Here is a 57,671-nt window from a genome sequence, read left to right as displayed (position 1 = left end):
ATTTTCGATATCGCTTATAACAATTTGTTTATAGCTAATACCACGAGATCGCAGCCTTCGGCAGCTCCTACAGGGGCGAATTCACGGACGCGTCCCCCTGTAGGAGCTGCCGAAGGCTGCGATCTTTTGATCTTGCTCCCGATCCAACCCGACAACGGAGGTCACCCATGGCCCGTGATTCCCTGCTCAGCCTGCCGCTTCCCGCGCCACCTCTGAAAAGTCGACGGGTGTGGCCAAGTCTCAACCAACGCCTTTTGCCATGGTTGCTGCCGATCAGCCTGTTCGCTCTGTGGTGGCTAGCCGCGCGCAATCAATGGATGAGCGAGCAGATCTTGCCGGCGCCATCGCTGGTGTGGAACAGCGCCGTCGAGCTGTCCCAGGGCGAGCTGTGGAGTCATTTGTGGATCAGCCTGCAACGCCTGCTCTGGGGCTTGCTGGCCGGTATCTGTGCGGGTGCGTTGCTGGGTGCCGCACTGGGTTTCAGCCGGCGTCTCGAACGGTTGGTGTTTCCGACCTTCGCCGGTCTGGCACAGGTGCCGACGCTGGCATGGATTCCGTTGTTCATGGTGTTTTTCGGCATCGGCGAAGTGTTGAAACTGGTGGTGCTGATCAAGGCCATCGTGGTGCCGGTGACCCTGCACACCTTGGTCGGCGTTCGTGATGCACAACCGAAACTGCGCGAAGCCGCCGCCGTGTTGCGCCTGCCGTCGTACTTGCTGATCCGGCGTCTGGTGCTGCCCGCCGCACTGCCAGCGTTCATGGCCGGCGTACGCCTGGCCCTGGCCGCTGGCTGGACGTCCTTGCTGGCGGTGGAGCTGTTGGCGTCCAGCGAAGGCATCGGATACCTGATGGTCTGGGCACGGCAACTGTTCATGCTCGACATCGTGTTCGTGTGCATCGTCGTCATCGGTGTGCTCGGCGTGGCGATGGATCGCGGCATCGGCTTTCTCGACCGCAAACTGGTGCACTGGCCGCACCCGGCGACCGCAGAAATCCGCAGTGGCCCGCGCTATGAAGGCTGGCAGCGGCTGCAACCGTGGCTGTTGCCGCTGAGCCTGATCGGTTTGTGGCAAGTGGCGAGCGATCAGCAGTGGGTCGATGCGAACATTCTGGTCAGCCCGTTCGCGGTGCTGGAAACAACAAAAAACGGCTTGCTCGACGGCACGCTGATCAGCGGCATGGCGTTGAGTCTCGGTCGTACCCTTGGCGGCTTGCTACTGGGCGGCGGACTCGGTTTCGCCCTCGGCTTGCTGCTGGGGCTTTCACGCACCAGCGAACGGCTGCTCGGCCCGACTCTCGCCGCCATTCGCCAGATCGCGATTTTTGCCTGGGTGCCGCTGCTTACCGCGTGGTTCGGATTGGGTGAGTTGGCGAAGTGGGTGTTCGTCGCCCTCGCCGCGTTTTTCCCGCTGTTCATCGCCACCCAACGCAGCGTCGCCAACCTCTCGCCACAACTCAACGAAGCCGCGCAGGTGCTGCGCCTGAGCCTCGGTCAGCGCCTGCGCCGTCTAGTGCTGCCGGGGGCGGCGCCAGGGATTTTCGCCGGGCTGCGCCTGAGCCTGATCTACGCCTGGCTCGGCACCATCGGCGCCGAATACTTCATGCCGTCCAACGGCGGCATCGGCAGCCAGATGATCGGCGCCCAACAACTGCTGCGCATGGACCTGATCATGGCCGGAATGCTGCTGGTCGGCCTCACCGGCGCCCTGCTCAACCTCATCGGCCAACGCCTGGAAATTCGCGCCACTCGCTGGAGACACGCATGAACGCACCGATTGTCAGCTTCACCCACGTAGGCAAATCCTTTGACGTCGACGGTTTCGAACTGGAGGCGATTCGCGAATTCAACCTCGACATCGCCGAGGGCGAATTCGTCGCCATCGTCGGGTCCAGCGGTTGCGGCAAATCCACCTTGCTGCGTTTGCTGGTGGGTCTGGATACGCAGTTTCGCGGGCAGATCAGCGTCGATGGCAAAGCCGTCAGCGGCATTGGTGGCGAGCGCGGCATCGTGTTTCAGGAGCACCGTTTGTTCCCGTGGCTGACGGTGGCCGACAACATCGGTCTCGGTCTGGTCAACGAACCATTGAGCGCCGCCGAAAAGCAGCAGCGCATCAACGATTTCATCGAGCTGGTCGGCCTGCGCGATTTCACCCGGGCCTATCCGCACCAGCTCTCCGGCGGCATGGCCCAGCGCGTGGCGATTGCTCGCGGACTGGTCGCCAGCCCACGGATTCTGCTGCTCGACGAACCGTTCGGTGCCCTTGATGCGTTGACCCGTCAGCAGATGCAGGACGAACTGCTGGCGATCCGCGACCGGGCGAAAATCACCACGATTCTGGTCACCCACGACGTCGAGGAAGCGATCTTCCTCGCCGACCGCGTGGTGGTGATGGAGCCGCGTCCGGGACGGATCAAGCAGGTGGTCGACATCGCCTTGCCGCATCCACGTCAGCGCAGCAGTTTCGACTTCCATCAGTTGCGTGAAGAGCTGCTGCACGAACTGACCAGTGACGACCATTACCAACCGAGCCTGCCGGTGCAGATCCGCGATCTGCCGCTGTCGTTCATTGCCTATTGAGAGGAGCTGTATCGATGCCGCAACGCCCCAACTTTCTGGTGATTCTGGCCGACGATCTCGGCTTTTCCGACATCGGCGCCTTCGGTGGCGAAATCGCCACGCCGAACCTCGACGCGCTGGCCAACAATGGCCTGCGCCTGACCGATTTCCACACCGCGCCAACCTGCTCGCCAACCCGTTCGATGCTGCTGACCGGCACCGACCACCACATCGCTGGCATCGGCACCATGGCCGAAGCGCTGACCCCGGAGTTGATCGGCAAACCGGGTTATGAGGGCTATCTCAACGACCGCGTTGTGGCCCTGCCCGAGCTGCTGCGCGAGGCCGGCTATCAAACCCTGATGAGCGGCAAATGGCACCTCGGCCTGACGGCTGAGCTGGCGCCGCAGGCGCGCGGGTTCGAGCGTTCCTTTTCGCTGCTGCCGGGGGCGGCCAACCATTACGGCTTTGAACCGACCTACGACGAACACACCCCTGGCCTGCTGAAATCGACGCCAGCGCTGTACATCGAAGACGACACCTTTATCGATGAGCTGCCCAAGGATTTCTACTCGTCGGACGCCTTTGGCGACAAGCTGCTGCAGTACCTCAAGGAGCGCGATCAGAGCCGGCCATTCTTCGCTTATCTGCCATTCTCCGCACCACACTGGCCGTTGCAGGCACCGGCTGACATTGTCGAAAAATACCGTGGTCGCTACGACGCCGGTCCCGAAGTCCTGCGTCTGGAACGCCTGGAAAAACTCAAGGCGCTGGGCCTGATCGAGCCGGATGTCGAGCCGCATCCGCTGATTCAATTGAATGCGCAATGGGCTGCGCTGAGCGCTGAGCAACGACAGATTTCCGCGCGGGCCATGGAGGTTTACGCGGCGATGGTCGAGCGCATGGACTGGAACATTGGCCGGGTGGTCGATTACCTGCGCCAGCAGGGCCAACTCGATAACACCTTCATCCTGTTCATGTCCGACAACGGCGCCGAGGGTGCGCTGCTGGAAGCGTTCCCCAAGTTCGGCCCGGAACTGCTGACCTACCTCAACCAGCATTACGACAACAGCCTCGACAACATCGGTCGTGCCAATTCCTACGTCTGGTACGGGCCGAGCTGGGCGCAAGTGGCGACCGCGCCATCGCGGCTGTTCAAGGCGTTCACCACCGAAGGCGGGATTCGCGTACCGGCGCTGTTGCACTATCCGCAATTGCCAATCAAAGGGCAGATCAGCCACGGTTTCGGCACGGTGATGGACATCACCCCGACGATTCTCGATCTGGCCGGCGTGCGCCATCCGGGCAAGCAATGGCACGGCAAACCGGTGGCGCCGCTGCGCGGCAAATCATGGCTGGGCTTTTTGTCCGGCGAGACGGCGCAGGTGCATGACGAGCACACCGTCACCGGCTGGGAATTGTTTGGCCGCCGGGCGATTCGCCAAGGGTCGTGGAAGGCGGTGTGGATCCCCGGGCCGGTGGGGCCGGCGACCTGGCAGCTGTATGACTTGAGCAGCGATCCGGGGGAGATTCATGATCTGGCGTCGAGTCAGCCGGACAAGCTCAACACCTTGATCGGGCATTGGCAGAAATATGTGGAGGAGACTGGGGTGATTTTGAGTGCTTCGCCGTTTCAGCCGGATTGAGGTTGCCTGATCCGGCGCCTTCGCGAGCAAGCTCGCTCCCACAATGGAAATGTGTTCCCCAGTGGGAGCGGGCTTGCCCGCGAAGAGGCCCGCAAACTCTCCTATCAAGCCTGAGCCGTACGCGCCTCCCCCGCTACCACTTCATCCTTGCGAACAAACCGGTTAGCCCGCCCAAACGTGCCGAAATCATTGAACCGCACGCCCATCTCACGCATCACCTTGTGCGCCACCGGCACGGTCAGCTGCCGGATGTAAAACGGTTCCTTCACCACGAAATGATGAATCCCGTGGCTGCTGCCGAAGTTGAAGCAGAACGCCTGCAGTGGCCACAACCACCACGGGTTCAACACCTGGCATTGCTGCAGCACGTTGCCCGCCTCGATGTCGCCGTAGTAATGCATGTTCGAGCTGATGAAATGCAGGCAAAAGGTGCGCAGCACGTTCGGGCCGATGATCACCACTGCCGCGATGTCGATCACCTGCATCACTGACAACGTGGTTGCCGACCATTCAATCGGCGAACCCATGAGGTAAGCCACGCCATTTGCCGCGTGGAAGCCGAGAAACACGTACCACGCGCCCCAATGCACCAGCGCCAGCGGCGCGTAAACCTTCAATGTACGTTTGATGATGTTGATTTTGTGTGCCCAAGTCCTGGCCCGCAGCATGCGGATGAACGCCGACATAACGTTGTCGCCGACCATCAGCAGCCGCGCAAAACCCCATGGTTCGCCGTTGGTGATTGCACGCTCTTCCATATCGGTTTCGGTACCGGAAACCTTGTGGTGATTGAGGTGCAGATGGCGGCGGATCCACGGATTGATCGTGCTCGGCCGCGCCAGCCACACCAGGCCCATCATCAGGTTGTGCGGCACGCGTTGTTTGCGGAAATACATGCTGTGGATCAGGTCGTGTTCCAGTTCATGGGTCAAGGACGCGAAAAACGCGTTCAGCAGCAGGCACACCCACCACGCCATGTGGCCAGTGATGTACAGCGCCGCCGAACCGACCATCCCGGCCAGAGCGAAGGCCAGAATCCCCGCACCGAGAGCGTCCTGATGCTGCAGGATCGGGTAGCGCTCACGCAGTTCGACGCCTTTGGCCAGCACCACTTCGCGAATATGCGCTGATCGCTGGGCAGCATTGTGTCGCTGGGGACTTGCAGAAGTACGGTCCATGCTTCCATCCTCTGTTTATTGATGTTTGCATCCTGCCTTGCGAACGCTTTATTGATGGTAGCCGTGAACGCCAACCTGTTGACCGGAAGCGCCAATCAGCATGAAGGAACCGACCTCGCTCGCCAGCTGGACCCGTGCCTTGCGCAAGCAACTCGATGCGCTGGGGCTGGACAGTCTTGGCCTGTGCCAACAGGCCGGGCTCGATCCGCAGTTGATGGATGACCCGAACGCGCGTTATCCGTTGTCCGGCACCACGCGCCTGTGGCAACTGGCAGTGCAGTTCAGCGGGGATCCGGCGATCGGCCTGCGAGTGTCGCGGTTCGTCAGCCCGACCACGTTCCATGCGCTCGGTTACGCGCTGGTGGCCAGCGGCAGCCTGCGGGAAGTGTTCGAGCGCATCGTGCGTTATCACCCGGTGGTCAGCGATGCGCTGGAACTGGAACTGAGCCGCAGCGATGACCGCTATCTGTTTCGTCTGAAGATTCCGTCAGGCAATCCGGCGCCGGCTTTCGAAGCCATCGACGCGTTTGCCGCGATCTACGTGCGCACCTGCCGCAATCGCCTCGGTCGCGATTACGCGCCGCTGGCGGTCTACCTGCGCCGCCCGGAACCGTCCGATGCACATCAGTGGCACAAAGTGTTCCGCGCCCCGGTGCATTTCTCCTGCGCCGAGGATCGCCTGGAGTTCTCCCTTACCGACTTCGACAGCCACCTCGATGACGCCAACCCGGAACTGGCCGAACACAACGAGGCGGTGCTCAAGCGCACCCTGGCCCAGCTCCAACCGCTGACCTGGGAGCGCAAGGTGCGCGACGCCATCGAAGAGCAACTGCCCGAAGGCGAACCCAGCGCCGAACGCATCGCCCAGGCCTTGCACCTGAGCCTGCGCAGCCTGCAACGGCATCTGGCGGACGAGGGCTGTCGCTTCGACACGCTGCTCAACGAAAGCCGCGAAAACCTCGCGCTGCTGCATCTGCGCGATCCGCAGTGTTCGTTGAGTGAGGTCAGTTACCTGCTGGGATTTGCCGACACCAGCAGCTTCAGCCGCGCGTTCAAGCGCTGGACGGGAATGACGCCGGGGCAGTTTCGCGATCAGTTGCGCTGATTGATCCGGAATGTGTGCTGAACCTACTGGCCTCTTCACGGGCAAGCCCGCTCCCACAGTGTCCGTGTCGTACTCAAAGCTCATGTACGCCCGATAACCTGTGGGAGCGGGCTTGCCCGCGAAGGCGCCCGTCAGACAACCTCAAAACCCAGCTCGAACACCGTACCTGCAGCATCACTGCTCACCCGCACCCGCCCGCCATGCAACTGCATGATCGACTGCACAATCGCCAGCCCCAACCCACCCGAATCTCCAGGCTGCGCCCGAGAAGGATCGACGCGATAGAAGCGGTCGAACAGTTTGCCCAGATGTTCTGGCGCAATCACCGGGCCGTGGTTGTGTACCTGCAACCAACACACACCCGCCTCATCACGGCGGCGCAGGCTGATCAGCGTGCCTTCATCGGCGTGGCGCACCGCGTTGGCCAGCAAATTACCCAGGGCGCGTTGCAGCAGTTGCTGGTCGGCCAACAGTTCGCCGTGCAGCCGGTTTTCCAGGCGCAACTGGCGATCATCGGCCAGGGCTTCGAAGTATTCGCACAGCTCGCTGCCGACGCCGTGCAGATCCAGTGTTTGCAAGTCGAGCGCGCGCTCCGCCTGCTCGGCGCGGGCGAGGAACATCAGGTTCTCGGCCATGCGTTTGAGGCGTTCGAATTCTTCCATGTTCGACGCCAGCAACTCCTGATACTCCGCCGTGCTGCGCGGGTGATTCAGCGCCTGGCCGTTGCTGGCGAGCAAGGTGTGCAACGGCGTGCGGATCTCGTGAGCCAGATCGGCCGAAAACTGAGACAGCCGCTGCACGCTGTCGTCCAGCCGCGCGAGCATGCCGTTGAGCGCCTGTACCGGTTCGAGCAGTTCGGCGGGGGTGCCGCTGGCGGGCAGACGTTGATCGAGGCTGCGCAGATCAATGCCGCGCACCGCCGCGCTTAGCTGGCGCAACGGTTGCAGACCACGGCGCAGCAGCACCAGCCCCAGCGCGAACGCCAGCAACGCACCGAGCCCGACGGCCAGGTACAGGCGCAAGCGATAACTGGCGAGCATCTGTTCCCGTTCAGTGAGCACCTTGCCGGCGATCACCGTCAGTGGCTCGCCGTTCGGGCCTTGGGCTTCACCGGACAACAGCGCCAGCTCGGCGCCGTCCGGCGCCTGCCAGGTCAGCACATCGCGACGCTGCGGTGTTTGCTCGCGCGCGATTGCGTTCAATGGCGGCAACTCACGCTGGCGCGGATTGATCGCGATCACGTTCGAGCCATCGGCACGCCGCACCAGCAACAGGCTGTCGAGGTTACCGAGCATGTTCTGATAGAGACGTGGCCGCGCCTGCAAGGCGCCGAGGCTGTCACTGTCGGCGAGCAAGGCGCGCACCTGCTCCAGACGGCCGAGCAACGCCAAGTCATCCCGATAGGCGATCTCCGAGTCGAGCGAGCGGTAGAGAAACACACCGATCGCACTCAACACCAACGCGCAAACCACGGCGAACGCCAGCGCCAGTCGCCAGGCGATCGACCTAGACCGCATCGTCGGGCACCTCCAGCTGATAGCCGACGCCGCGCACGGTGTGGATCAGTTTCGGCATGAACGGGTCATCGACCTTGGCCCGCAGGCGGCGCACCGCGACTTCGACCATGTTGGTGTCGCTGTCGAAATTGAGGTTCCACACCTGCGAGGCGATCAACGTGCGTGACAACACTTCGCCCTGACGGCTGGCGAGCAGTTGCAGCAGGGCGAATTCCTTGTTGGTCAGGGCAATGCGCTGGCCGCCGCGACTGACTCGACGCCGCAGCACGTCGATTTCCAGATCGGCGATGCTATAGGACTCGGCCTCGCGCAGTGGCCCGCGCCGCAGCAGCGTGCGCACCCGCGCGAGCAATTCGGCGAAGGCGAAAGGCTTGAGCAGATAGTCGTCGGCGCCGAGTTCGAGGCCGCGTACGCGGTCTTCGATGGCATCCTTGGCGGTCAGGAACAGCACCGGGGTGGCGCCGCGCTGGCGGATCAGTTGCAGCAGTTGCCAGCCATTGAGGCCCGGCAGCATCACGTCGAGGATGATCAGGTCGTAGGCCTGCTGCTCGATGAAATAGCGCCCATCGAGGCCATTGAGCGCCACGTCCACGGCAAAACCCGACTCGCCCAGGCCCTTGGCCAGGAAATTCGCGGTTTTGGCTTCATCTTCTACAACCAGCAAACGCATGGCACACCTCGATTGATCAGGCACACAGGCTAGGCGCCTTCGGCCCGATTGCCCATTACAAACTTGTAATCCGACTGACGGGGTTCTGACGAAGAGCGGCGGCTAAGGTGATGTCCTTCGCTTTCGGAGCCTGTTCATGACCGTCAAATACCTTGCAGCCAGCCTCGCCCTCGGCCTCAGCGCCAGCGCTTTCGCCCCCCTGAACTGCCGCGTCACGCTGACCTCGACCTGAAAACCGCACGCCTGCTGGCCGACACCGCGCTGAGTCATTGCACCGCGACGGTATCGGTGCTCGACCGTGGCGGCAACGTGCTGGTGACTCTGCGCGGCGACGGCATCGGCCCGCACAACACCGCGGCCAGCCAGCGCAAGGCTTATACCGCGCTGTCGACGAAAACCCCGACCCGGCTGTTCGCCGAGCGCGCCCGCAGCAACCCGGAAACCGCCAATCTCAACACCCTCGACGAGCTGTTATTGCTCGGCGGCGGGATTCCGTTGTTCGCCGGCAATGAGTTGGTCGGCGCCATGGGCGTGGCCGGTTCCGGCGGCGGCGAGCAGGACGAAAGCTGTGCCATCAAGGCCGCCGAAAAGGCCGGCCTGACCCTTACCCGTTCCCAATAAGGAGACTGACCATGACCACCCTGCGCATGACCTTCGCCGCACTCGGCCTGAGCGCGCTATCCAGCCTTGCGTTGGCCGCCGGCAATCCACTGAGCGTGCACGTGCTCAACCTGGAAAACGGCCTGCCCTCGCCGGGCGTCAATGTGACGCTGGAAAAACACGTCGACGAAAACTGGCAGCCACTGGCTCAGGGCACCACCAACGAACAGGGGCGCATCGCCGAACTGTTCCCGGCCAAACAGCCTTTCGAGGCGGGCGAATACCGAGTGGTATTCAAGACCGGCGAGTATTTCGAGAAGAACAAGCGCGAGACGTTTTTCCCGGAGATCCCGGTGATTTTCCAGGTGAAGCAGACTGACCAGCACTACCACATCCCGCTGCTGCTCAGCCCGTATGGTTTCTCGACCTATCGCGGCTCCTGAATCAACACAGATCAAAAATGTGGGAGCGAGCCTGCTCGCGAAGGCGTCGGTTCAGTCGACATCACCGTTGAATGGCCCACCGCTTTCGCGAGCAAGCTCGCTCCCACAGGGGATCTCAGGTGCCCGTCAAATGGTGGACAGCGCGCGCAATCGCTCGGCATCGAGAATCTCGATCTCGCCATACCCCAACCCGATAATCCCCTGCCCCTGTAAGTCTTTGAGGATCTGGTTGGTGGTCTGCCGTGACAGCGACAGCATCGACGCCAGTTGTTCCTGAGGCAATTGCAGGACCCGGCGTGGCGCATCGATTTCGCCGTAGCCCTCGGCGATCATCAGCAAGCGATGGGCCAGGCGAGCCGGGGCCGGCAGCAGGCTCAACTGTTCGAGATTGATGAAGGTCAGGCGCAGTTTGTGGCTCATCAGCAATGCCAGATGGCGCCAGTACACCGGCTGTTCGTCGAGGATTTTCAGCAGCGTGGCCTGCGGGATATTCAACAGTGTGCACGGCCCGACGGCGTAGGCATCGTGAGTGCGCGGCTGGCCGTCGAACAGGCAGATTTCGCCGAACCAGTGCGGCGCCTCCACCAGGCTCAGCAACGCCTCCTTGCCCTGCTCGCTCACCGCGCCGATGCGGATCGCGCCGTCGAGCACCGCGTACAAGCCGCAGGGCGGATCACCGCGCTGGAACAGGCGCTGCCCCGCCGTCAGCCGCCGCACCCGGCCCGCCGCCAGCAGACTATCCTGAAAGGATGCCGGCAGATGACTGAACCATTGCCCGGTCAGCAGCCGTGAACGCTTATCCATCATGATCACTCCCAACTGTCGCCTGCCTGACAGAGCGAACGCCGAACCCGAGGCATGCTGCACGCACCCTACAGGAGGAACAACAATGAAAAGCCTCGTCGACCATCTCAGTCAATACGCCGCCTACCACCGCGACCCGCGCAACATCGCCAGCCACTTTATCGGCATTCCGCTGATCGTGGTGGCGGTGGCGGTGTTGTTGTCGCGACCAGAATGGTCACTGGGCGGCTTGTGGATCTCTCCGGCGGTCCTGCTGGCGCTGGCGTCGGCGTGGTTCTACCTGCGCCTGGAACTGAAGCTGGGCGTGCTGATGACGGTGCTGATGGGCCTGTCGGTCTGGGCCGGGCATGCGCTGGCGCAGCAGAGCACCATGGTCTGGCTCAGCAGCGGCCTGGCGATGTTTGTGATTGGCTGGGTGATCCAGTTTGTCGGGCACCATTACGAGGGGCGCAAACCGGCGTTTGTCGATGATGTCAGCGGGTTGATTGTCGGGCCGCTGTTTGTCGTGGCCGAAGTGGCGTTCCTGCTCGGCATGCGCCATGAGTTGAAAGCGCAGATCGAGGCGCGGGTGGGGGTGGTGCGGGTCAATCCGAATCGCAAAGCGGCGGCTTAGGCCGCTTGAAAGATTGCAGCCTGCGGCAGCTCCTACATTGGAATGCATGTCCCTGTAGGAGCTGCCGAAGGCTGCGATCTTTTGACTTTAGAGGCTGGCGACTTTCTGCCAGACCTTCGGCTTGAAGAACAGGGTTTCACCCTTGGCCAGACCGATCAGGCTGTCGTGATCCTTCACCACTTCAGCCTCGATCAGATCCGTCTGCCCTTCTACCTTCAACGTCACCCGCGTGGTCGCGCCCAATGGGCGAATATCACGCACTTCAGCGGCGTGATGATCTTCCAGCTCATGCCTGGACAACGACACTTCGTGTGGACGGAACAGCACGTGGTTGTCGTCGCTGAGCAACAAGCGGTTGGAGTCGCCGAGGAAGTGATAAACGAAGTCGCTGGCCGGGTTTTCGTAGACGTCACCCGGTGAGCCGATCTGTTCGATCACGCCTTTGTTCATCACCACGATGCGATCGGCGACTTCCATCGCTTCTTCCTGGTCGTGGGTCACGAATACCGAAGTCAGGTTGATGTCTTCGTGCAGGCGCGCCAGCCAGCGACGCAGCTCTTTGCGCACCTTGGCGTCGAGGGCGCCGAACGGTTCGTCGAGCAGCAGCACTTTCGGCTCCACCGCCAGAGCACGAGCCAGGGCGATACGCTGACGCTGGCCGCCGGAGAGTTGCTCCGGGTAGCGATCCGACAACCAGTCCAGCTGCACCATGTTCAGCAGTTCGTGGACCTTGGTCGCGATCTGGCTTTCACTCGGGCGCTGGTTTTTCGGTTTCATGCGCAGGCCGAACGCGACGTTGTCGAACACCGTCATGTGGCGGAACAAGGCGTAGTGCTGAAACACGAAACCGACGTTGCGATCACGCACGTCGTGGCCGGAGACGTCTTCGCCGTGAAAGACGATGTTGCCCTGATCCGGGGTTTCCAGGCCGGCGATGATCCGCAGCAGCGTGGTCTTGCCGCAGCCGGACGGGCCGAGCAGCGCCACCAGTTCACCGCTCTGAATGTCCAGGCTGATGTTGTCCAGCGCCTTGAACGCATTGAAATTCTTGCTGACGTTACGCACTTCGATCGACATGAATTATTCCTCCGCGGCGCTGGCGCGCAGGCGGTTGATACGGTTTTCGCTCCACTGCTTGAGCAGCAGGATGAAGAGCGCCAGGATCAGCAACAGGCTCGCCACGGCGAACGCGGCTACGTGGTTGTATTCGTTGTAGAGGATCTCGACGTGCAGCGGCAAGGTGTTGGTCACCCCGCGAATGTGCCCGGAAACCACCGACACCGCACCGAACTCACCCATGGCGCGCGCAGTACACAGCACCACGCCATAGATCAGGCCCCATTTGATGTTGGGGACGGTGACGTGCCAGAACATTTGCCAACCATTGGCGCCAAGCAGCCGCGCGGCCTCCTCTTCCTGCGTGCCCTGCTCCTGCATCAGCGGAATCAGCTCACGGGCCACAAACGGCACGGTGACGAAGATCGTCGCCAGCACGATGCCCGGCAGGGCGAAGACGATCTGGATGTCGTGATCCTGCAGCCACGGCCCGAACAGGCCCTGCGCACCGAACATCAGCACGTAGACCAGACCTGCGATCACCGGCGACACCGAGAACGGCAGGTCGATCAGCGTCACCAGCATGCTCTTTCCGCGGAACGAATATTTGCTCACACACCATGCGGCGCTGACGCCGAACACCAGGTTCAGCGGCACCGAAATCAGCACCGCGATCACCGTGAGTTTCAGCGCCGACAAGGCGTCCGGTTCAAAGATCGCGGTGAAGAATGCGCCGAGGCCGTTCTTCAAACCCTGCGACACCACGATGAACAGTGGCAGTACCAGAAACAGGAAAAAGATCAGCCAGCCAAGGCCGATCAGGATTCTGCGCGAAGTGGCACTGCCACGCCGCGCAGCGTTGGCCGAGGACGCGGCCGCAATAGACGATTGGGACATGGTTCGCGCCTCCTTATGGGGTTTCGATGCGCCGCTGCAGCAAGTTGATCAGCAGCAACAGGACGAAGGAAACCACCAGCATCAGCACACCGATGGACGTGGCGCCGGTGTAATCGTACTGGTCAAGTTTGACCATGATCAGCAGCGGCAGGATTTCGGTTTTCATCGGCATGTTGCCGGCGATGAAAATCACCGAACCGTACTCGCCGACACCCCGGGCAAAGGCCAGGGCAAATCCGGTCAGCCACGCTGGCAACAGCGCTGGCAGGAGGATATGGCGGAACACCTGCAACGGTTTCGCACCGAGGCAAGCAGCAGCTTCTTCGACTTCACGCGGGATGTCAGCCAGTACCGGCTGCACCGTGCGCACCACGAACGGCAGCGTCACGAAAGTCAGCGCCAGGGTGATGCCCAACGGAGTGTAAGCGATCTTGAAACCGAGGTCGGCGGCGAACTGGCCGACCAATCCGGTCGGGGTGTACAGCGCGGTCAGGGCGATACCGGCCACCGCCGTCGGCAGGGCGAACGGCAGGTCGATCATCGCGTCGATGACCTTGCGCCCCGGGAAGGTGTAACGCACCAGCACCCAGGCCAGCAGCGTGCCGATGATGCCGTTGATGATCGCGGCACACAGCGCGGTGCCGAAGCTCAGCTTCAAGGCTGCCAGCACGCGTGGCGCGGTGATGATCGTCCAGAACTGATCCCAGGTGAGTTGGGCGGCGTGGACGAACATCGCCGCCAGCGGGATAAGCACAATCAGGCTGAGGTACACCAAGGTGTAGCCCAGCGTCAGCCCGAAGCCGGGTATGACGGGGGAGATACGACGCGACATAAAAGTCCTTGGTTAAAAAGCATTCCGCTGAACGCACCAATGTGGGAGCGAGCTTGCTCGCGAAGAGGGAGTATCAGCCAACTCTACGTCGTCTGACACTCCGCTTTCGCGAGCAAGCTCGCTCCCACATTTTCCGCGCCTGGCTTCAGGCTTGATGTGTGGCTGAAGTCAGATTACTGCGCCTGATAGATCTGGTCGAACACGCCACCGTCGTTGAAGAACTTCGGTTGTGCGGATTTCCAGCCGCCGAAGTCCTTGTCGATGGTCACCAGTTCCAGTTTCGGGAACTGCTGGGCGTACTTCGCCGCCACGTCCTTGTCGCGTGGACGGTAGAAGTTCTTCGCGGCGATCTCCTGACCGGCCGGGCTGTACAGGTGCTTCAAGTAAGCTTCGGCAATCTGTTCGTTGCCCTTTTTCTCGGCGTTCTTGTCGACCACCGCCACCGGTGGCTCGGCCAGAATCGACAGCGACGGCACAACGATGTCGAACTTGTCAGCGCCGCCGTCTTCTTTCAACGCCAGGAACGCTTCGTTTTCCCAGGCCAGCAACACGTCACCCTGACCGTTGTTGACGAAGGTGATGGTCGAGCCACGAGCGCCGGTGTCCAGTACCGGAACGTGCTTGAACAGGGTCTGCACGTACTCTTTGGCTTTTTCTTCGCTGCCGCCGTTGGCTTTCAGGCCATAGGCCCACGCGGCGAGGAAGTTCCAGCGCGCACCGCCGGAGGTTTTCGGGTTCGGGGTGATCACCGAAACGTCGTTCTTGATCAGGTCGCCCCAGTCCTTGATGCCTTTCGGGTTGCCCTTGCGCACCAGGAACACGATGGTCGAGGTATACGGAGTGCTCGCCTCGGGCAGGCGCTTCTGCCAGTCGGCCGGCAGGGTCTTGCCGAGCTTGGCGATTTCGTCGATGTCGCCGGCCAGCGCCAGGGTCACCACGTCGGCGCGCAAACCGTCGATCACCGCACGGCCCTGCTTGCCAGATCCGCCATGAGATTGCTGGATTTTCACGGTGTCGCCGGCGTGATCTTTCTGCCAGAACTTGATGAATTCGGCGTTGTAGTCCTGGTACAGCTCGCGCGTCGGGTCGTACGACACATTGAGCAATTCGTAATCCTTGGCAACTGCAGAACCGGCAAACACGGCGCTGGCCAGGGCGGCCAAAGCGTAACGGCGAATCGACGACATGGTGAAAGCTCCTGGAATTCTTGGTGGTGGCTTTTTCTTATGAGTTGCGAAATCGGGTTGCCGGTAAAGATCACCGCCTGCGGCCACTCCTTTATTGATCCCCGACAAGGAGCGGGCGCAGGCGGTGAACTTCTGTCAGCTCGGTTTGTTACCCGGCTGCTGCAGACGGAATTTCTCTTTGCGCTCGATCTGCACGACCTGGGCGTTGTGCACAGTGATCTCCACCGCGCCGAAACGCAGATCGCGCAGGGCGCTCTGGATTTCCCGCAAGATGGTGCTTTCGTCCTGACCGTCAACGCTGCGAAGGGATGCGCTCATGGTGCTGCTCCTTTGAATGGGATATGCCTGGCAGTGGGCGGCACTGCGTTCGGCGTGGGAGCAATATAAGAGAGGCGCAGATATTCTTAAAAAGACTATTTAAGAATGTTTATATAACTAGAAAACATTATCTGACAGGCCAAGGGTTTGCGCGGTGTTCCCGCAGCGAAAGAACATCGCAACCCCTGTGGCGAGGGAGCTTGCTCCCGCTCGAGTGCCAAGCACTCGCCGTTATTTTGGGCCTGCTATGCAGTCCAGCGGGAGCAAGCTCCCTCGCCACAGGGTCGGTTTCAACCGATAAACGGTGCCAGCTCCCAATCAATCTCCCCCGCCGGCACTGGCCGCCCAAACCAGTAGCCCTGTCCCAAGTCACAGGCCTGCTCCAGCAGAAACGCCGCCTGCTCGGCCTGCTCGATCCCCTCGGCGTGCACCTGCATGCCCATGCTCCGGGCCAGCGCGATGATCACCCGGACGATCGCGGCGTCGTCCTCGTCCCAGGGCAACCCGGCGACAAAACCCTGATCGATCTTGAGCTTCTGCACCGGCAGGCGCTTGAGCCGCAACAGTGATGAGTAGCCGGTACCGAAATCGTCAATGGCCAGGCGAATCCCCAGTTCACGCAGATGATGCATCTGCTCCAGCGCCACTTCCGGATCATCCATCACCGCGCTCTCGGTGACTTCCAGTTCCAGAAAGGCCGGATCCAGACCGGTCTCGTGCAGCACCTGCGCCACCTGCTGGTACAACTCACGCCGGGCGAACAACCGCGACGACACGTTCACCGCGACGAACGACAGCACGACCCCCGCCTGCTGCCATTGGCACATCTGCGAACACGCCTGGCGCATCACCCAGGCGTCGATTTCAGCAATCATCCCGGTGCGCTCGGCAATCGGAATGAATTCCGCCGGCGACACCAGCCCGCGCTGCGGATGCTGCCAGCGCACCAGCGCTTCGACGCCAATCAGGCGACTGCTGCGCAAATCGTGAACCGGCTGGTAGTAGACCCGCAGTTCCTGTTGCTCCAGCGCACGGCGCAGCTCGAAAGCGATCTCGACCCGTTGCTGCGCGTGCGCGGTCAGCTCTTCGGTGTACAACGCGTAACCGTTGCGCCCGCTGCTCTTGGCCTTGAACAGTGCGGCGTCGGCATTGCGCAACAACTGATCGGCACTCAACGCGTCGCTGGGGAACAGGCTGATGCCGATGCTGGCGTTGATGAACAGCTCATGCCGGTCGATGCCGAAAGGCTCCTTGAGCGCATCGAGAATGCGCTGGGCCAGCGCCGCGGCTTGAACCAGTTGCGGACAACTCTCCGCCAGTACCGCGAATTCGTCACCACCTAGCCGCGCCAGCGTAATCCCGGGGCCGAACAGTTCCTGCAGGCGTGCCGCCACGGCTTTGAGCAGGCGATCACCGACGTTATGGCCGAGGCTGTCGTTGATCATCTTGAAGTGGTCCAGATCGATCATCAGCAAGGCGCAGCCGCGCTTGTGGATCTGCGCCGACGCCAGCGCCTGCTCGGCGCGGTCGCTGAACAACAGGCGATTGGGCAGGTCGGTCAGCGGGTCGTGGTGGGCGAGGTGCTTGAGTTCGTGCTCAGAGTCCTTGATCGCACTGATGTCGGAAAACACCGCCACGTAGTGGTTGAGGTGGCCCTGATCATCGTGAATCACGCGAATGGTCTGCCACTGCGGGTAAATCTCGCCGCTCTTGCGCCGGTTCCAGATCTCCCCGCTCCATTCGCCCTCGCTCTCCAGCGTGGCGAACATCGCCTGATAGAAGCCCGGCGGATGGTGACCGGACTTGAACAGGCTCGGCTGATGGCCGAGAACTTCCTCGTACTGATAGCCAGTGATTTCCATGAACGCACGGTTGACGTGCACGATCAGGCCCTCGCGGTTGGTCACCAGCACGCCCTCGCGGGTGCAGTCGAATACCGCAGCGGCCTGGCGCAGTCGTTCACGGTCGGCCTGCCGCTCGCGTAACCGCGCACCGATACCGAGAAATTCGCACAATCTGGCCCGCGCGAGGAAGATCAGGCCAGCGCTGACGGCAGCCCAGACGTAACCGTTGATCAGTTGCCATCGCTGCAGATCGACAGACTCATCAAAGAAACTGTTCAATAAGTAACCAGTGCCCTGCAGCCAGACAACAGCAAACAACAGGTAAAGCAGCGCTGCACGCAGGGCATCGCGGTAAGTGGCAGGCATTCGGCTGTCCATGTCCCTACAAAAAAGGTTGGAATTATAGGTCAAGAAACATCCAGCGACTCTTATCTGAAAGGGCGACTGGTTTTATCTGTGTGCTTGGTGATAATGCAACGGCTGTTTTTATCTTTATCGAGGGCCCTATAGCCTATGTGGTACGAAGGTTTTCTTGGCTTGTCGGCCTGGTCACTGGTCGCGGTCACCCTGCTGATGACCCACGTGACAATTGTCGCCGTCACGGTCTATCTGCACCGTTACTCGGCCCATCGCTCGCTTGAGCTGAATGCCGGCCTGAAACACTTTTTCCGCTTCTGGCTGTGGCTGACCACGGCGCAGAACACCCGCGAGTGGACTGCCATCCACCGCAAACACCACGCCAAGTGCGAAACCGAAGATGACCCGCACAGCCCGGTGATCAAGGGTCTGTCCACCGTGCTGCGCAAAGGCGCCGAGCTGTATCGCGCCGAAGCCGAGAATCCGGAGACCCTGCGCATCTACGGCAAGAACTGCCCGGAAGACTGGATCGAGCGCAATCTCTACAGCCGCTATCCGCTGCTGGGTGTGGCGATCATGGGCGTCCTCGATCTGCTCCTGTTCGGCACCATCGGCATCACCATCTGGGCGATCCAGATGATGTGGATCCCGGTCTGGGCCGCCGGCGTGGTCAACGGCCTGGGCCATGCCATCGGCTACCGCAACTTCGAATGCCGCGACGCGGCGACCAATCTGGTGCCATGGGGCATCCTGATCGGTGGTGAAGAACTGCACAACAACCATCACACCTACCCCAACTCGGCCAAACTGTCGGTGAAGAAGTGGGAATTCGACCTCGGCTGGGCGTGGATCAAAGTCTTCAGCTTCTTCAGACTGGCCAAGGTCCAGCGTGTGGCGCCGATTGCCCACCGCGTCGAAGGCAAGGGCCATCTGGACATGGACACCGCCATGGCGATCCTCAACAACCGCTTCCAGATCATGGCCCAATACCGCAAATTGGTGATCGGCCCACTGGTCAAGCAGGAACTGGACAAGGTCGATCATTCGGTACGCCATCAATTCCATCGGGCCAAACGCCTGCTGTCGCGGGAAACCAGCCTGCTGGAAGACCGTCATCACTTGCGCATCCAGAACATGCTCGAGCACAGCCAGGCGCTGAAGGTCATTTACGAAAAACGCCTGGCCCTGCAGCAGATCTGGGTCAAGACCAGCGCCAATGGCCACGACATGCTCGCCGCCATCAAGGAATGGGTGCACGAGGCCGAAGCCAGCGGTATTCAGTCGCTGCGTGAATTCGCCGACCAGCTGAAAACCTACTCGCTGCGCCCCGCCGCAGCCTGACCGCCCTGAACGAATCCCCTGTGGCGAGGGGATTCATCCCCGATCGGTAGCGCAGCTACCGCAAATATGTCGACGCGTTCTCATTGCTGAAACGCGTCATCTCTACCGCCCGGCGGGAGCAGGCTCCCTCTCTACAAAAGCGCGGAACTTAGCACCGAAAGCCCTATCTCAAAGACACTTCGCCACCCCGGCGGGCTGTACTGTGGCCGTTGTCGAAATTGCGGCACACCTTTTGAGAAATGTGCCGATGGTCAACAACAATCAAAAAGACTCATCCCTTGCGCAGTGGCCCGAGGCCGCGCAAACCCTGATGGCGCTGATGCACGCCCAAGGCGAAGTCGCCCGGCTGAGCGAGCGCGAACAACTGTTCAGTTCATTGCTGGTGAGCGTCAACGCGGTGCTCTGGGCGTTCAATTGGGAAACCCGTCAGGTGCTGTATGTCAGCCCTGCCTACGAGCGGATTTTCGGTCGCTCCGCAGGCCTGTTGCTGGCCGACTACAACCAGTGGCGCGACAGCATCTACCCCGACGACTTGGATTACGCCGAACGCAGTCTTGCCGAAGTGCTGCACAAAGGCGCGGTGGAAGACCGCGAATACCGGATAATCGCCGCCGACGGCCAGGTTCGCTGGCTCAGCGACAAGTGCTTCATCAACCGTCAGGACGAGCCTGGGCAACCGGTGATCATCGTCGGCATCGCCGAAGACATCACCGACAAAAAACGCATGGAAACCGAACTGCACCGGCTGGCCACCACCGACGTACTGACCCAAAGCAGCAACCGTCGCCACTTCTTCGAATGCGCCAACCGCGAGTTCGACGACGCGCGCCTGCACGGTTCGCCACTGGCCTTCCTGCTGCTGGACATTGATGACTTCAAGCAGATCAACGACAGCTACGGCCACCCGGAAGGCGACAACGTGCTGCAACGCATCGCCGAATGCGGGCGCACCTCGTTACGTCGGGGTGATCTGTTCGGACGTATCGGCGGAGAAGAATTCGCGGCCGTGTTCCCCGGTTGTGCACCGGACATGGCGATGCAAGTGGCCGAGCGGCTGCAGCAGGAGATTCAGCGGATGGTCTTCAATGTCGACGGCCAGACCTTCGGCATCACCGTCAGCCAGGGACTGACCAGCCTCAGGGATGATGACGAAAGCCTCGACAGCCTGTTCGCCCGGGCGGACGCAGCGATGTACGAGGCCAAACGGCAGGGCAAGAACCGGATTATCTCAAGCTGAATCCACCATCCGATTTACCTCCCCTGTAGGAGCTGCGGCACGCTGCGATCTTTTGATTTTTGCTTTAAAAGACAAGATCAAAAGATCGCAGCGTGCCGCAGCGCCTACAGGGGGATGCTCGTGAATCCGGTTATTTACGCATCCGCATCAGTTCCGGCAACCCGATCTTCAGCAGCCGCGCCGTGCGACTCTTTGCCAGTTCCTCAACGCCCTCATGTTCGGTCAGGCGTGCCATTTGCGCCGCCATGTTCATCACCAGCGCCTCACGGGAATAAACCCCGCCTCCGAGCTGGTAGACCGACGCAATCAACTCGCGCAGCTCCAGCGGCAGGCGCCAGCGCGTGCGCAACGCCGAACCGTAAGCCGCGCCGAATTCCGCCAGCGCGTCACCGACTTCCTCCCACTCATCAAGCTCGCCGCCGGCCTGCTTCCACTCCTGTAGACAGCGCAACAGCGCCAGATCGCCAAGGCGATGTAGCATGCCGGCGCAATAGCAGCGTTCCTGATCCAGGTCGAGCAGGCGCGCCAGGGTGCGGGCGTATTCGGCAGTGTGCAGCGACAGCCCCCAATAGCGCTCGGCGTAATCCGCCAGGCACGGGTCGCTGAGTCTGGCGCTGCGCTTGAGCGCCAGGCCGAGAATCAGGTTCATGCTCTGCCCGGTGCCGAGCCGATGCAGCGCCTGCCCCAGGGTCTGTACCGCCGCGCCATGATGCTGCGCCGCGCTGTTGGCGGCGGCGATCAGCACGGCGGTGATCTGCGGATCGGTACGGATCTCTTCTTCCAGCAGTTTCAGGTCGAGGCCATTGGGGTTGAGGCTGCGTTTGACCGCCACTTGCACATCGGTCATCAATGGCGCGCCGTCGGCCTGCTCGCGACGCCGCTCGAGGAACACCGACAAGGTCATGCCCGGCGCCAGCGTCGGCACCTCGCAGAACACCTCTTCACCCGCATTCAACAGCAAACCCTGCAGCCGCTCGGTCAGGCTTTCCATGTTCAGCGGTTTGGTCAGGTAGGCCGTCGGGGCCAACGGGATGGCTTCGCGCACGCTGGCGCTGTCGTTGCGACTGCTCATCAGAATGAACGGCAGCGGCGGATTGCGTTTGCGCTGGCGCACGCTGCGCAGCACGCTCAAGCCATCTATACCGGGCAACTCCCAATCGACGATGGCCAGGTCATAAGGCACTTCGCTGAGTAACGACATGGCTTGCTGGCCATCGGCACACAAGTCCAGCCGCGCATCACAGCGCACGTTGAGCAACACTTGTTTAAGCAGGTCACGAGACCACGGATCGGCCTCGGCAATCAGCACTCGGGGTACGGCGGGTAAATCAACGGCGGTCATGCGCGCTCTCCCTTGCAATGCCTGAACCTTAGCCAATGCTGGCCCTTCGATACAGCGCAAAAGGGTTTCCGAGGCATAAAAAAACCCGCCGAAGCGGGTTTTTTCTCGATCCGATCACACAGTGCCCGGAATTACAGCTCCGAGAAGCACTCTTCGATGATCGCCAGGCCTTTGTCCAGTTGCTCGTCCGGCGAGGTCAGCGGTACGAGAACGCGCAGCACGTTGCCGTAGGTGCCGCAAGACAGCAGGATCAGCCCCTTGTCACGTGCCTTGGCCACCACCGATGCCACTGCGGCAGCGTTCGGCTTGTGGCTGTCGCCATTTTCGAACAGCTCGATCGCGATCATCGCGCCCAGCGCACGCACTTCGCCGATCACTGCCGGGTATTTGGCCTGGATGGCCTTCAGGCCGGTGACCAGACGCTCGCCGACAGCCTTGCAGCGGTCCAGCAGTTGCTCTTCTTCGAACACTTCCATCACGGCCAGGGCCGCCGCGCAAGCGATCGGGCTACCGGCGTAGGTGCCGCCCAAGCCGCCTGGAGCGATGGCGTCCATGTATCCGGCCTTGCCGCAAACACCGGCCAGCGGGAAGCCGCCAGCGATGGATTTGGCGAAAGTGGTCAGGTCGGCAGCAACGCCCATCTGTTCCATGGCGAAGAAGGTGCCGGTACGGCCAGCGCCGGTCTGCACTTCGTCAGCGATCAGCAGGATGCCGTGCTGGTCGCACAGGGCACGCAGACGCTTCATGAACTCTTTCGGCGCGACGTAGAAACCACCTTCACCCTGCACCGGCTCGATGATGATCGCGGCGATGTCTTTCGGCTCGGCGTCGTTCTTGAAGATGCGTTCGATGGACGCGATCGAATCGTCGATGCTCACACCGTGCAGCTCGTTCGGGTACAGCGCGCGGAAGATTCCGCCTGGCATCAGGCCCATGCCGGCCGAGTACGGCACGACCTTACCGGTCAGGCCCAGGGTCATCATGGTGCGACCGTGGTAGGCGCCGGTGAAGGCGATCACGCCGGCACGGCCAGTGGCGGCACGGGCGATCTTCACGGCGTTTTCCACGGCTTCGGAACCGGTGGTCACCAGCAGGGTTTTCTTGGCGAAATCACCAGGCACCTTGGCATTGATCTTTTCGCACAGCTCAACGTACGGCTCGTAGGCCAGCACCTGGAAGCAGGTGTGGGTCAGCTTGTTCAGCTGTTCGGTCACGGCGGCGATGATTTTCGGGTGCACGTGGCCGGTGTTCAGCACCGCGATACCGCCGGCGAAGTCGATGAATTCACGACCTTCAACGTCAGTCACGGTAGCGTTCTTCGCCGATTCGGCGAAGATCGGGTGAATCTGGCCAACACCGCGTGGAACAGCTGCGGTACGACGGGCCATCAGTTCAGCGTTAGTCTTGCTCATTACAGTCCTCATTCACCGCTCATCGGGCGGCGTGGTTCAAGGATTAAGCGGGAGGAATCGGCGGTGACAGCATGCGATGATCGACTGCCACGGCGTTCCCGGCCGCAGAGAAAATTCCGGTTTGAAACGACGCAAAGGGACAGCGCTCTCGTGCCCTTTGCGTTTGCAGCGATCCCTTTCCCGGCTTAGATGCCCAGGCAGAGGTATTTGATTTCCAGGTAATCCTCGATGCCGTACTTGGAGCCTTCACGGCCCAGGCCCGACGCCTTGATGCCGCCGAACGGCGCGACTTCGTTGGAGATCAACCCGGTGTTGACGCCGACCATGCCGTATTCCAGCGCTTCCGCCACACGGAACACGCGGCCCAGGTCGCGGGCGTAGAAGTAGGAGGCCAGACCGAACTCGGTGTCGTTCGACATCGCGATCACTTCGGCTTCGTCTTTGAAGCGGAACAGCGGCGCCAGCGGGCCGAAGGTTTCTTCCTTGGCCACAGCCGCGTCTTTCGGCACATTGGTCAGAATGGTCGGCTCGAAGAAGTTGCCTTCCATCGGCTTGCCACCGGCCAGCACGGTGGCGCCTTTGGCCACGGCGTCAGCAATGTGCTCTTGCACTTTGGCCACGGCTTTTTCGTCGATCAGCGGACCCGTGGTGGTGCCTTCTTCCAGACCGTTGCCGATCTTCAGCTTGGCCACCGCGACTTTCAGCTTCTCGGCGAACGCGTCGTAGACCGAATCCTGAATGTACAGGCGGTTGGCGCAGACGCAGGTCTGGCCGTTGTTGCGGTATTTGGAGATGATCGCGCCTTCGACGGCCTTATCCAGGTCCGCGTCGTCGAACACGATGAACGGCGCGTTGCCGCCCAGTTCCAGCGAGACTTTCTTGATGTCCTTGGCGCATTCGGACATCAGCTGACGGCCGATTTCGGTCGAGCCGGTGAAGGACAGCTTGCGCACGATCGGGTTGCTGGTCAACTCGCTGCCGATGTCGCCGGCGCTGCCGGAGACCACACTGAACACGCCTTTAGGGATGCCGGCGCGCTGCGCCAGTTCAGCCAGGGCGAACGCGGAGAATGGGGTTTGCGAAGCCGGCTTGAGCACCATGGTGCAACCGGCGGCCAGCGCTGGGCCGGCTTTACGGGTGATCATCGCCGCCGGGAAGTTCCACGGGGTGATCGCGGCGGTTACGCCGATCGGCTGCTTGATCACGATCAGGCGCTTGTCCGGCTGGTGGCCCGGAATCACATCACCGTAAATGCGCTTGGCTTCTTCGGCGAACCACTCGATGAACGACGCGGCGTAAACGATTTCGCCCTTGGCTTCGGCCAGCGGCTTGCCCTGCTCAAGAGTCATCAGGCGCGCGAGGTCGTCCTGGTTCTCGATCATCAGTTCAAACCAGCGACGCAGCTTGCCGGCACGCTCTTTGGCGGTCAGTGCACGCCAGGCCGGCAGCGCCTTGTCGGCGGCTTCGATGGCACGGCGGGTTTCGGCGGCGCCCATCTTCGGCACGGTGCCGAGAATTTCGCCGGTGGCCGGGTTGTTGACCTTGATCGTCTGACCGTTGTCCGCATCGACCCAAGCGCCATCAATGAAGGCTTGCTGGCGGAACAACTGGGTATCTTTAAGCTGCATGTCGGCTTTCCTTAACAGCACCGCGGCCTGCGCGGAGCAAAATTATGATTGTAGAAAGGCGCCTCGCAAGGCTGCCGTCAGGGAAATCATCTACCGGGTGAGGCGCAGTGATCGTGCGTTATTCGCCGCACCTGCGCTTCCACACCCCGTCAAAGAGCGTTTGAAATCTCAAACGGATCGTAGGAGCAAAGGGGTTAAAGGACAATAGGTCGTTCGAAAAAAAGAACAAAAACCCTGCGTTTGCTGGATTTTTCAGATCAACGCGCAAAAAGCCCCGGCCGCAGCCAAACCATAGATCAGCCGGGAAAAAGCGCCAAGCGAGGGTTTTGCAGGACGTTACAGCTTTAAGTAATGCAGCGTTTCCACCGACACGCGCACTGACAAAACCCGCCAAAACCCGGCATGGACGCCCCGAGCCGACCTAGGTATGATGTCGCCCGCTGCACCAGTAGCTCAGCTGGATAGAGTACTGCCCTCCGAAGGCAGGGGTCGTGGGTTCGAATCCCGCCTGGTGCGCCATGAATTGAAACGAAAAGCCCCGGACTGTGATGGTCCGGGGCTTTTTTGTGGGCGCGGTGTTAGATGCAACGACGGTCACTCCGTCGTCCAGTCAAACTCGTCGTAATCGTCGTCTTCCTCTTCTTCCGCCGCCTCCTCAAAAACCTCGTCTTCTTCCACGACGTCGTCTTCCGACTGGTTCAGCAGGAACTCCTTGCGCGCCTCGGTAATCGCGCGCCGCATCTCCTCGCCCTTCTGCGGGCAGTTGAGGAGTTGGGCGATGCGGTCGATTTTTGCTGCCACTTTGTTCTCCAGCGCTTCAGCCATGGCTCGATAGTGCGCGTTTTTGCCGGGCAATGCCAAATGGCTGGGTGAACAAGCGGTCAGTTCTGGCGGATGCGCTCAAGTCGCAGGTCGAGGTTCACCCCGGGGTAGCGTTTGTGCAGATTGTTGTACAGCGCATCCGCGGCTTGCGACTGGCCGGCCTCGCGCAGGCGCAGGACTTCGCGCAGTTGCTCATCCAGGCCGTTGGCCGGGGCGGCGGCGCGTTTGCTGAGTCTGGCTTCGTCGGCGCTGATCGCGTCGCTTTGCATCGGCTCAGCCATTTCCATCATCGGTGCCGTCGCGGGTATGGCCGCAGCGGGCGGAGAGGCCAGTGCCTGCGCTTCGGGCGCTTGCTGGCGCGCCATTGGCGCAGCCGGTTTGGCCGCCGGGGCGAAGTCGAATTGTGCTTGCGGCTCGGGTGCACGTTGCACCAGCGACAGCATTAGCGCCACACCAACCAGACTGGCGAAGGCGACCTGCCAGCGCGGTTTCTGGCAGACGTGCCACCAGCGTTGCCACAGGCTGGGCTTGGGCGCCGGAGCTGCGCGGCGCGCAGCGGCGAGAATCAGCGCATCGAGCTGTTCTGAAGGCTCGCCGGTGTGTTGCTCGCGATAATGTTTGAGCAGTTGCTCTTCGGGTGTCTGGCGGGCGTCAGTCATGTCAGTACCTCCTCGGCCAGCAGCCGACGCAGTTTTTGCTGGGCGTAGCGCAAGCGGCTCTTGACGGTTTCCAGCGGTGTTTCGGTGAGGCTGGCGATTTGTGCCAGGTCGAGGTCGCCGTGGGCACGCAGCAGGAACACTTCGCGCTGATCGGCAGGCAAGGTTTGCAGAGCGCTTTCCAGGCGCTGGCTGTCGCGGCTGAGGTTCAGCAGTTGCTCGGGATCGTGGGTCTCGTCGCCGACCGCGTGCAGTTGTTCGTCGTAACTGTCGTGCAGCGGCAGATATGCGCCGTGTTTACGCCAGTGATCAATCAGCCGATTGCGCGCAATCTGGAACAACCATGTACGAAACGTCGCCCGCCCTTGTGGCTGACTGGTGCTGCGGATCAGACTCAGCCAAGTGTCCTGAAACACCTCGTCAGCCAGTTCCGGTTTGCCGCTCAACCCGAGCAGAAAGCGATACAGACTTTGCCGATGACGGGCGTACAAAATCTCGAACGCCGCGCCGTCGCCTTCGCGATAACGCGCCAGCAGCGTTTCATCGCTGCTGGCGGCCGCGCTGTCTGGCGCAGCAAACAGCTGACTGATGAAGCCTTTCAATCGGCTCACTATTCAATCCGTCGCTCAGTGGGCATCGCATTCGATGCGGTTGAGGCGCGCAGGCTTTGCGCCAGTTCCACCAGTTGCACGAACTCGTTGCGCAAACCGAAGCGGTCGTCGCCGCGAGCGCCACGGGCCAGCGCTTCGGTGTCTTTCAGGCTGAAGTCGCCGGTGTAGCGAGCATCCTTGAGCTGCTGGGAAAACGCCGCCACCGCCGCTGCGAAACGCAGATCGTCACTGGCCGGTGCGACTTGATCGGTAATCGGCCGCTCGATCAGCAGACTTTTCCCACCTTCTGGCTGTTGATAACGGACACGCAGCATCGCCAATTCCCCGTTTTTCGCCGAAACCGCCGCTTCCGATTTACCGTAGCGCAGCGGTTCCAGCCAGCCCTTCTCACCTGCCGGGACAATTTCATACAGCGCGGTCACCGTGTGTCCTGCGCCGACCTCACCGGCATCAACCTTGTCGTTGCTGAAATCCTCACGCTTAAGCGCACGGTTTTCGTAGCCGAGCAGGCGATATTCACTGACCTGTGCCGGATTGAATTCCACCTGCAATTTGACGTTTTTCGCCACCACCGCCAGGGTCGAACCGAGCTGATCCACCAGCACTTTGCGCGCCTCGCGCAGGTTATCGATATAGGCGTAGTTGCCGTCGCCAGCGTCGGCCAGCTGTTCCATCAAGTGTTCATTGTAGTTATCCACACCGAAACCCAGGGTGGTCAGGGAAATCCCGGTTTTGCGTTTATCCACAGCCATTTGCTTGAGGCTGTCGAAGTCGCTGATGCCGACGTTGAAGTCACCGTCAGTGGCCAGCAGGATGCGGTTGATGCCTTTGGGAATGAACGCCTGTTGTGCCATTTGATAGGCCAGTCCGATGCCCGACGCACCTGCAGTTGAGCCGCCAGCGGTCAATTGCTCGATAGCTGTGCGAATTTTGGCTTTTTCCCGGCCAGACGTTGGCTCCAGCACTACGCGGGATTCGCCGGCATACACCACCAGCGACACCCGGTCCTGCTCGCGCAACTGATCAACCAACAGTTTCAGCGTGCTTTTGACCAGCGGCAGGCCTTCGCGGCGATCCATCGAACCGGACACGTCCACCAGAAACACCAGATTGGCCGGGGCCAGTTCCGCCACGGCCCGGTCGGAGGCCTTGATGCCGATCCGCAGCAGGCGCGTGTGCTGATTCCACGGGGTGGCGGCCAGTTCGGTAGTCACGCCGAAGGGCGAGCCATCGCTGGGCAGCGCATCGTTGTAGGGAAAGTAATTGACCATCTCTTCCAGCCGCACCGCACCTTCCGGAGGCAGGCGTCCCTGATTGAGCAGACGCCGGACGTTAGCGTAGGCGCCGGTATCGACGTCGGCGCTGAAGGTTGAGACCGGAGATTCGGCCACGCTATGGATCGGATTATCGGCCAGCGCCTGATATTGCTCGCGCTGCTCGTCGCGATAGCCTTGTGGATAACTTTCCGGGGCCGGCATCGCCGCGAAACTCGCCATTGGCGCCGGTCGCGCACTGCGCTTGGCCATGGCGCCATCGACGCTGAGCGCTTCATGCTGAATCGACGCCTGTGGCTGGGCCGGCGCCGGGACAACAGCCGATTCGGGATTGGAAGACACGCCGCAACCGGCGACGGTCAACAACATACCGACAGCAACGGGTCGCAGAAAAGGCAGGGAGCGGGACATGGGGGCTGACCTCGGGATGAAAGTGATCCATTCATCCACTGAGACGGGCAGCCCCTTCAGATCGGGTTAAACCCCGCCAAAAAAAATTTTTAGCGGTGATAACGCCGCACCACGCTGCTGTTACGCAGTACGTGGCCTTTGATCTTGTCCATCAGCTCGGCACGGGTCAGGCCGGCGGGCAAGGCATCCGGAGCCAGATCCAGGGCGTAGATCTGAATGATGTAGTGGTGGGCGCTGTCGCCAACCGGTGGGCATGGCCCGATGTAATGGGTGGTGCCTTTGCTGTTGGTGCCGCCTACGCCTTCGAGACTGGATTTGGCGCCGACACCGGCCGGGATCTGCCGGGTGGTGGCTTTGATGCCGTAATGAATCCAGTGATCGACGCCAGCCCCTTTCTGGCCGTCCGGGTCGTGCATGACGATCGCGTAGCTCTGGGTGCCGGCAGGCCCCGCGTTCCAGGCCAGTGCCGGAGACTGGTTCTTGCCACCGCAACCGGCCGCATCGCTCGCGGCGGCGGAGGTGAACAGGCGGTTGTCCGAGACACCGGGGATATCGAGGGTAAAGCGCTCGGCCGCCTGCGCCGGAAACTGCACGCAAAGGGCGACGGCAACGGCCGCCAGCCAAGGGTTGAGAGAGGTCAATCGGGTCATTCCGGGAGCACCTTGTGCAGTTGGGCCTTCGTCGGCCTGCAAACTATAGCCGTACCGTTCGTGCCGTGGCAGTGGCAATTGGCTGAACCTCGCACTGCGGCGCAAACTCGTAAGAGAAATGCCTGTCAGGAGCACGACCATGAGCCTGCACCGTGTCGCCCGTGTCGCCGATGTCCCCGAAGACCGTGGCCTGCAAGTCGAAATCGGCGAGCGAAAGGTTGTCCTGTTGCGCGCTAACGGCCAACTGCGCGCGTTTCAGGGCGAATGCCCACACGCCGGCGCGCCATTGGCTGACGGCGCGTTGTGCAACGGACGCCTGATCTGCCCGTGGCACAAAGCCGCGTTTCGTGTCGAAGACGGTGCGCTGTGCGAGCCGCCGGCCCTCGACAGCCTCAAGCGTTATCCGCTGGAGTTACGTGGCGATGAGGTCTGGGTCGATGATCAACCGCTACCGGATGGGCACACGCCGCCGGCCGATGATTCGCGCACCTTCGTGATAGTCGGCGCAGGTGCAGCGGGCACGGCATGTGCGGCGGCACTGCGGGAGAAAGGTTTCGGTGGCCGGATCATCATGCTCGACCGCGAAGCGGGCGCCGGTTACGACCGCACGGTGCTGAGCAAATTTGTCCTCGCCGGCGAAATGTCGGCGCAGGAAACCCCGCCGCTGCGCGATGAAGATTTTTATCAAGAGCAGCGCATCGAACGCCGACAAGGCGAAATCACCGCCCTCGACGCCTCAGCGAAAACCCTGCATTTGCACGACGGCCAATCCCTACGTTACGACGCCGCGGTGCTCGCCACCGGCGGCGAGCCCAATCCGCTGCAACTGCCCGGCGCTGATCTGCCACAGGTGTTCGTCCTGCGTTCGAAAGCCCAGGCTGAACAGATCATGCGCAACGCCAAACCCGAACAGCGGGCGCTGATCATCGGCGACAGCTTTATCGCCCTGGAATGCGCCTCGGCCCTGCGCCAGCTCGGGCTCGAAGTAACGGTCAGCGCCCGCCACGCCATTCCGTTTGCCGCACAATTCGGCACAGCCGTGGGTGAAGCGATCCGTGCGCTGCATGAACAACACGGGGTGAAATTCATCACCGATCACGAAGTCCGGGAAATCATTGGCGACGGCAAAGTCGAAGCGGTGCTGTTGGACAACGGTTTGCGCGTCTCGGCGGATCTGGTGCTGGCGGGGGTCGGCGTGCATCCAGCCACCGAGGCTTTTGCGTCGCTGCCGAGGGAGAAAGACCAGTCACTGCGAGTCGACGCCGGCCTGCGTGTTTGCGACGGGCTGTGGGCAATTGGCGATATCGCCACGTTCCCCCTGAGCGGCCAGCCGCAACGCATTGAACACTGGCGCCTGGCCCAGCAGCATGCGCGCATTGCTGCCGCCAACATGTTGGGCGCCGATGAGCATTATCTGGATGTGCCGTTTTTCTGGACCTGGCACTTCGGCAGGAACTACGACTACCTGGGCCACGCCAGCCAGTGGGATGAAATCGAGTTCAAGGGCGAACCCGAGCATCCGCCCTTCATCGGCCTGTTTGGTCACAACGGCGTGGTGGTTGCCGCTGTGGCTTGCGAGGAGGAGCGGGCCATGGCGATGTTGGCCGAGCGGATGAAGCAGCCGCTCACCATGGAGGAGGCTTGGCGGCTGATTCGCAGCTGAACGCTCGACGATGTGGAAACTCAGGTGGGCCGATTTATCGGATCACGGTTTGCGTCATCCTCGGCGTGCAGAAAGATCACCCGCGGATGCTCCAGCGGCGCCAGCGGTGGCGGCAATTCCGCCGGTTCCAGCGGCCGAAAGTTCAGCACCACATGGCTGATATCACCTTCCTGATCGTTGTGGATGGTCATCACCCCGGGTGTGCGCAGCTTCTCCAGGCGGTCATCACACAGGCGGAAGCTCTTGCTCAGCCCTTCATCATCGACCACCGGCGCCGGCAATCGACGCTGGGCGAAGCTTCTGCTTTTTCGCTGTTGGTAACGCGCCCAACCAATCAGGATCACTGCGTTGACCAGCGCCACCCACAGGTAGATCTGCAACGTACCCAGCGCCTCGAACGCCGAGTTGTCGATGCGTGGCCCACCCGCGTGGGTTTCGATCAGCGGCCACAGCCCGCGTATTAGCAGGAACAGCAGGCCGACCCAAGCCAGCACGGTGAGAATCACGTCGATCACGACCAGGAACGGTCGCTGGCGGGTCCGGATGATTTTCATTTGATGACCTCCTCTTCGTCGTCGCCGACCGGTTTGATGCCCCGATCAGGACTGACCCAGCGCGCACGCTTCTGATGTTGGCCAAACAAGACCTTGGGGAAGCTGACCAAGGTCGTGAGCAGACTGACCAGCCAGAAAGCGATCGGATACCAGACTACCCAGAACATGGTTCGGCCCAGACCTGGCTCATAGCGCCGGTCGATAATGATGCTGACGGCGAACTGCACCAGACAGACGAAGGCCAGCAACAGGCCGGTGAACGCCGGAGGCATCAGGTGATGCACGGCAATCGATTCCGGCATGACCACGAACTTGCCAACGGCCCAGAAGATTACCGACAGCAGAAAGGTGAAGGCCCAACCGGTCGAAAGGCAATACTCGAACAGCAGCGGCCACAGGTAACGATGGCGGTACTGCCAGATCCCGCGAATGTTCTTGAACAGCACCTCGGCACCGCCCTGGGCCCAGCGCAGGCGCTGCTTCCACAGACCACGCAGGGTTTCCGGCATCAGGATCCAGCACAGCGCGCGCGGCTCGTAAAAGATGCTCCAGTGATCGAGTTGCAGCTTCCAGCTGATGTCGATGTCTTCGGTGATCATGTCCGGGCTCCAGTAGCCGACCCGGTTCAACGCGGTACGGCGGAACGCGACGATCACCCCGGACACGGTGAAGATCCGCCCGAACACCCGTTGCGTGCGCTTGATCAGACCGATGATCGACGAGAACTCGCCGACCTGCACCCGCCCGACCAATGTCGAACGTGTACGGATACGCGGGTTGCCGGTCACTGCGCCGAGGCGCGCGTTGTCGAGCATCGGCGCCACCAGATAGGCCGCCGTGTTCGGTGCCAGCAGCGCGTCACCGTCGATGCAGACCAGATATTCGCTGCGCGCGGCAATGGCGCCCATGCGCAGGGCCACGGCCTTGCCCTGGTTTTCCGCCAGATGCAGCACCCGCAGGCGTGGGTCTTCCTGGGCGAGCCGGTCGAGCACTTCGGCGGTGTTGTCCTTGGAACCGTCGTTGATCGCGATGACTTCGATGTTCGGGTAATGCTGGGCCAGCGCCGCGTGAATGGTATCGGCGGCGTTTTCGCCTTCGTTGTAGCAAGGGATCAGGATCGAGATCAGTGGCTCGCCTTCCAGTGGCGGCGGCAGCGTGTCGTCCTGCCATGGCCAGTGACGCTCCCAGTGCAGCCAGAAATACAGGCCGCCGGAAATCCACAGGCCGGACATGAACAACGGGTAGAAGAACACGAAGTCCATCAGGAACTGCCCGGTGACCAGGAAGATCAACCCCAGCGGCACGCCGAGGACGAGCGCCAGAACAAGCAGGGCTAACAGTCTATCCAGCATGTCATGGGTTCCATTTGTTGGAGAGCGCAGGCCTTACGGTTTTCAGGTCCGGCAGGTTGTCGAGGAAGTTGTCCGGGTAGTAACCAAAACTGGTCGCCCCCTGACGCTTGAGCCGGCCCATCCAGTCCGCCAGTTGCGCACCGTCGATGTCGGCCTGATCCTTTTTCGTCCAGTCGCGGGCCTGCAGTTCGAAGACTGTGCGATCCAGTGCACCAGGGCGCTGTTTGATCTTCGCCACCAGTTCTTCAAGCCACGGGCCGGATTGCGCCTCGGTCTGTTTTTCCATCAACGGCATGGCCATCGGCGCCGTCCAGTCGTAAGTCACGAGGAAGTCGTCGAGGTTCTGCGCAAACCAGGCTTCGCTCTCAGGATTGAGCACTGGCTCGGCGAAGATGTTGCGTGCGGTCAGCACTTGCGGGCCACGGATCGCACGGACCTTGGCGGTCAGCTCATTGGTGAAATCGATCAGGTATTTACTCTTGAAGCGCGTCCAGCGCTGCATCGCCGCCGGATCATCTCGAAGCGCAGCGATTGACCCGGGCAAGCCGTGCGCGGCATAAGCTTTCAGGGCCTCGGGGCTGGCGTCTTCGAAGTCCGAGAGCACCGCGTCGTCGTGGTACAGAATGCCGTCGACCGAGGTCAGACGCGCCACGTCTTCGTAGATTTCACCGATGATCCGCCGTACTTGCGGATCGAACGGCGACAGGCGCTGATATTGGCCCGGATCGACCGAGGTGGTGCCGGTCTTCGGATCCCAGCGCGTGACACGCGGCAGCTTCGAGTCGAGGCCAAAACTCAGCACTGGCATCCAGGCGAAGACTTTCACGTGCGCCCGAGTGCGCAGTTGCCAGGCAACGCGGTCGAAGATGTCGGCGCGCACCGGCAGGTGACGGTTGGGGAAGTACAGCGAGTGCACCAGTCCGTCGCCCTTCGGATCGGCGAAAGCCTGCAGGAACACGGTGTTGGCACCCATGTCGGCCATGCGCTGGATCAGCTTGCCGAGGTTGATTTCCTGTTGCGCCGGGTCTGGGTCGTAAACGTTGTCCAGATCAACGTGCACCACACGCATGGCGAAATCCGATTGCACGCCGACGATGCTGTTGGCGAAATGCTCGCCGTCAGGATCCGAGGCCACCAGGAAGCGCGGACTGCTCATCAGGTTGTCGAGGGCGTCGAGACCGTCGTCCAGGGTCAGGGCCATTTCGTAGCCCTGCTCGCCGATCACGGCCAGCGATGTGCCGTCCGCCGTGCCGTACGGCCAGACCCAGATGCGCGGTTTCTTGCCGGTGACCTTGCGGATTTTTTCCGAGATGGTCGCCACGTCATTGCTGATTCGAGCACGGAACTGCTCTTCGGACTCATAGCGCTTGGTGAGCGGATCGTAGCGTCGGGTGGCCGCCGCCGGCTGCATGTTGCCTTGCGGGTTGGCGAGGATGCCTTTGTGGCTGGCGTCGGTGTGCGCGGCGATTTCCACCAGCCCTGACTGCGAGATTTCCCGCACCTGATCCCAGGTCAGGAAGTCGGAGCGTGCGCGGGGTGCACCGGCAAAATCCACCGGTTGATTAAGCGGCGTGTCGATCCACACGCCGACCGGCGCCAGCAGAGCGTGCCAGTTGTAGGCGCGCAGCACCGGCAGCACGCGGGTGTAGAAGCTTGAATAACCATCGTCGAAGCTGAGCAGGATCGCTTTGGCCGGCAGTTCCGGGCCGCCCTTGCGCGCCGCCATGATCTGATCGACGGTGACCGGTTGGTAGCCGTTCTCCCGCAGCCACGCGAGCTGCTCGATCATGCGTTCGGTGCGCACCGCCACCACCGCCTGATCGGGGTCGCGGTCTTCGATATCGTGATAGGCGATGCCCAGCACGTGGTTTTTCGGCCAGGGTTTTTCATTGGCCGCCACCGGACGTTGCGACGGCGGCGCGAAGGCCGGGGCTTGCTGGGCGCAGGCGCTGATCAGCAGCACTCCCAGCAGAAGGATGAAACGCGTCATCAAAGGCATCTTCAAACTCTTCTAGAAGCGGAAAGTGAGGTCGACGAGCAGACGCAGATCGGTCTCCCGATCACCGTCGTAGGGCCGGTTGATCACACTGAACAAACCGCCCACCTCGAACACGTCGTTCCAGGCATAACGCTGGCCGTAGCCGAGCATCGCCATGCCGCCGGTGCCGTGGTCACGCTGGCTGTACGTACCCGCTCCGGCCTGGAACTGCTGGCTCCACGAGGTTTCGTAACGGTGGTAGAGCACATGGTTGACGTTGACCGTCGGCATCACGCTGAAGTCCGACTTCGGGTTGAAGTACGGCACATCCTCGGACTTGGAGTTGTGACTGGTACCGACTTCCAGACCGGCATCGACTTGCACGTTCGGCGCGCTGTAGACACCCTCGCGCCCGGTGAGCAAGGCCTCGACGCGGTTGTTGCCATCACTGAAGTGCGACGGGCTGACCGACAGCCGCCACTCGCGACTTTCGTTGGCGCGCCAGCGAATGAACGCGTTGCCGCCGTTGGCCTTGATGTCGCTGTTGAGCGCCCGCAACGGCGTCTCGGCCGACAGATAGGCGAAGCTGCCGCCGTACTGCCAGTGATCGTTGATGTCGCGGGCAATCGCGATGCGCGCGCCCTGTTTGGCGCCGTAACCGTAATCGTGGTTGGAGACCTCGGCTTCCAGGCTCATGTCGCGGGTACGGCGCTCCAGACCGACACGCTGGAAGCGGTCGGTGCCCGTGCCTTCGGCGAAGTCGCCGGTGGCATAACCGGCGCCGACGAACACCCGCCAGTCTTCATCGATCGGCGGGCTGTACAGCGTGCTCTGGATGCCGAAATCGCGGCTGCCACTGACCGCGCCCGCACCACTGCCGCCTCCGTTGGCCTTGCCGCCATAGGCTTCGACGCGCAGTTCGGACATGTCGTGCACTTCGCGCTCGCGGGCCGCGCGCTGCACCTGACGGTTGTCGGGGAAACGCGCGACCACGTCATCGGTCAGCGCATCCATTTGCCGCCATTCCTGCAGGGTCATCGCGGTGCGCGCCTGAGCCAGTTCCAGGCCCATGTCGCGCGGGGCCATGCTCTCGGTTTCCTTGAGCTGATTTTCCGCGCGGCGTGGCCATTGCCGAGCCAGGTACAGATCGGCCTGGGCCAGACGCAAACCGAGGTTGCCCGGGGCCTGATCGACCAGTGTCTGCAGGCGCTCTTCGCCGTGCGGCAGGTCGGAGCCGTAGGTGCCGGCCTGCGCCGCGAGTTGCTGGGCGTCCATCCACTCATCATTCGGGTTGCCGATCGGCAAGCCCTTGAGTTCGACGCGCGGTTTCTGGGTCTTGGCCAGATCCTCGGCGAGTTTGCGCGCTTCATCGGCGCGGTCGCTTTCCAGCAGCGAGTAGTACAACGCGGTGGTGTCTTCGAGGCGATCACCGACATCGGCGTCCGGGGCCGACAACACCTGGCGATACAGGTCGGTAGAGACTTCTGGCTGGCGCTGATCCAGATACGACGCGGCGACCCAGCGCAAGGCGTAAGTCGGAATCTTCACGCCTTCGCTTTGCAGCTTCTGGTATTCATTGATCACGTCGGCGGTGCGCGCCCGGGCCTTGAGCGCGCCCATGCGGTCGATACGCCAGCGAATCACGTCATCATGGGCGCTGGCATCCGGGGTCCAGGTGGCGAGCAGTTTGTCGTAATCGGCCAGCGCGCGGTCGGCGATCACGTAGCGTTCTTTTTCACTGCGGGTGGCGAGTTCGGCCAGACGCACGCGTTCGGCGGCCAGATCACCTTCGAGTCGACGCAAGGTGACCGGGTCGATCAGCCCCGGACGTTGATTGGCCAGACGCAGCGCCGGTTCCGGCAGCCGCGCCTTTTGCAGGGCGACCACGTATTCGCGGGCGACTTCCGGCTTGCTGCCGGCACGGATAAACGCTTGATCGTATTCAAACAACGCGTCGTACTGCTTGCCGGCGCGGGTCAGGGCATAGCCCAGGGCGAGGCGGCGCGAAGGATCGTCGGGTTTGGCGGCGACCAGCGCCTTGGCGCGGGTCACGGCTTCGTCGGGTTTGCCCGCGTCAGCCTGAGTCAGGGCCAGCCCCAATTGCAGGTCAGCGTTGTCCGGCTCCAGCGCCAGCGCCTTGTTGTAGACCTGAGTCGCCTGATCCCAACGCTTGAGGTTGCGATAGGCCCGAGCGGTGGCGGTCAGTGCCTGCACCGGCAGCACCCGGTCACGGCCCTGGGTTTCATAGACCTGCACCACTTCGGCATCGAGGCCGGCCCAACTGGCGATCTGCAGGTGATCGCTGATCTGGCCAGTGGTCGACTGCCCCGGTGGCACCTGGCGCAGCACGTTCAGCGCAGGCGTGGTCTGGCCGGCACGGGCATCACGCACCATCTGATCGTAGGGCGTATCGGCAAACGCCAGTGCCGGCCAGAGCAACTGGCTGCACAGCGCAACACGAAACAACGGGCGTAAACCACGATGTAGAACAGGCACATCAATACGCGGCATTCGTCAGCATCCTTACATGGCCAGCCGGGTCGCAATGCCCCCCTTGCCCATTCGTAACGGAGGCTGAGCCAATAAAGACCCAGCCAAGCTTAGTCAGGCAGTCTTGCATGCAAGCGTAGTCGAATATTCAGAACACAATAATTGTTCAGAATCGTGGCGCCGGCTCAGTGGAAAACCCGAACGCCAGACAGCAAAACGCCCGGCGTCCGCGAATCCAGAGGCCGGGCGTTGCTATTTAGAGCGCAGGATTACTGCACTTGCGTGACGCCAGCGAACTTGCTCATCAGGAAGCCGACGAACTGCTCGACGGTCATTTTCTGGCCGTTGAATTCCACCTGGTTGGCGGCGTAATGCAGCTTGGTCACGACATTGGTGCCGTCGACGGTCGCCAATTGCGAACCGACTGCCATGCCGGAGAACATGTCGGCGCCGGCGCTGGCCTGATCGACGATGGCTTTGGCGTCAGTCTGGCCGTCGAGCTGTGCCTGCACGCTGAGCAGATCGATCAGCATCGGCTTGGACACCTGAATATTCAGGTCCAGCAGCGCGACCAACTGTTTACCCAGTTGATCCGGCGGCAGGTCCATCGACTGCGGCTTGGTCAGATCAATCACCAGGCTGGCGCGGCTTTCACCGTTGGCGGTTTTCAGCGACAGGTTTTCCAGCGCGATCTGTGGGCTGGCGGCCAGCAGTTTTTGCAGGTCAGCCTTGACCTGTGCCGACTCGGCTTCGGTCAGGTTCAATTCCGGTGCCGGCAGACCGGCCTCGGCAGCGGCCGCCGCTTCCTTCTCGTACGGCTGCAATTTGGTCTGGTAGATCTGCATCAGCGACATCGTCGACGGGATGTCGAGGTTCTTCAGGCTCATGGCCATGTTGGCCGAACCGATTTTCTTGTCGTTGAGGGTGACTTCACCGACCTTGTAGTCAGCGCGGCCCGAGGCATTGCTGCCGCTCTCTTCGGTGAGGTTCTTCATTTCGAAGTTCTTCACGCCGAGTACTGACTGCTTGGGACCGAAGGTGGTTTTGCTGTTGGTCAGCTCCAGGGTGTTTTCCCCGGTGTAGTAGCCGTAGCTGCTCTTGGTGAGGTTGCTGGCCAGGGTCAGACCGTTGAGTTCGACCTGCACCGGTGCCTGATCCTGCGCCACGGTGACCAGTTTCAGGCTGTCCATGTAGCCGTCAGCCTTGACCTTCTGCGCCTGGGCACTGGCGGAGATGTTCATGGTCAGGCCGGAAAACTTCAGGCTCGACTGTTCGTCCAGCGCGGTTTCCAGCGGCAGCAGTTCCAGGCTGCTGGTGGTGGATTCGTCGTAGCCGATGTTGGTCACACCTTTGAGCGGCGCGGCGCCTTTGGTGGCGGCAAACCATTTTTCGGTGGCCGGGCTCTTTTCCAGCTCGTAATTGCTGGTGGCCATGACCGGCAGCCACTTCAGCGAAACCAGGCGCGAGAACGGCAGCGGGCCGTGTTCGATGTGATCGACGAACAGCAGCTCGACCGGCTGGTCACCGAACATCTCGCCTTCGCCCTTGAGGCGGTAGTGCGCGGTGCTGGTGAAGGTGTGGCGCTCCAGCGACACCAGCTCCAGCGACGCGCTGCCATTGGAGCCGGCCATCGCGGTCTGCAGCTCTTTGTTGGCGTTGCTGACGGCGTTGTTCAGCACGCCTTCGATCTTGGTCCCGGTATACCAGGCCCCGCCGGCACTGATCGCACCGATGGCAACAACAATCCCGAGAAGCACGCCTGCTGATTTATTCATGAATGACCTGATCAATGTCCGTGGCTGTAAGTGTGGTCGTCTTCCCTGAACCCGTGACCGGGTCGCGGCTCGACTCCGCTGAAATTAGCGGTGGAGATTAGCACTGGCAGCGCGAGGCGGCCCAATGTTTAAAGGTTAAAGAGTGTCTATGGGGAGTGTGGACAGCTGACAGGCGGGGAGAGTTGCAGTGTTTTTGAGGACGCTATCGCTAGCAAGCCAGCTCCCACAGGACTGGTTGTGTTCACAAAATCCGAGAACACCACAAAAACTGTGGGAGCTGGCTTGCCAGCGATGGGGCCAGAGGACTCCCAGAAGATCAGGAATACTGAACCTCGATCTCATCGAGCTGATGATCAAAGCTCTTCAACCGCGCCGTCCAGGTATACACCAGCACTTCAAAGTCGCGATCAATCACCGCCCCGCCCGGCCCATCGGCCCGGGGATCGCAGAAATCCAGCTGATAGCGCTCACGGGCCATGGCCGTGGCGACATCCGACAGTTCGCGGGCATTGTTGAGCCAGTGCCAGCCTTCATCGGCAATCTGCTTGTCGAGTTCCAGGCACTGTTTTTTCAGGGCTTCGAGGCTTTTTTCCAGCGGGGTGCCGGTGAGTTCGCCCATGACTTCGGCGAAGGTGCGTCCCGGTTGCCAGTAGCTGCCCCAGAAGTAGCGATCGAACACGGTTTCGACCCGGCGCAGGGCGACTTTGGTGTCCCAGATCAGCACCAGGGTCTTGCCTTGTTCAAGTTGTCTTTTCTTGACTCGCTGCACCTGGATCGACGCCCAGGCCACCACCACGATTGCCATCACCGCGATCAACGCCGTGGCGCTGTCGAGGAAGACCATGGCCTTGTCGATCTGATGGGCCAGCATGATGCCGTAGAAATAGGTGGCCGACAGCAGCACCAGCGCTACCAGGGCGCACCAGAAGCCGAGAGCGTAAGGGTTTTTCATTATTGGTTTCCCCTAGACCAGCGCTAGCGATGTGTGCTGAAAGGGTGCGTTGCACGGGGCACCCTTTCAACACTTCAAAGCATAGCAACGGCTTCAGGGTTTGCTGGTGCTTGAGGCTTGCGTTCGTCCGCTTTCCCAACCACCACCGAGGGCGAGGAACAAATCGATCTGGCTCATGGCAACCTGGGTGTTGGCGGCGGCCAGTTGCGCAGTGACGTCGGTGTAGGTGCGGGTCGCCTGCAGGTCGGCGAGGAACGACTCGCGCCCGGCCTGGAAGAAGCGATGGGTCTGGTCTGCCGCCAGTTTCGCCGATTGCTCGGCGTCGGCCAGTGCATCGCGACGCTGCAGCAGTGCGCTGTACTGGGCCAGACCGGTCTGGGTTTCGCGGATGGCGTTGAGCACCACACCGTCGAAATGCGCCAGCGCGCCCTGAGTGTTGGCTTCGGCCTCACGGATCCGTGCGCGGGCGCCGTTGGTCGGCACTTTCCAGCTCAGCGACGGGCCAAAGCCCCAGCGGTTGGTCGATGGATCGCCAAGATCGGAAACGATGCCGACGGTGCCGATGGTCGCGCCGATGCTGATGTCCGGGTACAGCTCACCGGTTGCAATGCCGATACCGGCGGTCGCGGCGGCCAGACGACGCTCGGCCTGCCGCACATCGGGGCGACGCTTGAGCAGCGCCGCACCGTCGCCCACCGGCAACTGTTGGGCGATTTTCGGCAGTTCGGCGCAGGTGGCGGTGCCGGCCGGCAATTGATCGACCGGTTTGGCCAGCAGCATCGACAGGCGGAACAATCCGGCCTGACGCGCCGCTTCGTAGCGCGGCAGGTCAGCCCGCAAGGATTTGAATTGGGTTTGCGAACGGGTGACCTGGGTCTCGTCACCACGCCCGGCATCGCGCAAGCGCTGGATCAGCGTGGTGCTCTGCGATTGCAGGTCGAGGGAATGCTGAGCGATTTCCCGTTCTTCGTTGGCGGCGCACACTTGGGTGTAGGCACGGACCACGTCCGCCACCAGGGTGATGCGCGCGGTGTCGGCCGCCGCTTGAGTGGCATCGGCGTTGGCTTTCGCCGCTTCGATCCCGCGTTGCAGCGTGCCCCACAGATCGAACTGGTAAGACGCGCTGATACCGATGTCAGCGACGTTGGCCACCGGGACTTTTTCCGGCAGCAGGAATGCTTGTCCGGATTCCTGCAAGCGCTGCGCGCCCATCTTCACGCCGCCGCTCCAGCCGCCGGCCGCTTCGGCTTCATCGACCTGGGCACGCGCCCGCGACAGGTTGGCCGCCGCCACGCGCAAATCCGTATTGGAAGCCATGGCCTGCTGCACCAGTTGATCCAGACGCGGGTCTTGATACAGCCGCCACCAGTCCGCCGGCACCGGCGCCGACACCACTGGTTTGCCGTCCACCGCCAGCTCGCCCTGAAAATCCTTGCGCTGCACCGCCGCGTCAGCGGGCAGGTGATAGTCCGGCCCGACCATCTGACAGGCCGAGAGCATCAGGCCCAACCCGGCGATCATCAGGGCCCTGTTCATTGCGCGGGCTCCTGCGTTTTGTCGTCGATGATCGATACGGTCGCAGTCCGCCCGGCGATCATGCGGAAGTCTTCCGGCACCTCGTCAAAGGCGATGCGCACCGGAATCCGTTGTGCCAGGCGCACCCAGCTGAACGCCGGGTTGACGTTCGGCAGCAGGTTGTTGCCGCTGGTGCGGTCGCGGTCTTCGATACCGGCGACGATGCTTTCGACATGCCCGCGCAGCCTGGCCTTGTCGCCGATCACACGGATATCCACCGACTGCCCGACATGAATGCCATCGAGTTTGGTTTCTTCGAAATAGCCGTCGATGTGGAACGAGTTGCTGTCGACCACCGACAACACCGGACGCCCGGCGGTGACGAATTCCTGCACACGCGGCGCGCGGTCGTTGACGTAGCCGTCCACCGGGCTGCGGATCACCGAACGATCCAGATTGAGCTGCGCGCTGTCCACCGTCACCAGCGCTTCGGCCAGCGCCGATTGCGCCCGGGCGACTTTCGACTGGCTTTCTTCCAGTTGTTCGGCCGGCACCAGATTGCCCAGACCACGGTTACGCTTGGCTTCACGCTGCGCCTGGGCCAGGGTTTCTTCGCGATCGGCGACCGCCGCTTTAGCCTGACGCAGGGCCAGTTTGAAGCGGTCCTGGTCGATGCTGAACAGCACCTGGCCGCGTTTGATCAACTGGTTGTCCTTGACCTCGACCTGCTGGATCAGCCCGGACACGTCCGGGGCGATCTGAATAATGTCAGCGCGAATGTGGCCGTCACGGGTCCACGGCGCAAACATGTAATACATCACCATGCGCCAGACGAGGACGACGGCAAAAGTCACGATCAGCAGGGTCAGGACCACGCGACCGATAGTCAGAAACGGTTTTTTCATGTCATCAGGTATCGACTGAGTGAGTCCACGCCGTACAGCATCACGGCGTAGAGCGCCACGTTGAACAATGCCCGGTGCCAGACCAGACGGTAAAAGTGCACACGCGTGAGCACGCCGTGCACCAGCACAAACAACACATAGGTGATGCCCATCAGCACCAGCAGGGTCGGCAGGAAAATGCCGCTGATATCCAGATCACCGATCATAGGGGCGCTCCATCGGGCAGCGGTTCTTCGGCATCGCCCGTGCTGACGAATTCCACACCGGGCAGCAGCGCCAAGCGCAAACCGCTCAAGGCATGCAACAGGTTTAGCCGGGTTTCTTCATCGCCGTGGCCTTTGAGCGCACGGCGGGCGCGATCCATGGTCATCAATAAAGGACTCGGTGCCGGCAAGCGTTCGCCGGCCTTCAGACACGCGCGAAAATACTCGCCGACCTCAGCCACCACTTGCTGCAGCAGGGCCTTCGGCGCGCCGCTGACCCGTGGCGTGTAAGCCAGCAGATCGAGCAGGTTCAAGCCCACGCGCACTTCACGCATGGCAATCCCGGTGTCTTGGCCGGTCATGGCCAGACGCGGCAAGTGCTGCATCAAACGGTCGAGCAACTGCACGCCCAGATGCCGATGTTCGGCCAGATTGGCCGGCTCGGTCATGCGCACGATGTCTTTCCAGCTGAAGCGGGTCAGACGTTTGGCGGCCAGTTCGACGCCGAACGGGCGGGCGATCAGGGTCCAGATGAACGCGAACAACAGGCCCAGAGGGCCGGCCAGGTTGGAGTTCACAAAGGCGAAGAAGTCCGCGTCGTACGCGCCCTGAATGCTGATGAACGACGAGGTGTTGACCAGCGTCAGGAGCATGCCGAGGAAGAAGCGCGGCTGCACCGTCAGGGTGCCGACACAGATGAACGGAACCGCAAACGCCAGTACCAGCATCGGGAAATCGTGCAGGTTCGGCAGAATCAGAAACAGGTAAAGGCTGGCGAACAGCACCGACATCCCGGTCCAGAAAAAAAATCGATATATCTGTGGCGCCGGGTCGTCCATCGAGGCGAAGAAACTGCACGCTACCGCCGCCAGAATCACCGCACTGCCACCGTCCGGCCAGCCGAGCAGAATCCACAGCACCGAAGCGACGATGATCGCCAGAACGGTCGAGGCCACCGAATACAGCATCATCCCGCGGTCGAGAAACGGCGTCAGCCGCCCGAGGCGCCAGTGCCGGTACACCGCACGCCAGCTGTCCTGGCGCTCGCAGAGAATCGCGTCCTGCAGACTGCGGCAGTCCTGCCACAGATCGATGAATTCGCCGAGGCGATAAATCGCGTTGGAGAACAGCAATTGCTTGCGATCTTCCAGCGCCTCGCAGCTTGGCTGCAGGGCCTGAAGTTGATCCTTGAGCGCCTGCCAACGCACCAGATCGGCGTCGTTATGGCCGAGCCACTCCTGGGTCGCGGTCAGCAGCGGTGCGAATTTCTCCACCAGCTCCGGGGTGCGCCGTTCGAGGGCGTAAAGCGAGTCTTCCAGCGCGTCGATCACCGGCAACAGGTGGATCATCCGCCCGCGCAGCTCCTTGGTGTTGCGCACTGTTTGCGGCCGGGCGCCTTCGTGGGGCAACTGGCCGATCATCAATTCGAGGCTGTTGAAGTTAGCGACCATGGCCATGCGCAGCGCGGCGATCTGTTCAGGCTGCACGTCACGGCTGAGGAACTTCAAGCTGTAGGTGGTAGCGTCGGCGAACCATTTGCCCACCGCGTCGTTGAACACCGGCGCCAGACGCCGCGGCCAGAACATCGCGCCGACCACCGCCGCCACGGCGATGCCAAGAAAGATCTCTTCGGTGCGCGCCTCCGCCACGTCCCACACCGCCAGCGGATTATCCACGGTCGGCAAGGCAATCAGCGGCAATGTGTAACCGGCCAGCATCAGCGCGTAGTTATTGGCGGTGCGCAGGTGCAGCGACAGGAACAGCAAAATCCCCGTCCACAAGGCAATCACCACCACCAGCACATATGGGCTCTGCACGAACATCGGCACGAACAGCACCGCCGCCGCCGCCCCGAGAAAGGTGCCGATGGCGCGGTACAGCGCCTTGGAACTGGTCGGGCCGAGAAACGGGCTGGAGACGATGTACACCGTGGCCATCGCCCAATACGGACGCGGCATTTGCATGAGCAAGGCGATGTATAGCGCAATCATCGACGCTGCAAAGGTACGAACCCCGTAGAACCAGTCACGGGCAGGCGGAATGCCGGAGAAAAAACCGTTCAAGAATTGATCACCACAGACGGATTGGCCGCCTCAAAAGCTCGCAGTACTCGAAGCGTAGCCTCCAGATCACTCTGGTCGATGCCTTCGAGCACTTCATGACGCAGACGCACCAGTTCGCTTTCCACCGCTTGCACCAGCTCACGGCCGGTGTCGGTCAGGCTCAGGCACTTGGCCCGACGATCCTGCGCATCTTCGGTGCGACAGACGTAGCCGGCGTGGCACAACTGGTCGAGCAGGCGTACCAGCGACGGACTTTCCATCCCGGCTGCCTGCGCCACTTGCACCTGACGCACGCCCTCGCCCAACCGCCCGATCATCAACAACGGCACGGCGCAGGCTTCGGAGATTCCATAGTTGACCAGCGTGGTCTGGCAGATCTTCCGCCAATGCCTGGCGGCCACCACCATGGCACTGCTGATGTTCATCTGGAGAGCGTCGAGGGAGTTCGGCACGGGAAAATGCACACTGTTAGTTTGCTAACTATCAATATCGCATTGGCGGGGAATTTCAGTCAAGTTTTGAAACAAATCTTCTCGGCAGAGAATTTCTATAGTTCATCCAGCTCAATGGCTACCCCTACTTCGTTCCTGCGCGAATATGTGATTGACACCAAATCGAAATCATCCAGCTTATTCAGGATCGCTTCATAAATTTCTGGCGAAATCAGCACAGCCACTGTTGTGTCGTGCTTCCGAAACTCGACAGGCCCGTTGGAGATGCTTTCGATCACTGCCTCAATACAGTCCCCAAGCGCGTCAACATCAATTGTTCTGACTGGCAAAAATGATTGCATCGACGGCTCCGGATTGTTGAATTGGCAAGCTACTCCAACATCGATAGGGATCCTGCGGACATTCTGTAATAAGGTTTTACTTCAGTCCTACAAAACCCGCCCCTTGCGCAACAACACATTCAACTGATCCACCACCTCCGCCCAATCCGCATCATCAAGAATCTCATCCCGCAAAAAATCCGCCTGGCTCTTGCTCCAGAAAAACGCGTCTGCGAGGTGCAACTCGGGTTTGAGTGGTGAATGGGTGGCGATGAATTGGTCGATGCCGGTCGGGTCGCTGTCCAGGCCCAGTTGCTTGAACAGGGACGGCAGGCTGTGGGTGGGCTGTTCCATGGAGGGCTCCTTCAAGAATGCGGTGGGTGGGAGATTATTCGCGAGCAGGCTCGCTCCCACAGGAGAACGCGTTCAACCTGTGGGAGCGAGCTTGCTCGCGAAGGCGTCCGCGAAAGCGCTACAGAACCTACTGACTCAACTCCCGCACCTCGGCATGCGGCACCATTTTCAGAAACTCGGGCATGCTCATGTGCAGCAGGTAGTTGTGGTTGCCGGCTTCCAGGTAGATGTCTTTCTGCCGGGTCAGCAGCGGGTCGATGACCATGTCCAGGCCGTAGGAATCACCCAGCGGCGGCACCGCGCCGCGTTCGCAGTCATCGAAGATGTGCGCCAGGTTGCTTTCCCGGGTGATCTGCCATTCGCCGCGGCTGCGCACTTTGCTCAAATCCAGGTGCCGGCTGGCCGGCAGCACGGCCATCAGGTAATGCCCGTGGTGGTCGTCGAGAATCACCGACTTGGCCACGCGCTCGGCGGGCACCCCGGAAACCCGTGCGGTTTCCAGACTGCTGGCGGAGTGGCGGTGGGCCACGATGTCATATTCGCAATGCGCCCGGTTCAGGCTGCTTTGCACTTTTTTTGCCATACGCATGCTGCACCTCGGTGTCACGCGGAACGTTGTGCCTGTTCTGCTGAGTCTAGTTCGGCGAGGCTCAGGCGAAGGGAAATCCGCTCACTGGACACATTTGCTCATTGAGCAGAATTCATTCAGCGCCAGGCTCAACTAGACTTAAGGAAACACCCCCATGACTCTCCCGGAGGGTCACGTGAACAGCCGATGTTGTCTGTTTTTTCTGATACTGCTGACCAGCGGCCCGGCCCTCGCGGCTGACGTCCCGCTGACGGCGGTCAATCCGGTCGGCCTGTGGCTGATCTCTCTTGGCATTGCCTTTCTGATCGCCGAAGCCGCGCTGCCCAACTACGGGGTCATCGGCCTTGGCGGGATCATCATGTTCGTCATCGGCGCGCTGATCCTGAGCAACGCCGAGGTGCCGGTACCGATGATCATCGGCCTCGGCCTGCTCAGCGCTCTGCTGCTGATCGCGTTGATCATCCGCGCCTTGAAAACCCGCCCGCGCCACGCCGTCAGCGGCGATGCCGGGCTGGTCGGCAGCGTGACGGCGGTGACCACCGTGCAAGCGGAAAACGCCCACAACGGCTGGGTGCATTTGCAGGGTGAACACTGGCAAGTGCACAGCGCCACACCCTTGCACACCGGGCAATCGGTGCGCGTGGTAGGGCGCAAGGGCTTATTGCTGAAAGTCGCCGCGACTGACGCGGTGCGACACGGAGAGTGATCATGGGTCTGCAAATCGGTTTTGTTGCACTGCTGCTGTTGGTGATCGCCCTCGCCGGCTCGACCTTCCGCATCCTGCGTGAGTACGAGCGCGGCGTGGTGTTCCAGCTCGGACGCTTCTGGCAGGTCAAGGGCCCGGGGCTGATCCTGCTGATTCCGGTGGTGCAGCAAATGGTCCGGGTCGACCTGCGCACCGTGGTCCTCGACGTGCCGCCGCAGGATGTGATCACCCGCGACAACGTCTCGGTGAAGGTCAATGCGGTGCTGTACTTCCGCGTGCTTGACCCGCAGAAGGCGATCATTCAGGTCGAAGACTTTCTTTCGGCCACCAGCCAACTGGCGCAGACCACCCTGCGCGCGGTGCTCGGCAAACATGAGCTGGATGAACTGCTGGCCGAACGCGAGCAACTGAATATCGATATCCAGCAAGTGCTCGACGCCCAGACCGACGCCTGGGGCATCAAGGTCGCCAACGTCGAGATCAAGCACGTAGACCTCAACGAATCGATGGTCCGTGCCATCGCCAAACAGGCCGAAGCCGAACGTGAACGCCGGGCCAAGGTGATCCACGCCGAAGGCGAGCTGCAAGCCTCGGAAAAACTCATGCAGGCCGCCGAAATGCTCGGCCGCCAACCCGGCGCCATGCAGTTACGCTACATGCAGACCTTGAGTTCGATTGCGGGTGACAAGAGTTCGACGATTGTCTTTCCCCTACCCATCGAGCTGCTCAAGGGGATGGCGGATCTGTCGGGAAAAACCTGACAGCAAAAGATCGCAGCCTGCGGCAGCTCCTGCAACGGTTATGCGTACACCCTGTAGGAGCTGCCGAAGGCTGCGATCTTTCATGCGTTGCGCAGCAATTCAAGATTCAGAAAGGCATCCTGGGCACATTGCCGAACCCGTTCGCGCAACCACGGCGAAGCCTCGCGACGCTTGTCTTCGCCATCGGCAACAAAGCGCTGGGACGGCTGCTTGGCATGCTGCATCGTCGCCGCCAACACCTGCTGCCGCTGCTCGACATTCAAACGAAAAAACTTCGCCAATCGTCCGGCCATGGCGTCGGGCAACTCGCTGTAGTTCACCAGCAGTCCGTCACCCTCACGGCAGTGCAGATACGCCGACGCCAGTAAGTGTCCAAGCCGTCGTGCAATGAAGTCTTCACTGCCGGTAAACGGCAAACCATCGTCGAGCACACAATCACCAAGCATCCCCGGCACCATGTGCATCCCCGGACGACGCACGTGCGATACGGCGATTTCCAGCGGATCGCGATACACGAACAGCCACGGCGTGTCGGGAAAGCATGCCTGCAACAGAGGCCATTCGCCGATGTTCCAGGCATCGAGCTTGATCACCAGTCGCTGCTCGATACCGCGTCGACGTTGACCGTAGGCCGAGAGCAGTCCACTGATCGCTGCCCGCCGCTCGGTTTCGGGTAGCTCACCTCGCAAAAGCGCATCAAGCGGCGGTGGCTCCGAGACTACGATGTGGTCATCGAGCCGCGCGAGCATCTGGCTGATCAATGTCGAACCGCAACGCGAGGCGTGCAGGATAAAGGCACTCGGCGCCAGTCCCGGGCTTTGCCTGTGCCACTGCGTCAGCGCCGACAGCGGCGTCTGGCGCCGAAAGACCTGATTGAACGGCAAACGCAACGCGTCCTCGACCGCATCGCGAAAAAACGGCTGCTGCAAAGGTCTATCACCGAACCAGCACCAATCGACCTGCCAAAGCCCCGCAACCGGCCATACCCGGATCGGCAGCCAGCCGTCGAAATTCAGCCGCTCCATTGCGCGTTCCATTGCCGACGTCCTTGGCGCATCGCCGCACGCAACTCTTCCCGGGAGAACGGCAAGCCGTGTTCGGCGGCCAGCTCAAGAGTACGCTCGATGAATAATTCGGTGTCCGTCATGTCCTGCAACGTCGCCGCCAACGTGGCATCGCCCGCCACCCATCGCTGGAATTGCTGCAACGCCGAGTCTGGCCGTTGCGTTGCGGGGGTGTCGTTCACACCTTCGACGATTTTCTGCGCAAGCCAGGCGCCGGGGCGGCAATCGAGCACCAGATGAATCCGTGCCGACGTATCGAAGTTATCCACCCGATGCGCACGAGCAAGATCGAGAAACCAGCACTCCCCCGCCGTCATCGGCACACGCTGCCCCTCGAGCCAGAAGTCTGCGGCGGGCGGGCTGAGCAACGGAATGTGCAGGCGCAGATCGGCGTCCGGCCCCTCCAGATCGTAATCACGGTGCTCATGAATTCGCCCGCCGGGCCCCAGTCGCAGCAAGCGTGCGCTGACGATATCCAGCGCCAGCTCGCGCAGCCCCCGCTGCCAGCGTTCATCACGCAACCACGGCGTGCGCTGCAGCGGCAAACCGCGTCCTGGGGATAACTCACTCAGTGCATCTGCAGCCGAAATCAGCGCCACGCCGCTCCAGTCGCCCGTGAAGTAGTCCGTGTTGAAGTGGCCGCGCCATGCCTCTTCGGCAATCGCCTGCAGCGCCTGCAGCAGCAGCGGCAAGTCCACCGCCACTGGCAGACGAGAACATATCGGGCGACTCATGCCTTGGGTAAAGCACCGCGATGGCCGTTGCGGGCCTCGCGTTGCCTGCGGCTGATGCTGGCGACGGGCGCCTGCAGATTATTTGGCGCCGGCATGGGCCACCACCGGCACCGAGATATCCCCCGACGCCCAGGCCGATTCGCGGTTGGCCAGGGCCGTGGCGATCGACTGCACCGCGGTGGATTGCACTTGATCCGGAAGCGGATCGAGGCCGGCGCTGGCGAAAATCTGCCCATAGGCATTGCGCAGATCGGCATACGACAGGTCACGGCGCAGATCCGCTTGCAGGTTGTTCAGTTCACCCTGAATCAACTCCAGCTCGCCGATGCCGGCGGCCTGGTGCCGATTGCGCAACTGACCGACGATCTGCCCGTCGATGTCCGACAGTTGCTGGTTGGTTTTGAACTGACGCAGCGCCTCTTGATAGTTGGCATTGGCCACATACAGCTGCGCCAGCACCGCGATCGACATCGCCTGACGACGAGCGGTGGCGACTTCTTCGCCGGCCTTGGCCACATCGATGGCTGCCGGGGCGGAGATCACATTGAACAGGTTCCAGGTGACTTTCACCCCATAGTCGGCCCAGCGATCGTTCACCAGGAACGAGTTGCTGTCGTAGTGTCCGCCGGCAGAAAACTCCAGGCCCGGCAACATGCGCAACATCGCCTTGCGGGTTTCAGCAGCACTGATCCGGGTCTGGTAATCCTGCTCGCGCAGTTCCGGACGGCTGGTCAGGGCTTCCTGTTCCAGCCTGGAAATATCGACCTTGAGTTCCGGGATCTGATAACCGTCGTCAGTGGCCAGCGTCAGGTTGGTGCCCAGCGGCAGGTTGATCAGGGTCGCCAGTTCGGTTTTCGCCAGCGACAACGCCCGGCGTTGCTCTTCCAGTTGCCGGGTCGCTTCGATCAGCGAACGCTGGTAACCGAGGGACTGCACCGGATCACCGATGCGCTGCTCGCTCATGCTTTCGCTGTTGCGCCGGGCGGTATCGACCCGCGCCATCAGGCTGTCGATCTGTTTGAGCAGGCGTTCGGCCGCCATCGCCCGCCAATAGGCCGAGCGCACGTCCTGAACGATGGTGTTGATCACTTTGCGTCGGCGTTCCTGAACGATCAGGCGCTGGTCGCCCTGTTGCTTGGCGTTGATGTAGCTGACGCCGAAGTCGAGGACGTTCCAGACCATGGTCAGGTCGGCGACGTTGCGGTCGCGGTCCTGGGAGGTCGACGGTTCCAGGGACTGGGTGCCGGTGCGTACGCTCTGGCTGCTGGAGGCGCTGACATTGTTGCGTCCGACGTAACCGGCATCCAGCGCCATGCGCGGCAGCATGTCGAAGCTGGCGAGGTCGAGCTGCCGCTTGGCCAGCGCTTCCTCCATGATTTTCAAGCGGCCTTCGAGGTTGTATTTCACCGCGCGGGCCATCGCCTGGTGCAGGGTCAGCGGACCGCTCAGCGGTTCCTGGCCCTTGTACATGCTTTGCAGGTCGGCTTTGGCCCGTTGTTCGCTGACACTGCGTTCGATCGGTTCACTGGTGACTGCACATCCGCTGATTGCCAGCGCCAGCAGGCTGGCGCCGAACAATTTTTGACTTTTCTTCATCCCTGCATCGCCCCTGGGTGCTGCGCATATTGAGTTGTTGTGTGTGTGTGTTATCAGGCCTGCATTTCGCTGATACCGACCTGTTGCAGAGCCGCCGCCAGGTTGTCGACCCGGTGCTGCTCGCTGTCCTTGATCTGTTGCAGTTGCTGGCCCAGGGTCGGCACGCCGAACACACCGCGCAGGCCCTGGGAAATATCGCCGCCCGTGATCGAATGACGGTCAAAAGCATTCAGCGAATCGCGCTCTGCGGCGCTGTCCTGATGGAACAGGCTCGACAGCGTGCTGCTGCCGAACACCCCGCCATCGCCACCGCCAAACCCGAGGAAGCCATGGCCGGAACCATCGCCGCCGCTGTCGCTGCTGGTGAAAACCTGGGCGATGAAGCTCGGGCTCAGGGCGCCGTGGTTGATGAAAATGTCACCCAGCGGACGGATGCCGTTGCCGATCACCCGTTGTTCGAACAACGGCGCGAAGGTCAGCGGTGAGCCGAGGTCGCCGGTGGGCGGTGTGAAGATGAGCGGTTGCAGCGGAACGTTCGGTGCCGGTGGTGGCACGACGGGGTCACCGCTGCGGAACTCCGGATCCGGCGGCACCACCACCAACGGCGAGGTCGGTGTCACCGGCGGTACGACCACCGGCACCGTATTGATCACGTAGTTCCCGGACTGACTGATCCCGCTGCCGCTGTTGCCCGACAGGTCACTGACCCCGGCCGTGTTGATGCTGATCGCATTACTGGCGCTGTTGACGTTGGCGGTCGGCGTCAGGGTCGCGGTCCAGGTCTTGCCACCGTCGCTGCTGCTCAGGTTGGACAAGGTGCCATTGGCCACGCTGAGGTCCGCCAGCTCGAAACCGCTGACCGCTTCGTTGAAGGTGATGATCACCTGCGAAGTCTGGCCGACACCCAGATTCGGGTTGGCCACCACGACCGTGGCGGTCGGGCGCTCACTGTCGAGGGCGTAGTTGTTCGACACCGCCACCGTGCTGCCGGCATTGCCTGCCAAGTCGGTGACGTTGCCGGTGTCCAGCGCGATGAAGTTGCTCGGGTCGGTCACGTTCGCGGTCGGGGTGAAGGTCGCGGTCCAGGTCTTGCCGCCATCGCTGCTGCTCAGGTTGCTCAGGTCGCCGTTGGTCACGCTCAGGTCGGACAGGTCGAAATTGTTCACCGCCTCGCTGAAGGTGAAGGTCACCGTGGTGGTCTGGCCGATGCCCAGATGCGGATTGGCAACCACGATGTTCACCGTCGGCCGGGTCGCATCGAGGATGTAGTTGTTGGAGATGGCGATGCTCGCCCCAGCATTGCCGGCCAGATCCTGGACGCCGGCGGTGTCGATCAGGATCAGGTTGGTCGCGTCGTTGACGCCGGCTGTCGGGGTGAAAGTCGCCGTCCAGGTGATGCCGCCGTCGCTGCTGGCCAGGTTCGACAGCGCACCATTGGCGACGCTGATGTCCGACAGATCGAAACCGCTCACCGCCTCGCTGAAGGTGATGGTCACGGTGGTGGTTTCGCCGATGCCCAGGCGGTTGTCGGCGACCACGATGGTGGCGGTCGGCAGCGCGGTGTCGATGGCGAAGTTGTTGGAATCGGTGGTGCCAATACCGCTGTTGCCTGAGACGTTGGTCACTCCGGCATTGTTCAGGCTGATCAGGTTGGTCGCGTCAGTGACATTGGCGGTCGGGGTGAAGGTCGCCGTCCAGGTGACACCGCCGTCGCTGCTGCTGACATTGCTCAACGTGCCATTGGCGATGGTCAGGTCGCTGTTGTCGAAACCGCTCACCGCTTCGCTGAAGGTGATGGTCACCAGCGAGGTTTCCCCGGCCTTGAGTGAAGTGTCGGCAACCACGATGGTGGAAGTCGGCACCTGAGTCTGCACCTGATAGTTGGCGGAGTTGGTGGTGCCGGTGCCGGTGTTGCCGGCCAGGTCGGTAATACCGGTGTTGTTCAGGACAATCAGGTTGGTGAGATCGGTGACACCAATGTTCGGCGTGAACGTGGCCGTCCAGGTGATGCCGCCGTCGCTCGACGCGACATTGCTCAAGGTGCCGTTGGCGACGCTCAGGTCGGCATTGTCGAATCCGGTCACGGCCTCGCTGAAGGTGATGGTCACCAACGCGGTTTCACCGGGACGCAGGTCGCTGTCGGCCATGACAATGGTCGCCGTCGGACGCTGACTGTCGACCGCATAGTTGTTGGAATCGGTGGAGCCGCTGCCGGCGTTGCCCGCGAGGTCGGCGATGCCGGTGTTGTCCAGGGTGATCAGGTTGGTAGTGTCGGTGATGCCCGCCGCCGGCGTGAACGTCGCTGTCCAGGTGATGCCGCCATCACTGCTGCTCACTGCGCTCAACGTGCCGTTGGCGATGGTCAGGTCGGCGTTGGTGAAACCGGTCACCGCTTCGCTGAAAGTGATGGTCACCAGGCTGGTCTGGCCGACGCCGAGTGCGGTGTCAGCCACCACGACAGTGGCGGTCGGGCGCTGGGTGTCGATCGAGTAATTGTTGGAATCGGTGGTGCCGCTGCCGGCATTGCCCGACAGGTTCTGTACGCCGGTGTTGTCCAGGGTGATCAGGTTGGTGGCGTCGGTGATGTTGCTGGTCGGCGTGAACGTGGCCGTCCAGGTGATGCCGCCGTCGCTGCTGCTGACTGCCGACAACGTGCCGTTGGCAATCGTCAGGTCGGCGTTGGTGAAACCGCTCACCGCTTCGCTGAAGGTGATAGTCACCAGCGAGGTATCACCGATTTTCAGCGCGTTGTCGGCAATGATGATGGTCGCAGTCGGCAGCACGGTGTCGATGGTGTAGTTCGGCGAGCTGGTGGTGCCGGTCCCGTTGTTGCCGGCCAGGTCGGCGATGCCGGTGTTGTTCAGGACAATCAGGTTGGTCGCATCGTTGACGCCCACGTTCGGCGTGAACGTCGCCGTCCAGGTGATGCCGCCATCGCTCGACGCGACATTGCTCAAGGTGCCGTTGGCGACGCTCAGGTCGGCATTGTCAAAACCGGTCACGGCTTCGCTGAAGGTAATGGTGACCAGCGAGGTTTCTCCGGCACTCAGGCTGCTGTCGGAGAGCACGATGGTGGCGGTCGGGCGCTGGCTGTCGACGGCATAGTTGTTGGAGTCGGTGGTGCCGCTGCCGGCGTTGCCCGCGAGGTCGGCGATGCCGGTGTTGTCCAGGGTGATCACATTGCTGGTGTCGGTAATCCCTGCCGCCGGAGTGAAGGTCGCTGTCCAGGTGATGCCGCCGTCACTGCTGCTCACTGCGCTCAGCGTGCCGTTGGCGATGGTCAGGTCGGCGTTGGTGAAACCGGTCACCGCTTCGCTGAACGTGATGGTCACCAGGCTGGTCTGGCCGACGCCGAGTGCGGTGTCAGCCACCACGATAGTGGCGGTCGGGCGCTGGGTGTCGATCGAGTAATTGTTGGAATCGGTGGTGCCGCTGCCGGCATTGCCCGACAGGTTCTGTACGCCGGTGTTGTCCAGGGTGATCAGGTTGGTGGCGTCGGTGATGTTGGTAGTCGGCGTGAACGTGGCCGTCCAGGTGATGCCGCCGTCGCTGCTGCTGACCGCGCTCAACGTACCGTTGGCGATGGTCAGGTCGGCATTGGTGAAACCGGTCACTGCTTCGCTGAAGGTGATGGTCACCAGCGAGGACTCGCCGACTTTCAGGCTGGGGTCGGACACGATGATGGTCGCGGTCGGCACCACGGTGTCGATGGTGTAATTGTTGGAGTTGGTGGTGCCGCTACCGGCGTTACCCGCGAGGTCCGCGATGCCGGTGTTGGCCAGCGTGATCAGGTTGGTCGCGTCGTTGACGCCCACGTTCGGCGTGAACGTCGCCGTCCAGGTGATGCCGCCATCGCTGCTGCTCACCGCCGTCAGGGTGCCGTTGGCAATCACAATGTCGGCGTTGCTGAAACCGGTCACCGCTTCACTGAAGGTGAAAGTCACCAGCGTCGTTTCGCCGGCCGTGAGGGTGCTGTCGGCAACCACGATGGTGGCGGTCGGGCGCTGGGTGTCGATGGCGTAGTTGTTGGAGTCGGTGGTGCCGCTGCCGGCATTGCCCGCCAGGTCGGCGATACCCGTGTTGTCCAGGGTAATCAGGTTGGTGGTGTCGGTGACGCTGGCACTCGGCGTGAACGTCGCGGTCCAGGTGATGCCGCCGTCGCTGCTGCTCACCGCACTCAGCGTACCGTTGGCGATGGTCAGGTCGGCGTTGGTGAAACCGGTCACCGCTTCGCTGAAGGTGATGGTCACCAGCGAGGTTTCACCGATCCGCAGGTTGTTGTCGGCCACCACGATGGTCGCGGTCGGGCGCACGGTATCGATGGCGTAGTTGTTGGAGTCGGTGGTCCCGCTGCCGGCGTTGCCGTTCAGATCCGCGATGCCGGTGTTGTTCAGGGTGATCAGGTTGGTCGCGTCGGTGATGCTGGCGGTCGGCGTGAAGGTCGCCGTCCAGGTAATGCCGCCGTCGCTGCTGCTGACCGCCGTCAAGGTGCCGTTGGCAATCGTCAGGTCGGCGTTGGTGAAGCCGGTCACGGCTTCGCTGAAGGTAATGGTCACCAGCGAGGTTTCGCCGATTTTCAGCGCGGTGTCTGCGACCACGATGGTCGCGGTGGGACGCGCGGTGTCGATGGCGTAGTTATTGGAATTGGTGGTGCCAGTGCCGGCATTGCCGGCCAGATCGACGACCCCGGTGTTATCCAGGGTGATCAGGTTGGTGGTGTCGGTGATGTTGCTGGTCGGGGTGAGCGTGGCGGTCCAGGTGATGCCGCCGTCACTGCTGCTCAGGCCGCTCAGGCTGCCGTTGGCCACGGTGAGGTCGGCGGTGGTGAAGCCGCTGACCGCTTCGCTGAAGGTGATGGTCACCAGCGAGGTTTCACCGACCGCCAAGTTGGTGTCGGCCACCACAATGGTCGCCGTCGGCCGCACGGTATCGATCACGTAGTTGGCCGAATCCGTCGTGCCGCTGCCGGCGTTGCCAGCGAGGTCGGCGATACCGGTGTTGTCCAGGGTGATCAGGTTGGTGGGGTCGGTGATGCTGGCGGTCGGAGTGAAGGTCCCGGTCCAGGTGATACCGCCGTCACTGCTGCTCACCGCGCTCAGCGTGCCGTTGGCGATGGTCAGGTCGGCGTTGGTGAAACCGGTCACGGCTTCACTGAACGTGAAAGTCACCAGCGAGGTATCGCCGATCTTCAACGCCGTATCGGACATCACGATGGTCACGGTCGGGCGCGCGGTATCGATCGCGTAATTGACGGAGCTGGTGGTGCCGACGCCCGCCACGCCGTCGCTGATCGCGGTCACCCCGGTGTTGTCGAGGGTGATCAGGTTGGTCGCGTCGGTGATGTTGTTGGTCGGAGTGAACGTCGCGGTCCAGGTCAGGCCGCCGTCGCTGCTGCTGACCGCTGTCAGCGTGCCGTTGGCAATGGTCAGGTCGGCGTTGGTGAAACCGCTCACCGCCCGGCTGAAGGTAATGGTCACCAGCGAGGTTTCGCCGATTTTCAACGCCGTGTCGGCCATCACGATGGTCGCGGTCGGTGGCTCAACATAAGCAGTGTTGAGCGTACCGCCGTTGTTGTAGATCGCCGCGAAGGCCAACGGTACAGAGCCCGTCACGCCGCCGCCCAGCTCTGTACCACCGGAGCCGCTGCCAGCCGCGTTACCGCTGATGGCGCTGAAGTTGGCGGCGGTGATCAGGACCGTGCCGCCCTGGTTCCAGATCGCACCGACACCCCGTCCGCCGTCGCCGCCGTTCAGGTTGTTGCTGCCCTGGCCGCTACCGCCGCCGCCACCGCCGCCCGCGCCGATGTTATTGCTGATGACCGAGGTGCCGACGATTTTCAACGTACCGGTCGAGGCGTTGTAAATCCCGCCGGCCGCATTGCCGCCGACGCCGCCAACCTTGTCCCAACCGGAGCCGCCACCGCCGCCGCCGATGGAAATCGTGCCGTTGTTGGCCGTGCCGCCATTGCCGCCGTTGCTGTAATAGGACACACCCACGCCACCGGCACCGCCGACGGTGGAGCCGCCGCGTCCGCCCATGTGCGTGGCGTCGTAGCCTCCGCCATAGCCACCCACGCCACCGCTGCCGGCCTGGCCGCCCAACGTTCCGGTACCCGGTCCGGCCGTACCGCCATGGCCGCCGCCCTGACCACCAAGGCCGCCGCCACCGCCACCACCGCCGCCGTAGTTGGCGGCCGTGACACCACCGCCACCGCCACCACCGGCCGCCGCGTTACCGGTGACCGAAACGTTGTTCAGCGTGAGGATACCGGCGTTGAAAATCCCGCCGCCCATGGCGCCGGTTGCCCCGTAGCCGCCATTGCCGCCGTTGCCAGAGACCAGACCCCGGGTAATCACCAGACCATCGAGGGTCACGGTGCTGCCGGAGGTGATTTCTACCACTCGGGTCTTGTACTGGCCATCGAGGGTGACGTCCGCGACGCCGTCGTTGTTCAGGTCGCCATCGACGGTGATGCTCTTGTTGATCAGCAGCTCAGAGGTGAGCTGTACCGTCATGCTGGTGCCGAAGGTCACGATGTCGCCGTTCTGCGCCGACGCCAGCGCTGCGCGCAGCGATCCGACCCCGGTGTTCGCGTTGTTGGTGGCGGTCCACGTGGCGAGGCCCCACTGATACTCGC

Annotated in this window: 47 protein-coding genes, 1 tRNA gene and 2 pseudogenes (1 of these 50 only partly in view); 13 read left to right on the top strand and 37 right to left on the bottom strand. The window is 62.0% G+C overall.

Annotated features, from left to right (window positions below; translation table 11 throughout):
* The first annotated feature begins 167 nt into the window (after positions 1–167).
* From OC71_RS15905 to OC71_RS15895, 3 genes are read left to right on the top strand one after another with little or no spacing between them, the layout of a single operon-like run.
* The gene (locus OC71_RS15905) at positions 168–1,766 is read left to right on the top strand and encodes an ABC transporter permease (RefSeq protein ID WP_041071089.1); all 1,599 of its coding nucleotides are present in this window, start codon (positions 168–170) and stop codon (positions 1,764–1,766) included.
* Positions 1,763–2,578 (top strand): ABC transporter ATP-binding protein, encoded by an 816-nt coding sequence (locus OC71_RS15900; RefSeq protein ID WP_041071086.1) that lies wholly within the window; start codon positions 1,763–1,765, stop codon positions 2,576–2,578. The genes OC71_RS15905 and OC71_RS15900 overlap by 4 nt, the downstream gene beginning before the upstream one ends.
* A 14-nt stretch (positions 2,579–2,592) precedes the next feature.
* On the top strand, positions 2,593–4,203 hold the full coding sequence (locus OC71_RS15895; protein ID WP_041071083.1) for an arylsulfatase: 1,611 nt from the start codon (positions 2,593–2,595) through the stop codon (positions 4,201–4,203).
* Positions 4,204–4,307: 104 nt separating this feature from the next.
* Here OC71_RS15895 and OC71_RS15890 read toward each other — a convergent pair whose 3' ends face one another.
* On the bottom strand, positions 4,308–5,381 hold the full coding sequence (locus tag OC71_RS15890; protein ID WP_041071080.1) for a fatty acid desaturase: 1,074 nt from the start codon (positions 5,379–5,381) through the stop codon (positions 4,308–4,310).
* A 100-nt stretch (positions 5,382–5,481) separates the two neighbouring features.
* Here OC71_RS15890 and OC71_RS15885 point away from each other — a divergent pair, with 100 nt between their 5' ends.
* Positions 5,482–6,486 (top strand): AraC family transcriptional regulator, encoded by a 1,005-nt coding sequence (locus OC71_RS15885; RefSeq protein WP_041071077.1) that lies wholly within the window; start codon positions 5,482–5,484, stop codon positions 6,484–6,486.
* Positions 6,487–6,617: 131 nt separating this feature from the next.
* Here OC71_RS15885 and OC71_RS15880 read toward each other — a convergent pair whose 3' ends face one another.
* Positions 6,618–8,003 (bottom strand): heavy metal sensor histidine kinase, encoded by a 1,386-nt coding sequence (locus OC71_RS15880; RefSeq protein ID WP_041071074.1) that lies wholly within the window; start codon positions 8,001–8,003, stop codon positions 6,618–6,620.
* The gene (locus tag OC71_RS15875) at positions 7,993–8,673 is read right to left on the bottom strand and encodes a heavy metal response regulator transcription factor (protein ID WP_041071071.1); all 681 of its coding nucleotides are present in this window, start codon (positions 8,671–8,673) and stop codon (positions 7,993–7,995) included. The genes OC71_RS15880 and OC71_RS15875 overlap by 11 nt, the downstream gene beginning before the upstream one ends.
* Before the next feature lie 136 nt (positions 8,674–8,809).
* Between OC71_RS15875 and OC71_RS15870 the strand changes: the two are divergent.
* Both OC71_RS15870 and uraH read left to right on the top strand, forming a co-directional pair.
* Positions 8,810–9,294: pseudogene (locus OC71_RS15870) on the top strand (heme-binding protein).
* A gap of 11 nt (positions 9,295–9,305) precedes the next feature.
* The gene (gene uraH, locus OC71_RS15865) at positions 9,306–9,716 is read left to right on the top strand and encodes a hydroxyisourate hydrolase (protein WP_041071068.1); all 411 of its coding nucleotides are present in this window, start codon (positions 9,306–9,308) and stop codon (positions 9,714–9,716) included.
* Between the two features lie 126 nt (positions 9,717–9,842).
* Here uraH and OC71_RS15860 read toward each other — a convergent pair whose 3' ends face one another.
* Positions 9,843–10,520, bottom strand: a complete 678-nt coding sequence (locus tag OC71_RS15860) for a Crp/Fnr family transcriptional regulator (RefSeq protein WP_041071065.1) — start codon at positions 10,518–10,520, stop codon at positions 9,843–9,845.
* Positions 10,521–10,605: 85 nt separating this feature from the next.
* Here OC71_RS15860 and OC71_RS15855 point away from each other — a divergent pair, with 85 nt between their 5' ends.
* Positions 10,606–11,133: a DUF962 domain-containing protein gene (locus OC71_RS15855; RefSeq protein ID WP_041071062.1), complete on the top strand. Its 528-nt coding sequence runs from the start codon at positions 10,606–10,608 to the stop codon at positions 11,131–11,133.
* Positions 11,134–11,220: 87 nt separating this feature from the next.
* Here the strand turns inward: OC71_RS15855 and OC71_RS15850 are convergent, their stop codons facing one another.
* From OC71_RS15850 to dibA, 6 genes are all read right to left on the bottom strand, one after another.
* Positions 11,221–12,210 carry a sulfate/molybdate ABC transporter ATP-binding protein gene (locus tag OC71_RS15850; protein WP_041071059.1) on the bottom strand — a complete coding sequence of 330 codons (990 nt, stop codon included), beginning with the start codon at positions 12,208–12,210 and terminating at the stop codon, positions 11,221–11,223.
* 3 nt (positions 12,211–12,213) lie between these two features.
* Positions 12,214–13,086 carry a sulfate ABC transporter permease subunit CysW gene (cysW, locus tag OC71_RS15845; protein ID WP_007952817.1) on the bottom strand — a complete coding sequence of 291 codons (873 nt, stop codon included), beginning with the start codon at positions 13,084–13,086 and terminating at the stop codon, positions 12,214–12,216.
* Between the two features lie 13 nt (positions 13,087–13,099).
* On the bottom strand, positions 13,100–13,918 hold the full coding sequence (cysT, locus tag OC71_RS15840; RefSeq protein WP_027611147.1) for a sulfate ABC transporter permease subunit CysT: 819 nt from the start codon (positions 13,916–13,918) through the stop codon (positions 13,100–13,102).
* 173 nt (positions 13,919–14,091) lie between these two features.
* Positions 14,092–15,105 (bottom strand): sulfate ABC transporter substrate-binding protein, encoded by a 1,014-nt coding sequence (locus OC71_RS15835; RefSeq protein ID WP_041071052.1) that lies wholly within the window; start codon positions 15,103–15,105, stop codon positions 14,092–14,094.
* 135 nt (positions 15,106–15,240) lie between these two features.
* Entirely contained in the window at positions 15,241–15,423 is a 183-nt protein-coding gene (gene oscA / locus OC71_RS15830) for a sulfur starvation response protein OscA (protein WP_039772974.1), read from the bottom strand.
* A gap of 290 nt (positions 15,424–15,713) precedes the next feature.
* A complete protein-coding gene (dibA, locus tag OC71_RS15825) occupies positions 15,714–17,633 on the bottom strand; it encodes a phosphodiesterase DibA (protein WP_041071044.1) in 1,920 nt (639 codons plus the stop codon).
* A gap of 147 nt (positions 17,634–17,780) precedes the next feature.
* On the opposite strand from dibA, the gene desA reads away from it, so the two are divergent.
* Entirely contained in the window at positions 17,781–18,965 is a 1,185-nt protein-coding gene (gene desA, locus OC71_RS15820; protein WP_041071041.1) for a delta-9 fatty acid desaturase DesA, read from the top strand.
* A gap of 247 nt (positions 18,966–19,212) precedes the next feature.
* A complete protein-coding gene (locus tag OC71_RS15815; protein WP_041071038.1) occupies positions 19,213–20,202 on the top strand; it encodes a sensor domain-containing diguanylate cyclase in 990 nt (329 codons plus the stop codon).
* A gap of 130 nt (positions 20,203–20,332) precedes the next feature.
* On the opposite strand, the gene OC71_RS15810 is transcribed toward OC71_RS15815, so the two are convergent.
* The 3 genes from OC71_RS15810 to gabD all read right to left on the bottom strand — a co-directional run bounded on the left by OC71_RS15810 (position 20,333) and on the right by gabD (position 24,584).
* Positions 20,333–21,544 carry a response regulator gene (locus tag OC71_RS15810; protein WP_041071035.1) on the bottom strand — a complete coding sequence of 404 codons (1,212 nt, stop codon included), beginning with the start codon at positions 21,542–21,544 and terminating at the stop codon, positions 20,333–20,335.
* Between the two features lie 131 nt (positions 21,545–21,675).
* The gene (gene gabT, locus OC71_RS15805) at positions 21,676–22,956 is read right to left on the bottom strand and encodes a 4-aminobutyrate--2-oxoglutarate transaminase (protein WP_041071032.1); all 1,281 of its coding nucleotides are present in this window, start codon (positions 22,954–22,956) and stop codon (positions 21,676–21,678) included.
* Between the two features lie 185 nt (positions 22,957–23,141).
* Positions 23,142–24,584 (bottom strand): NADP-dependent succinate-semialdehyde dehydrogenase, encoded by a 1,443-nt coding sequence (gabD, locus tag OC71_RS15800; RefSeq protein ID WP_007963502.1) that lies wholly within the window; start codon positions 24,582–24,584, stop codon positions 23,142–23,144.
* A 442-nt stretch (positions 24,585–25,026) separates the two neighbouring features.
* Between gabD and OC71_RS15795 the strand changes: the two genes are divergently transcribed.
* Positions 25,027–25,103 (top strand) — tRNA-Arg (locus OC71_RS15795).
* Positions 25,104–25,178: 75 nt separating this feature from the next.
* Here the strand turns inward: OC71_RS15795 and OC71_RS15790 are convergent.
* The 5 genes from OC71_RS15790 to OC71_RS15770 form a co-directional block, all read right to left on the bottom strand.
* On the bottom strand, positions 25,179–25,409 hold the full coding sequence (locus OC71_RS15790; protein WP_177327917.1) for a hypothetical protein: 231 nt from the start codon (positions 25,407–25,409) through the stop codon (positions 25,179–25,181).
* 56 nt (positions 25,410–25,465) lie between these two features.
* Positions 25,466–26,065: a hypothetical protein gene (locus tag OC71_RS15785; RefSeq protein ID WP_041071028.1), complete on the bottom strand. Its 600-nt coding sequence runs from the start codon at positions 26,063–26,065 to the stop codon at positions 25,466–25,468.
* Positions 26,062–26,643 carry an RNA polymerase sigma factor gene (locus OC71_RS15780; protein WP_256198924.1) on the bottom strand — a complete coding sequence of 194 codons (582 nt, stop codon included), beginning with the start codon at positions 26,641–26,643 and terminating at the stop codon, positions 26,062–26,064. The genes OC71_RS15785 and OC71_RS15780 overlap by 4 nt, the downstream gene beginning before the upstream one ends.
* 29 nt (positions 26,644–26,672) lie before the next feature.
* Positions 26,673–28,358 carry a VWA domain-containing protein gene (locus tag OC71_RS15775; RefSeq protein WP_041071022.1) on the bottom strand — a complete coding sequence of 562 codons (1,686 nt, stop codon included), beginning with the start codon at positions 28,356–28,358 and terminating at the stop codon, positions 26,673–26,675.
* Between the two features lie 89 nt (positions 28,359–28,447).
* Complete coding sequence (locus OC71_RS15770) at positions 28,448–29,008, bottom strand: YbhB/YbcL family Raf kinase inhibitor-like protein (RefSeq protein WP_041071019.1); 561 nt, start codon at positions 29,006–29,008, stop codon at positions 28,448–28,450.
* Positions 29,009–29,147: 139 nt separating this feature from the next.
* Between OC71_RS15770 and OC71_RS15765 the strand changes: the two genes are divergently transcribed.
* Complete coding sequence (locus OC71_RS15765; RefSeq protein ID WP_041071016.1) at positions 29,148–30,671, top strand: FAD-dependent oxidoreductase; 1,524 nt, start codon at positions 29,148–29,150, stop codon at positions 30,669–30,671.
* A gap of 20 nt (positions 30,672–30,691) precedes the next feature.
* Here OC71_RS15765 and pgaD read toward each other — a convergent pair whose 3' ends face one another.
* From pgaD to OC71_RS15695, 14 genes are all read right to left on the bottom strand, one after another.
* A complete protein-coding gene (gene pgaD, locus OC71_RS15760; protein ID WP_041071013.1) occupies positions 30,692–31,225 on the bottom strand; it encodes a poly-beta-1,6-N-acetyl-D-glucosamine biosynthesis protein PgaD in 534 nt (177 codons plus the stop codon).
* On the bottom strand, positions 31,222–32,577 hold the full coding sequence (gene pgaC / locus OC71_RS15755; RefSeq protein WP_041071010.1) for a poly-beta-1,6-N-acetyl-D-glucosamine synthase: 1,356 nt from the start codon (positions 32,575–32,577) through the stop codon (positions 31,222–31,224). The genes pgaD and pgaC overlap by 4 nt, the downstream gene beginning before the upstream one ends.
* A gap of 1 nt (position 32,578) precedes the next feature.
* Positions 32,579–34,576: a poly-beta-1,6-N-acetyl-D-glucosamine N-deacetylase PgaB gene (gene pgaB, locus OC71_RS15750; protein WP_041071007.1), complete on the bottom strand. Its 1,998-nt coding sequence runs from the start codon at positions 34,574–34,576 to the stop codon at positions 32,579–32,581.
* Positions 34,577–34,588: 12 nt separating this feature from the next.
* Positions 34,589–37,066 carry a poly-beta-1,6 N-acetyl-D-glucosamine export porin PgaA gene (gene pgaA, locus OC71_RS15745; protein ID WP_041071004.1) on the bottom strand — a complete coding sequence of 826 codons (2,478 nt, stop codon included), beginning with the start codon at positions 37,064–37,066 and terminating at the stop codon, positions 34,589–34,591.
* 248 nt (positions 37,067–37,314) lie between these two features.
* Positions 37,315–38,820, bottom strand: coding sequence for a YdgA family protein (locus OC71_RS15740; RefSeq protein WP_041071001.1), 1,506 nt, complete (start codon positions 38,818–38,820; stop codon positions 37,315–37,317).
* Positions 38,821–39,136: 316 nt separating this feature from the next.
* Positions 39,137–39,772 carry a hypothetical protein gene (locus OC71_RS15735; protein WP_025113416.1) on the bottom strand — a complete coding sequence of 212 codons (636 nt, stop codon included), beginning with the start codon at positions 39,770–39,772 and terminating at the stop codon, positions 39,137–39,139.
* A gap of 93 nt (positions 39,773–39,865) precedes the next feature.
* Complete coding sequence (locus OC71_RS15730) at positions 39,866–41,308, bottom strand: efflux transporter outer membrane subunit (protein WP_041070997.1); 1,443 nt, start codon at positions 41,306–41,308, stop codon at positions 39,866–39,868.
* Positions 41,305–42,192 carry an HlyD family secretion protein gene (locus OC71_RS15725; RefSeq protein ID WP_041070994.1) on the bottom strand — a complete coding sequence of 296 codons (888 nt, stop codon included), beginning with the start codon at positions 42,190–42,192 and terminating at the stop codon, positions 41,305–41,307. The genes OC71_RS15730 and OC71_RS15725 overlap by 4 nt, the downstream gene beginning before the upstream one ends.
* Entirely contained in the window at positions 42,189–42,398 is a 210-nt protein-coding gene (locus OC71_RS15720) for a DUF1656 domain-containing protein (protein ID WP_041070991.1), read from the bottom strand. The genes OC71_RS15725 and OC71_RS15720 overlap by 4 nt, the downstream gene beginning before the upstream one ends.
* Positions 42,395–44,458 carry an FUSC family protein gene (locus OC71_RS15715; protein ID WP_041070988.1) on the bottom strand — a complete coding sequence of 688 codons (2,064 nt, stop codon included), beginning with the start codon at positions 44,456–44,458 and terminating at the stop codon, positions 42,395–42,397. The genes OC71_RS15720 and OC71_RS15715 overlap by 4 nt, the downstream gene beginning before the upstream one ends.
* A complete protein-coding gene (locus OC71_RS15710) occupies positions 44,455–44,883 on the bottom strand; it encodes a MarR family winged helix-turn-helix transcriptional regulator (RefSeq protein WP_041070985.1) in 429 nt (142 codons plus the stop codon). The genes OC71_RS15715 and OC71_RS15710 overlap by 4 nt, the downstream gene beginning before the upstream one ends.
* A 122-nt stretch (positions 44,884–45,005) precedes the next feature.
* Complete coding sequence (locus tag OC71_RS15705; RefSeq protein WP_041070983.1) at positions 45,006–45,251, bottom strand: hypothetical protein; 246 nt, start codon at positions 45,249–45,251, stop codon at positions 45,006–45,008.
* Between the two features lie 87 nt (positions 45,252–45,338).
* Entirely contained in the window at positions 45,339–45,584 is a 246-nt protein-coding gene (locus OC71_RS15700; protein ID WP_041070980.1) for a DUF2789 domain-containing protein, read from the bottom strand.
* 127 nt (positions 45,585–45,711) lie between these two features.
* Complete coding sequence (locus OC71_RS15695; protein ID WP_041070977.1) at positions 45,712–46,173, bottom strand: aminoacyl-tRNA deacylase; 462 nt, start codon at positions 46,171–46,173, stop codon at positions 45,712–45,714.
* Positions 46,174–46,327: 154 nt separating this feature from the next.
* On the opposite strand from OC71_RS15695, the gene OC71_RS15690 reads away from it, so the two are divergent.
* Both OC71_RS15690 and OC71_RS15685 read left to right on the top strand, forming a co-directional pair.
* The gene (locus OC71_RS15690; RefSeq protein WP_065118211.1) at positions 46,328–46,879 is read left to right on the top strand and encodes an NfeD family protein; all 552 of its coding nucleotides are present in this window, start codon (positions 46,328–46,330) and stop codon (positions 46,877–46,879) included.
* 2 nt (positions 46,880–46,881) lie between these two features.
* Complete coding sequence (locus OC71_RS15685) at positions 46,882–47,640, top strand: slipin family protein (RefSeq protein ID WP_041070974.1); 759 nt, start codon at positions 46,882–46,884, stop codon at positions 47,638–47,640.
* Between the two features lie 80 nt (positions 47,641–47,720).
* On the opposite strand, the gene OC71_RS15680 is transcribed toward OC71_RS15685, so the two are convergent.
* The 5 genes and pseudogenes from OC71_RS15680 to OC71_RS15665 all read right to left on the bottom strand — a co-directional run.
* On the bottom strand, positions 47,721–48,665 hold the full coding sequence (locus tag OC71_RS15680; protein ID WP_041070971.1) for an aspartyl beta-hydroxylase: 945 nt from the start codon (positions 48,663–48,665) through the stop codon (positions 47,721–47,723).
* Positions 48,653–49,438: an aspartyl/asparaginyl beta-hydroxylase domain-containing protein gene (locus OC71_RS15675; RefSeq protein ID WP_041070969.1), complete on the bottom strand. Its 786-nt coding sequence runs from the start codon at positions 49,436–49,438 to the stop codon at positions 48,653–48,655. The genes OC71_RS15680 and OC71_RS15675 overlap by 13 nt, the downstream gene beginning before the upstream one ends.
* Before the next feature lie 14 nt (positions 49,439–49,452).
* A pseudogene (locus OC71_RS28530) lies at positions 49,453–49,533 on the bottom strand (adenylyl-sulfate kinase); the annotation flags it as partial.
* Positions 49,517–51,034: a TolC family protein gene (locus tag OC71_RS15670; RefSeq protein ID WP_041070966.1), complete on the bottom strand. Its 1,518-nt coding sequence runs from the start codon at positions 51,032–51,034 to the stop codon at positions 49,517–49,519. The gene OC71_RS15670 and the pseudogene OC71_RS28530, both read right to left, overlap by 17 nt.
* 53 nt (positions 51,035–51,087) lie before the next feature.
* Positions 51,088–57,671: the 3' portion of an Ig-like domain-containing protein gene (locus tag OC71_RS15665; RefSeq protein WP_041070963.1), read on the bottom strand. Its footprint extends 730 nt past the window's final position; the window shows 6,584 of its 7,314 coding nt (coding positions 731–7,314); its start codon lies off the right edge, out of view — the gene reads right to left on this strand; its stop codon occupies positions 51,088–51,090.

It is taken from the genome of Pseudomonas sp. W15Feb9B, from assembly GCF_000828175.1.
In the GTDB taxonomy this organism is placed as follows: Bacteria; Pseudomonadota; Gammaproteobacteria; order Pseudomonadales; family Pseudomonadaceae; genus Aquipseudomonas; species Aquipseudomonas parakoreensis.
This window is presented reverse-complemented; position numbering and strand designations above follow the sequence as displayed.

Excerpts from the sequence above, each read along its gene's own strand:
- OC71_RS15905 (WP_041071089.1), top strand. The coding sequence starts at position 168 with ATGGCCCGTGATTCCCTGCTCAGCCTGCCGCTTCCCGCGCCACCTCTG.
- OC71_RS15900 (WP_041071086.1), top strand. The coding sequence starts at position 1,763 with ATGAACGCACCGATTGTCAGCTTCACCCACGTAGGCAAATCCTTTGAC.
- OC71_RS15895 (WP_041071083.1), top strand. The coding sequence starts at position 2,593 with ATGCCGCAACGCCCCAACTTTCTGGTGATTCTGGCCGACGATCTCGGC.
- OC71_RS15890 (WP_041071080.1), bottom strand. The coding sequence starts at position 5,381 with ATGGACCGTACTTCTGCAAGTCCCCAGCGACACAATGCTGCCCAGCGA.
- OC71_RS15885 (WP_041071077.1), top strand. The coding sequence starts at position 5,482 with ATGAAGGAACCGACCTCGCTCGCCAGCTGGACCCGTGCCTTGCGCAAG.
- OC71_RS15880 (WP_041071074.1), bottom strand. The coding sequence starts at position 8,003 with ATGCGGTCTAGGTCGATCGCCTGGCGACTGGCGCTGGCGTTCGCCGTG.
- OC71_RS15875 (WP_041071071.1), bottom strand. The coding sequence starts at position 8,673 with ATGCGTTTGCTGGTTGTAGAAGATGAAGCCAAAACCGCGAATTTCCTG.
- uraH (WP_041071068.1), top strand. The coding sequence starts at position 9,306 with ATGACCACCCTGCGCATGACCTTCGCCGCACTCGGCCTGAGCGCGCTA.
- OC71_RS15860 (WP_041071065.1), bottom strand. The coding sequence starts at position 10,520 with ATGGATAAGCGTTCACGGCTGCTGACCGGGCAATGGTTCAGTCATCTG.
- OC71_RS15855 (WP_041071062.1), top strand. The coding sequence starts at position 10,606 with ATGAAAAGCCTCGTCGACCATCTCAGTCAATACGCCGCCTACCACCGC.
- OC71_RS15850 (WP_041071059.1), bottom strand. The coding sequence starts at position 12,210 with ATGTCGATCGAAGTGCGTAACGTCAGCAAGAATTTCAATGCGTTCAAG.
- cysW (WP_007952817.1), bottom strand. The coding sequence starts at position 13,086 with ATGTCCCAATCGTCTATTGCGGCCGCGTCCTCGGCCAACGCTGCGCGG.
- cysT (WP_027611147.1), bottom strand. The coding sequence starts at position 13,918 with ATGTCGCGTCGTATCTCCCCCGTCATACCCGGCTTCGGGCTGACGCTG.
- OC71_RS15835 (WP_041071052.1), bottom strand. The coding sequence starts at position 15,105 with ATGTCGTCGATTCGCCGTTACGCTTTGGCCGCCCTGGCCAGCGCCGTG.
- oscA (WP_039772974.1), bottom strand. The coding sequence starts at position 15,423 with ATGAGCGCATCCCTTCGCAGCGTTGACGGTCAGGACGAAAGCACCATC.
- dibA (WP_041071044.1), bottom strand. The coding sequence starts at position 17,633 with ATGCCTGCCACTTACCGCGATGCCCTGCGTGCAGCGCTGCTTTACCTG.
- desA (WP_041071041.1), top strand. The coding sequence starts at position 17,781 with ATGTGGTACGAAGGTTTTCTTGGCTTGTCGGCCTGGTCACTGGTCGCG.
- OC71_RS15815 (WP_041071038.1), top strand. The coding sequence starts at position 19,213 with ATGGTCAACAACAATCAAAAAGACTCATCCCTTGCGCAGTGGCCCGAG.
- OC71_RS15810 (WP_041071035.1), bottom strand. The coding sequence starts at position 21,544 with ATGACCGCCGTTGATTTACCCGCCGTACCCCGAGTGCTGATTGCCGAG.
- gabT (WP_041071032.1), bottom strand. The coding sequence starts at position 22,956 with ATGAGCAAGACTAACGCTGAACTGATGGCCCGTCGTACCGCAGCTGTT.
- gabD (WP_007963502.1), bottom strand. The coding sequence starts at position 24,584 with ATGCAGCTTAAAGATACCCAGTTGTTCCGCCAGCAAGCCTTCATTGAT.
- OC71_RS15790 (WP_177327917.1), bottom strand. The coding sequence starts at position 25,409 with ATGGCTGAAGCGCTGGAGAACAAAGTGGCAGCAAAAATCGACCGCATC.
- OC71_RS15785 (WP_041071028.1), bottom strand. The coding sequence starts at position 26,065 with ATGACTGACGCCCGCCAGACACCCGAAGAGCAACTGCTCAAACATTAT.
- OC71_RS15775 (WP_041071022.1), bottom strand. The coding sequence starts at position 28,358 with ATGTCCCGCTCCCTGCCTTTTCTGCGACCCGTTGCTGTCGGTATGTTG.
- OC71_RS15770 (WP_041071019.1), bottom strand. The coding sequence starts at position 29,008 with ATGACCCGATTGACCTCTCTCAACCCTTGGCTGGCGGCCGTTGCCGTC.
- OC71_RS15765 (WP_041071016.1), top strand. The coding sequence starts at position 29,148 with ATGAGCCTGCACCGTGTCGCCCGTGTCGCCGATGTCCCCGAAGACCGT.
- pgaD (WP_041071013.1), bottom strand. The coding sequence starts at position 31,225 with ATGAAAATCATCCGGACCCGCCAGCGACCGTTCCTGGTCGTGATCGAC.
- pgaC (WP_041071010.1), bottom strand. The coding sequence starts at position 32,577 with ATGCTGGATAGACTGTTAGCCCTGCTTGTTCTGGCGCTCGTCCTCGGC.
- pgaB (WP_041071007.1), bottom strand. The coding sequence starts at position 34,576 with ATGCCTTTGATGACGCGTTTCATCCTTCTGCTGGGAGTGCTGCTGATC.
- pgaA (WP_041071004.1), bottom strand. The coding sequence starts at position 37,066 with ATGCCGCGTATTGATGTGCCTGTTCTACATCGTGGTTTACGCCCGTTG.
- OC71_RS15740 (WP_041071001.1), bottom strand. The coding sequence starts at position 38,820 with ATGAATAAATCAGCAGGCGTGCTTCTCGGGATTGTTGTTGCCATCGGT.
- OC71_RS15735 (WP_025113416.1), bottom strand. The coding sequence starts at position 39,772 with ATGAAAAACCCTTACGCTCTCGGCTTCTGGTGCGCCCTGGTAGCGCTG.
- OC71_RS15730 (WP_041070997.1), bottom strand. The coding sequence starts at position 41,308 with ATGAACAGGGCCCTGATGATCGCCGGGTTGGGCCTGATGCTCTCGGCC.
- OC71_RS15725 (WP_041070994.1), bottom strand. The coding sequence starts at position 42,192 with ATGAAAAAACCGTTTCTGACTATCGGTCGCGTGGTCCTGACCCTGCTG.
- OC71_RS15720 (WP_041070991.1), bottom strand. The coding sequence starts at position 42,398 with ATGATCGGTGATCTGGATATCAGCGGCATTTTCCTGCCGACCCTGCTG.
- OC71_RS15710 (WP_041070985.1), bottom strand. The coding sequence starts at position 44,883 with ATGAACATCAGCAGTGCCATGGTGGTGGCCGCCAGGCATTGGCGGAAG.
- OC71_RS15705 (WP_041070983.1), bottom strand. The coding sequence starts at position 45,251 with ATGCAATCATTTTTGCCAGTCAGAACAATTGATGTTGACGCGCTTGGG.
- OC71_RS15700 (WP_041070980.1), bottom strand. The coding sequence starts at position 45,584 with ATGGAACAGCCCACCCACAGCCTGCCGTCCCTGTTCAAGCAACTGGGC.
- OC71_RS15695 (WP_041070977.1), bottom strand. The coding sequence starts at position 46,173 with ATGCGTATGGCAAAAAAAGTGCAAAGCAGCCTGAACCGGGCGCATTGC.
- OC71_RS15690 (WP_065118211.1), top strand. The coding sequence starts at position 46,328 with ATGACTCTCCCGGAGGGTCACGTGAACAGCCGATGTTGTCTGTTTTTT.
- OC71_RS15685 (WP_041070974.1), top strand. The coding sequence starts at position 46,882 with ATGGGTCTGCAAATCGGTTTTGTTGCACTGCTGCTGTTGGTGATCGCC.
- OC71_RS15680 (WP_041070971.1), bottom strand. The coding sequence starts at position 48,665 with ATGGAGCGGCTGAATTTCGACGGCTGGCTGCCGATCCGGGTATGGCCG.
- OC71_RS15675 (WP_041070969.1), bottom strand. The coding sequence starts at position 49,438 with ATGAGTCGCCCGATATGTTCTCGTCTGCCAGTGGCGGTGGACTTGCCG.
- OC71_RS15670 (WP_041070966.1), bottom strand. The coding sequence starts at position 51,034 with ATGAAGAAAAGTCAAAAATTGTTCGGCGCCAGCCTGCTGGCGCTGGCA.